The sequence below is a fragment of the Streptomyces sp. Tek67B01 genome (assembly GCF_055231995.1).
Window position 1 is genome coordinate 6,026,356 of the sequence record NZ_JBUYUY010000001.1, and the last position, 55,133, is coordinate 6,081,488.

Sequence of the window (55,133 nt, forward strand, 5' to 3'; positions counted from 1 at the left end):
TCGGAGCAGCGGTCGTGCATGGCACGGGCGGCGGCCAGGTCGGAGCCGTCGGCGCGGCGCACGGTGATCTCGTTGCCCTCGGGCAGGGTCAGTACGTCCTGGCTGCGCGGCACGCGCGGGCCGAGGCGGGCGTCGAGCTCGACCAGGGCCCGGGCGCGGGCGAACTCGGTGGGCGTGAAGGGCAGGTAGGGGCGCTCGACGGTGATGGCACCGCCCGACGGGTCGCGCAGCCGCATCACCGTCGCCTCCAGTACTCCCTCGACCGGGGCGTCGGCGCCCGCGTTGGGGCGGCCGGAGAGGGTGGTCGCGGGGATCGAGTGGATCGTGCAACGGCCGAGCAGTTGGCGCAGGGCCAGGGGGAGTTCGGCGGCGTCCAGGGCGGTGCGGGTGGCCAGGCCGAGGACCCGGGTCGGGGTGTCGACCAGGTCGTGGGCGTCGGCGCGCTCAATCCAGGTGCTGTGGCCGCCCGCCCCGGAGATGGCCCGGGTCAGGTCGGCGGAGGGCAGGCGCTGGGGGGCGCGGAGCAGGAACTCGTCGACGGTGCCGCCCTCGGGCAGCGGGTGGGTCTGGAGGGTCAGGATGTCCACGCCGTTGCGGGCGAGGGCCGAGCAGAGCGCGGCCAGGCTGCCCGGTTCGTCGCGCACCGTCGTCCGCATCCGCCACAGCGCGGCGGTGGTCGAGGCGGGGGAGGGGTCGGCGGGAGAGGAGGAGGCGGCCCGGCCGCCGACGGCCGGGAGCGCCGGACCGGGCGGCGGCGCATGGCTGTGGCGGCGCGCCCACCACGTGTGGAAGGCCGCCGTGATCAGCAGGGCGACGGCCGAGGCCACCAGTAGTACGGGCCCCCGGGGGCCGTGCGCGACGAGATTGGCGATGCCGTCGGCGACCGCGACGGCGCAGAACAGGGCAGCCAGTTCGACGAGGTCACGGCGCCAGTGGTGGCGGTGGGCACGCTGGGCGGAGGCGGGGTTACGGTCAGTCATGCACACCACTGTGACGCAGGGGTGTTGCGTGACCGCGAACGATCTGTGACCGACTGGTTAAGCCGCTAGGCCTGTCCCACGCGCCCGGGCTGAAGCGTCGTGGTGAAGAGTACGCCGCCGCCGTGGCGGCGCAGGCGGACGGTGAGTTCACCGCTGCCGCCGTCGATCGACACCTCCCCGTAGTACGGGGGGTTCTCCGCCGGGGACATGTTGGCGACCGGCGCCGACTGGACGTACGCCGTGCGCGGGCCGAAGGTCGCGTCGAGCCGGCCCGCCGGGAAGCCGCCCGCGCCGATGGGGCCGGAGACGAACTCCCAGAACGGTGCGAAGTCGGTGAAGGCGGCCCGCTCCGGCGCGTAGTGGTTCGCGGCCGTGTAGTGGACGTCGGCGGTGAGCCACAGGGTGCCGGTGATGCGCCGGTGCTTGATGTGACGCAGGACTTCCGCGATCTGGAGCTCGCGGCCGAGCGGGGCGCCGGGGTCGCCCTGCGCGACCGCCTCGAAGTTCGCGGCGCCGTCGGGGACGACGATGCCCAGCGGCATGTCGGCGGCGATGACCTTCCAGGTGGCGCGGGAGCGGGACAGCTCGCGCCTCAGCCACGCCGACTGCTCGGCGCCCAGGATGCCGATCGGGTCCTCGGTCTGCGTCCCGGGGGAGTTGGCGTCCCGGTACGTCCGCATGTCCAGGACGAACACGTCGAGCAGCGGGCCGTACCGCATCACCCGGTACATCCGGCCCTCGGCGCGGCCACCGCGCAGGTCGGTGACGGGGAAGTACTCGCCGAAGGCCTGCCGGGCCCGCGCGGCGAGGGTGTCGACGTCCTTGACGGTGTAGCGGGGGTCGTCAAGGATCTGGCCCGGGTACCAGTTGTTGCGCACCTCGTGGTCGTCCCACTGGGCGAGCACCGGTACCTGGGCGTTGAAGTCCCTGAGGTTGCGATCGAGCAGGTTGTACCGGAAGTTCCCGCGGAACTCGGCCAGTGTCTCGGCGACCTTGCTCTTCTCCTCGGTGGTGACGTTGCGCCACACGCTGCCGTCGGGGCGGGCGACGGAGGCCTGGATCGGGCCGTCCGCGTAGATCGTGTCACCGCTGAACAGGAAGAAGTCGGGGTCGCGCAGCCGCATCTCCTCGAACACCCGGTATCCGCCGAGGTCGGGATTGATGCCCCAGCCCTGGCCCGCGAGGTCCCCGGACCACAGGAAGCGCACGTCCGCGCGGCGTGAGACGGGCGTGGTGCGGAAGGTGCCGTGGACCGGCTCGCCGGTGCGGCGCGGGTCGGCGGGGTCGGCGAGCAGCACCCGGTAGTGGACCTGCCGTCCCGGGGGCAGGTCGCGCACGGTGGTGGTGCCGGTGAAGTCGGTGGCGGACCCGAGGAAGGGGCCGTCGTGGCGGCGCACGCCGTAGCGGAACGATTCGCTCGGGGAGGTCTCGACGTACATCCGCGCCGGGCGGTCGGAACGCGTCCAGACGGTCGCGGAGTGGGCGGTGATCTCGCCGGACTGGGCGCCCCACGGGGCGCTCGGCCGGCCGGACAGGGCGAGGGCCGGCGCCTTGCGGGTGACGGCGAACGCCGGTGCGGCGAGCGCGCCCGACAGGCGAGGCCGACCGGAACGGCGAGCGAACTGCCGAGCACGGACCGTCGGGTGTGCGGCGTGGGTGCCATGGGATGTCTCCAGGGGCCGGCGGGGGCGGGCCGGACCAGTGTGCCGCCGCACACCGGCCCGGCCGCGTCGCCCACACGAACCGCGGGTGAACACCCGTCAGCTGATCACGGTGCTCGCCGGCGCGGACGCGGACGCGGGCGAAGCCGCGCGCGCCGTGTCGAGGATGACCCGGGCGACCAGGGCCGGGTCGTCGTTCATCGGTACGTGGCCGCACCCCGGAAGCCGGACCAGGCGGGCCCCGGGGACGGTCTGCTTCGCGCGTATCCCCTGACGGCGCGGGAGCAGCCGGTCGCGGTCGCCCCAGGCGATGGTGACGGGCAGTCCGGGCAGGTCGGCGGTGAACCGTACGGAGCCGCCCGCGGAAAGCGTCTCGTCGAAGCCGGTGGCTCCGCGCAGGGCCAGCGTCTCGGCGACCACGGCCGCGGGCGAACGTCGGCCCGGGCGGGCGTAGATGGTTGCGGTGAGCGCCGCGCGGCCCGGGGCGGTGAGGGAGAGCCGCTCCAGCGCGGGGAGGGGCAGCGCCCGGGCTCCGGCGCGCATGGCGCGCAGGGCGGTGAAGGCGTAGCGGCGCTCGCTCTGCGACCAGAAGCCGGCCGGGGAGAGGGCGGTGACCGAGCGGACGAGGCCGCCGCGGGCCATTTCGAGCGCGAGCAGCCCCCCGAGCGAGTTCCCCGCCACGTGCGGACGCTCCACGCCGAGCGCGGAGCACAGGGCGCCGAGCGCCGGGGCGACCGTGGCCAGGTCGTAGGGGACGCCGTGTGGCAGCGGGCCCGAGAGGCCGAAGCCCGGCAGATCGACGGCTATGACGTCGTGTTCGGCGGCCAGGATGTCGGTCACGGGATGCCAGGCCTGGAGGTGGTGGCCGATGCCGTGCAGGAGGAGGAGCGGCTCGCCCGCGCCCTTGCGCTCGTAGGCGACGGTGGCTGTGCGCGGGCCGTGCGGTGAAGCGATGGGGAAGGAGACCGTGGCGGTCATGCTGCTCCTCGTCGGTGGACGCGTGTGAGACAGGCTGTCAGTAATGACTACCGCTCAGTAGGTGCCGACGGCAAGGGCCCGGCGGCGCACGGGCCGCGGAAGGTTCGGGCGCGGCGGTCGGCGGCGGTGCGAGGCTCGTGGGCAGGGACCCGGCGCGGCCGGGAGGCTTTCCACGCGCGCGAACATCCTGTGAACGGCTTGCTACATATGCCCGATCTGCCCGACAAAGCGGCGAGCATTGGTCTTGACCAAGGTGGTGCGCCGTCCTATCGTCGCAGGGATAGTGCAGGAACCTTTAATAAACAAGGGCGCGGAACTGCGGTGCGGAACTGCCGCTGGAATACGGCGTTGCAGTGATTGCAGGAGGAGTCAGGGTGGGGACCACGCAGCTCGAATCGGTGCCGGAGCCGAAGTACTGGCACCTGAAGACCGTGCTCAGCGAGGCGCTGGACCAGGACTTCGCCGTGGGTGAGGTGCTGCCCAACGAGCGCGAGCTCGCCGCGCGCTTCGGAGTCGCCCGTGCCACCCTGCGCCAGGCGCTGGAGCAGCTGGAGCTGGAGGGCCGATTGCAGCGGCGTCGGGGTGTCGGCACCACCGTCGCCCCGCCTCGGGTGGGCGTCGCCGTCGGCAGCACGGGGCACAACTGGCCCGCGGAGAGCGTGGACGGCTGGCAGAGCGTGGACTCGGTCGAGGCCGTGGTGCCCGCCGCCGTCCGGACGCTACTGGCCACCGGGTCGGGCTTCACCGCCGACCAGCCGGTGCACACGGTGCGCCGGACCCGCGTCACACAGGGCCAGGCCGTCGCCGCCGAGCTGCTGTACGTGCCCGCCCGGTCCGTGCCGGGGCTCTCCGCCATCGACGCGCCGACCGGTCCCGCCCGGGCCCGGGCGGTCCTGCGGGAACTCCAACGGCTCACGCTCGACGGGCAGGACCGCTCCGTCGAACTCGGCTCCGCCCGCGCCGACGACGCCAAGGAACTCGACCGGCTGCCCGGCGCGCCGGTGCTGCTGGTCACCACCCGTTACTTCACCGCCGAGGGGACGGCCGCCGTCTCGGTGGCGACGTACCGCGCGGACACCTGCCGGCTGACCTTCGGCGACTCCGGCGTCGAAATCACCGACACCACCCGCGCCGCTTCCTGAGGCGGGGCGGGCGCTCCTTGCGACTCCCGGACGCGGGCACGGCTCTCGACCGCCTGCGGAACGTCCCCGGGCTGCCCACAGGGCGGCGGTGGGCGGCAGGTCCGGCGGCCGGCTGCCGAGGACGAACAGCGGCTTCGCCGTGGCGCCGTAGGGCCCCGGCCGGCAACGGCGGGGCGCCGGTCACCCCGAGCCGGGCACACGGCAGGGCTCTCGGTGGCCGCGCGGCGGGAGGGACGAACGGCGGGCCGCTACCAGCGCCGGCGGGCCGTCACCGTCTTCTCCACCGCGAACAGCTCTTCCTCCACGTGGTCCAGCGCGAGCCGCAGCGCCCCCGTGGCCACCGCCGCCTCACCGAGCAGCGACAGCTCCACCTTCGGCGGGCGCAGGCAGTACCGCTCCAGTTCGCGGCGCAGCGGTCCGAGCACCCCGTCCAGGCCGGCCGCCCAGCCGCCGACCACCACCAGCTCGGGGTCCATCGCCAGGACCAACGCCGCCACGTCGTGGACCAGCCGTTGCAAGAAGCGCTCCACGGCCGCCACCGCACGCGCGTCCCCGCGCCGGGCCATCGCGAAGACCTCCGCGACCGCCGGCTCGTCCAGCGGGTGCAGCGGCTCACTGGTGGTGGACAGCAACCTCTCCGGTGTGACCTCGCGCCCCAGCAGGTGAAGGGCGCCGATCTCGCCCGCCGCTCCGCCGAACCCTCGGTGCAACCGGCCGCCGATGAGCGAGCCCGCCCCGGGGCTGAGGCCCGCCATCACGAATACCATGTCGTCGGTGTCGCGTGCCGCGCCCTTCCAGTGCTCGGCGACCGCCGCCGCGTTGGCGTCGTTCTCCACCAGCACCGGACAGCGGAACGAGCGCCGCAGGCGGTCGCCGAGCGGCAGCCCCGTCCAGCCCGGCAGCGCCGTCCCGAGGCGGACCGTGCCGTCCGCCTCCACGATGCCCGGGCTGCCCACGCCCACGGCCCGCAGCGAGTCACGGGGTATGCCGGCGCGCCTCAGCAAGTCGGCCACCGCCGCGCGGACCCGCTCCAACCGCTCGTCGGACGAAGCCGTCTCGGCGACGTCCTTGGTGCCCGCGCCGATCACCCGCCCGTCCAACCCGGACAGCAGGACGGCGACCCTGTGGGAGCCGATCTCGATGCCCAGCAGATGACCCGCCTCGGCCCTGAAACGGAACCTCCTGGCCGGTCGGCCCTGGCGCCGCGCACCTTCCTCGGCGTCGGCCGCGACGACGAGCCCGGCCCCCATCAGCCCTTCGACGACTCCCTCCACGGTCGGCCGCGACAGGCCGGTGACCCGGGTGAGGTCGGTGAGGGTCGCGGATCCGGCCGCCCGCAGGGCGCGCAGCACCACGGCCGAATTGATGCGCCGGAGCAGAGAGGGATCTCCGCCGGTCAGCTGCCCCAACGTGTGTCCTCCCAGCTAGCGGCCCTGTCAGCCGGATCGTACTGCGCACCCGGACCTGCGGCGAGAAGCGGCCCCCCATCGGCCGGACGGGCGCCGTCCTCACGGGGCGGCGGGGCGACCGCGGACCGGAACGCCGCGTGGGCGCGGGGACGGTCCGCGGTGCCGCGCCGGGCGACGTGACGCCGGGCCAATTGTCAGTGCCCGCCGGGATACTGGCGACATGACCACGGCAGAGCATCTCGACACGATCGACCGGCTCCGGGCGCAGGTGTTCCCCTCGGAGCCCGTCCGGTCCGGCCGGCAGGGCAGTGGGCCCGGATACCACCTGGTCCAACTCGTGGAGACCCGGGACTTCTGGGAGGACGACGGCTCGGGGCGGATCGAGGCGGTCGACCAGATCAGTGCCGAGTACGGGGCGCTGGAGCAGGCGCTCACCGACAGGTGGGGAGAGCCGCAGGTCTTCAGCCTCGAAGGGACGCTGCACCGGGGGCTCGACGGGGAGGAGATACCCGAGCCGTGGGGGGAGCTCGGCAACAGCACCGACCACGTGCACCTGTGGCGGGCCGAGGACCGGTGGCTCGTGGCCTGTGTGGCCCACCGGGAGTCGCAGGACCCGTACCGGCTGATGGCCGCGGTCACCGTGATCGACCCGCCGTAGCCCCGCCGCGGCCGTGGTCGCCCCCGTCCCGCCCCCGTCCCAGCCCCGTCCGCGTTCCGTCCCCGTCCGTGCTCGACGGGTGCCGAGGCCTACGGGGCCCGGTCGGTCTCCTCGGCGGCGACGCGGAGGCGGGCGTATTCCTCGGCCATGGACGCTGCTGTCCAGTGGGCGTTGAGACCACTGGGGTTGGGAAGGGCCCAGACGCGGGTGGAACCGATGGTGCGCTCCTGGGGACCGATCTTGGCCTTGGGCTCCTGGAAGGCTATGCGGTACGCGGTGACGCCGACCACGGCCAGCCACCGTGGGCGCAGGAGTTCCACCTTGGCCGTCAGGAGACGGCCGCCCTCCCGGTACTCCTCGGCGCTCAGTTCGTCGGCGCGCGCCGAGGCGCGGGCCACGACGTTGGTGATCCCGAGGCCGTAGGACAGCAACTCCTCCTGCTCCGCCGGGGCCAACCGGCGCGGTGTGAAACCGGACAGGTGCAGGACCGGCCAGAAACGGTTGCCGGGGCGGGCGAAATGGTGGCCCGTCGCGGCGGAGAGCAGACCGGGATTGATTCCGCAGAAGAGTACGCGCAAGCCGCCCGCGACCACGTCGGGGACGACGCGGTCGCGGGCGGCGTTCAGCTCGTCGGGGGTCAGAGGATCGACCCCGGCGCGTACCCGGCGGCCTCCGGGTGCTGCTTGGCGATCTCCTCGATGCGGGAGACCACCGTGGCGACCTGGTCGCCGGCGGCGCCCGTGAAGGACAGCTTGTCGGCCATCAGGGCGTCGAGCTGGGCCCGGTCCAGCGGCATCCGCTCGTCGGCGGCCAGCTTGTCGAGGAGTTCGTTGCGCTCGGCGCCCTGCTCGCGCATGGCGAGAGCGCAGGCCACCGCGTGCTCCTTGATGACCTCGTGGGCGGCCTCCCGGCCTACCCCGGCCCGTACCGCGCCCATCAGCACCTTGGTGGTGGCGAGGAAGGGCAGGTAGCGGTCCAGCTCGCGCGCCACGACCGCCGGGAAGGCGCCGAACTCGTCGAGGACGGTCAGGAAGGTCTCCAGCAGACCGTCGAAGGCGAAGAACGCGTCGGGCAGGGCCACGCGGCGGACCACGGAGCAGGAGACGTCACCCTCGTTCCACTGGTCGCCGGCCAGCTCGCCGGTCATCGAGGCGTAGCCGCGCAGGATGACCATGAGGCCGTTCACACGCTCGCAGGAGCGGGTGTTCATCTTGTGCGGCATCGCGGACGAACCGACCTGGCCGGGCTTGAAGCCCTCGGTGACCAGCTCGTGGCCGGCCATCAGGCGGATCGTCTTGGCGATCGAGGACGGGGCGGCGGCCAGCTGCACCAGCGCGGTGACCACGTCGTAGTCGAGCGAGCGCGGGTAGACCTGGCCGACGGAGGTGAAGGCCTGGGCGAAGCCGAGGTGGGCCGCGATCCGCTGCTCCAGGTCGGCGAGCTTCGCGGCGTCGCCGCCCAGCAGGTCGAGCATGTCCTGGGCGGTGCCGACCGGGCCCTTGATCCCGCGCAGCGGGTAACGCGCCAGCAGGTTCTCCAGGCGGTCGTAGGCGACCAGGAGTTCGTCGGCGGCGGTGGCGAAGCGCTTGCCCAAGGTGGTGGCCTGCGCGGCGACGTTGTGGGAGCGGCCGGCCATGACCAGCTCGGCGTGCTCGCCGGCCAGCTTGCCGAGACGGGCGAGGACGGCGACCGTGCGGTCCCGGGCCAGTTCCAGGGAGAGCCGGATCTGGAGCTGCTCGACGTTCTCGGTGAGGTCGCGCGAGGTCATGCCCTTGTGGACGTGCTCGTGGCCGGCGAGGGCGTTGAACTCCTCGATACGGGCCTTCACGTCGTGCCGGGTGACCTTCTCGCGCTCGGCGATGGAGGCGAGGTCGACGGTGTCCAGGACGCGCTCGTAGTCGGCGAGGGCGGCGTCCGGAACCTCGATGCCGAGGTCCTTCTGGGCGCGCAGCACGGCGAGCCACAGCCGCCGCTCCAGCGTCACCTTGTACTCGGGGGACCACAGGACGGCGAGCTCCGCGGAGGCGTAGCGGCCGGCCAGGACATTGGGGATGCGGGGCTTGGCTGTCACGTGTAGGGATTCTACTTGGGCCGCCGCTGTGCGTTTACGCAGGTGGGGGACCCGCCCTGGATTGTGCCTTGCTACGAGAGCCGGTCGGGCTCGCGGGCCTCGTACGGGAGCAGCTCCGAGCGCTTCGCCGCGCGGCCGTCGCCGGAGGAGCGCCCCGTGATCCGGCGGCCGATCCAGGGCAGCAGATGCCGCCGGGCGAAGCGGAGGTCCTCGGTCCGGCGGACGGACCAGCCCGGGGCTGCCCCGGGGGGCAGCGGGGCCCGCCAGTCCTCCTCCGCGGGCAGGCCCAGAGCCTGCCAGACCGCCTCCGCCACGCGCCGGTGCCCTTCGGCGGTCAGGTGCAGCCGGTCCACGTCCCACAGTCGCGGGTCCCCGAGCGCCGGGGCCCCGTACAGGTCCACGAGGAGCGCGCCGTGCCGGTCGGCCAGCTCCTCCAGGATCGCGAAGAGCTCCTCCATCCGCGGGCGGAAACGTTCCATCACCGGCCCGTCACGGCCGGGGGAGCGCATCAGGACCAGCGTCCCGCAGGTCGGGGCCAAGAGCCCCACGGCCTCCTCCAGGTGCCCGCGCACCCGGCCCATGTCGACCTTCGGCCGCAGCGCGTCGTTCAAGCCGCCGACCAGGGTCACCACATCGGCGCCCATCTCGGCGGCCACGGGCGCCTGGTCCCGCGCTATCTGCCCGATCAGCTTCCCGCGCACCGCGAGGTTCGCGTAGCGGAAGCCCGGCTCCCGCGCCGCGAGCCGCGCGGCCAGCAGATCGGCCCAGCCCCGGTAGGAGCCGTCCGGGAGTAGATCGGACATTCCCTCGGTGAAGGAGTCGCCGACCGCGACGAAACTGGTGTATGACGCATTCATCTCCATGGCGCAGCGATGCTACCGCGCGGTAGGCCGCACGCGCACGGCCGCGCACCAGGGCCGATCCTGTAGGGCACGCCCCGAAGGGACCGACTAGGTGGCGGCCGGTCTGCCGAAGAGTTCGCGCAGGACGTCCTCCATCGTCACCAACCCCGTCATCGCGCCGTCCGCCCCCTGTACGGCGGCCAGGTGCGTACGGCTGCGCCGCATGGCGGTCAGTACGTCGTCCAGCGGGGTCTGTGCCCGGACCTGCGCGATCGGGCGCAGCGCGGAGGCCGGGAAGGGCCGGTCCCGCTGGGTCACGTCCGCGTCGAGCGCGTCCTTGACGTGCAGGTAGCCGCGGATCCGGTGCTGCGCGTCGATCACCGGGAACCGGGAGTACCCGGACGTGGCGGCGAGTCGCTCCAGCCCCGCCGGGGTGATGTCCTCGCGCGCCGGGACCACCCGGTCCGCGGACAGCACCACATCGGTGACCGGCCGTCGGCCGAGTTCCAGGGCGTCGTGCAGCCGCGCGCTCGCCCGGTTGTCGATGAGCCCCGCGGCACTGGAGTCCTTGACCATCCGGGCCAGTTCGTCGTCCGAGAACGTCGCCGCGACCTCGTCCTTGGCGTCCACGCCCAGCAGGCGCAGGAGGAGGCCCGCGAACGCGTTGATCGCGAAGATCGCCGGCTTCAGCGCCCGGGTCAGGGTCACGAGCGGCGGCCCCAGCAACAGCGCCGTCCGGACCGGCTCCGACAGCGCCACGTTCTTCGGCAGCATCTCTCCGAAGAGCATGTGCATGTAGGTCGCCAGGGCCAGCGCGATCACGAAGGAGATGACGTGCGTCAGCCCGCTCGGCACGCCGAGGAAGTCGAACACGGGGGCCAGCAGGTGGGCGATGGCGGGCTCCGCGACCACGCCCAGCACCAGGGTGCACAGGGTGATGCCCAACTGCGCCGCCGCCATCAGTGCCGACACGTGCTCGAGGCCCCACAGCACCGCGCGGCCCCGCCGGTCGCCCTGTTCGGCGTACGGCTCGATCTGGCTGCGTCGGACGGAGATCAACGCGAACTCCGCACCGACGAAGAAGGCGTTGACGACCAGGGTCGCCAGGCCGATCAGCAATTGGACCACGGTCATCGCGCGTCCCCCGCACCCTCGTCGTCGGCGGGCCGGCGCAGCAGTACGCGGGCCGCCCTGCGTCCACTCGCGTCCACCACGTCCAGCCGCCAGCCGTCCAGCTCCAGGCGGTCCCCGACCTCGGGGATGCGGCCCAGCTCGGTCGCCAGCAAGCCCGCCAGCGTCTCGTACGGGCCGTCCGGCACCCGCAGGCCGATCCTGCGCAGCTGATCGGTGCGCGCGGCGCCGTCGGCCGAGTAGAGCGGGCGGCCTTGATCGTCCGAACCGGCCGGGGCCAGGTCCGGAGTCTCGTGCGGGTCGTGTTCGTCCCGGACCTCGCCCACCACCTCCTCGACGATGTCCTCCAGCGTGGCCACACCGGCCGTGCCGCCGTATTCGTCGATCACCACGGCCATCGTCTGCTTGCCGGAGAGCCGGTCCAGCAGTCGGTCCACCGTGAGCGACTCGGGCACCAGCAGGGGTTCGCGCAGCAACTGCGACACCGGATAGCCGTGCCGCTCCTCGGCGGCCAGCGCCAGGACGTCCTTGATGTGCACCGTGCCCACGACGCTGTCGAGGCTGCCCCGGTAGACCGGGAAACGGGACAGGCCCGTCGCCAGCGTCGCGTTCGCCACGTCCTCCGCGGTGGTCTGCACGTCGAGGGCGGTGACCTGGACCCGCGGCGTCATGACGTTCTCGGCGGTCAGATCGGCCAGGTTCAGGGTCCGCACGAACAGCTCGGCGGTGTCCTTCTCCAGGGCCCCCGCCTTCGCGGAGTGCCGGGCGAGGGCGACCAGCTCCTGCGGGCTGCGCGCCGAGGCCAGTTCCTCCGCCGGCTCCATGCCGAACCGGCGGACCATGTGGTTCGCCGTCCTGTTGAGCTGGCTGATCAAGGGCCTGAACGCCCGGCTGAACACCCGCTGCGGGGTGGCCACGCGCTTGGCGATGGTGAGGGGGGAGGAGATCGCCCAGTTCTTGGGGACCAGCTCGCCGACCACCATCAGCACCACCGTGGAAAGGACGGTGGCGACCACCAGGGCGGTGGACGAGGCGGCGCCGGCCGACAGACCCGCGGCCTGGAACGGGCCCTTGAGCAGCGCGGCGATCGAGGGCTTGGAGATCATGCCGATGACCAGGCCCGTCACGGTGATGCCGAGCTGTGCGCCGGAGAGCTGGAACGTCAGGCTGCGGACGGCGGCCAGGGCGCTCTCGGCCCCCCGCTCGCCGCGCTCGACGGCGTCTTCGAGCTCGCCGCGCTCGATGGTCGTCAGGGAGAACTCGGCCGCGACGAACACCCCGCAGGCGAGGCAGAGCAGCAGCGCCAGGACGAGCAGGAGCACTTCGGTCATCGGTCGGTCACCTCCGTCCCATGATCGGTCAGGAGGAGGGGTATCGCGCGACGTCGCGCCGGCGCGGATCGGCTGCGGGTACTGGGAGGCTCGCCCATGGGCGGACGCTCACACCTTTCGGTCGGGAGGACGTTCCTGACATGGTAAAGGACGGGCAAAGGGGAGGGGATGTGGTTTCGCCCGCCCGATCACCGGATGGCGGGATCACCGTATGAGTGATCTTCGCATCGCCGCCGCGTCGGCCGCCGATCTCAGCGCCGTGTTGGCCTTCCGGAAGACCGTCGCCGAGGGCGCGAGCGTCAGCGACGACCTGCCGGGCGTCGAGCGACTACACGCCCGCGACCCGTACGCCCTGCTGCTCGCCCGTCGGGACGGGGAACTCGTCGCCACGGTGATCGCCGGGTTCGACGGCCGGCGCTGCCACCTCTACCGGCTCGGGGGCCGGCGCGCCGTCGCGATGGTGCTCGACCGGAACACGCCGGCGCACGCGGCCCGGCGGGCGGGCGGCTACCACCCGCAGGACCACTGGACGCGCTGGGTCAAGCCGCTCAAGGGGTGACGTCGACTGACCGACCGGCGGTCCGTCGGTCGGGGCGGCTCAGTCGACGCCCCGGCGGGCCGTGCCCAGGACGCAGTACGAGGTCGGCAGCGCCGGCCCCCGCTCGGGCAGGCGGAACGTTTTTTGCGAGACGATCCGGAAACCGGCGGCCTCGATCGAGGCGAGAGGGTCGCGCGCGGTGTGGCAGTTGCCGAACAGGCGGGGCCAGACGGTCCGGTCCAGCGTGCGCTGGACGGCGGCCATGCCCGGCCCCGGCGCCAGACCGTGCTCGAAGAAGCGCAGCTCGCCGTCCGGGCGCAGTACGCGGTAGAGCTCGGAGAGGGCCCGCGGAAGGCTCCGTACGGTGCACAGCACGAGGGAGGCGACGGCGGCGTCGAAGGCCTCGCTCTTGACCGGGAGGGCCTCCGCGATCCCGGGCACCAGATCCACCGGGACCTCGGCGCGCAGCGCCGCCGCGGCCGCGCGCCGGCGCAGGACGCGCTCCGGTTCGACGGCGACGACCTCGGAGACGGCGCGAGGGTAATGGGCGAAGTTCAGTCCGTTGCCCGCCCCGATCTCGATGACGCGACCGGACACCCCGTGCAGGAGCTCGTGCCGGACGGCGGCGATACCGCCCCGCGTGTCGGCTGTGGGGCTGACGCGGGCGTAGAACCGGGCGAAGAGGGGGTGGTGGACGGGATTCGAACCGAGAGGTGAAGCGGGCATGACGGGCCTCCGGGCGGGTTCGACGGGTGCGGTTGCCCTGCCGGGCTGTTCCCCGTCCGGGCGGCCCCCGAAACCGGTGGGGCCACCGGTGGTACGAGCTACCGGCCGCCGCAGCGGGGGAGTTGAGGCCGTGTGAGGTGAGTACGCGTACTCAGGACCCCCGGGCGAACCGTGCGGATAATCGGACGATCCGGCCCTTGTGTGAAGGGCCGCCCCAGGACCTGGAGACGCCGTGACGTTCCGCACCGACCCGGCCCGTACCGTGCTGCTCGCGGCGGGACTGCTCGCGCTGACCGCCTGTGGAACCACAGTAGCCCCGGGCGCAGGGCCGGCGGCAGCGTCGGCCGCCCCTTCCGCCGCCCTTTCCGCCGATCCTTCCGCGGCGCCGAGCGTCGACTACGCGGCGCGGGCCGCGGCCGCCGTGGAACGCCACGACAAGCTCTTCCCCGAGGTCGCCGCGCGGTGCGCGGGCAAGGCCGAGACGGTCCCGACCGAGGCGAGCACCCCGGCCGAACTGCCGACGGACCCGGCGGCGCGCAGGTACGTCGAGAACCACGGGTACAAGACGCAGGCCCGGCTCACCCCGGCCGCCCGGTGCCGGGGCGACGCGCACGCCGCGCGGATCAAGGCGGCGCTGGGCGGTTCCGACGGCAAGGGGACGCCCCGCACCACGCAGGAGCTCCGCGTCCTGCTGACGGGGCTGGGCTACCGGGTCGAGAGCGGTGACGTGTACGGGTCGGGGCCGCAGGACCTGACGTTCGTGCTGTCGGTCCCGGAGAGCGGGCCGTGTGTGACGGGGTACCTGGGAACCCCGGTGAAGGTCGAGGCCCACGGCGTGTACCCGGAGGGTGGCTGTCACGAGCCCCGCGGCGGTCACTGAGCCGGGAGACGGTCACTGAGCCGGGAGACGGCGCGGGCCGTCGTGGCGAGAGCGGCCGGTCCCGCGCCCGTGCCGGTCCCGCGCCCGGCCGGTCCGCGCCACGGATCAGGGGCGGGACCGGCCCGGGCGTGAGGCTCAGGCCGGCCAGGCGGCCGTGAAGGAGCGCGCCGACCAGTCGCCGTGCAGGGCCGGGGCGAGCCACGTCGGGGCCGCGGCCCGGAACGCGGCGGGCGTCAGCGCGCCACAGCCCTGCGGGACCGAGCCGAGCAGCGGCAGGCCCGACACCTTCGGGAGGTCCGCCAGGTTGCAGCGCGACGCCAGGTCGGGGGAGGCCGGCCAGCTGCCGATCACCACGCCCGGCGAGGTCAGCTCCCGCGCCGCCAGTGCCTCCGCCGTCAGGGCCACGGAGTTGAGCGTGCCCAGGGCCGCGGGGGCGACGATCAGGACCGGCGCGTCGAGCAGCCGCGCCGCGTCGGCCAGCGTGTGCCCCGCCTCGTCGAAGCGGACCAGCAGACCGCCGGCGCCCTCCACGAGGACCAGGTCGTGCGAGGCCGCCAGCTTCCGCGCCGCCTCGGCGACATCGGCCGGCGAGAGGGTCGGCAGGCCCGAACGGCGGGCCGCCGTGTCCGGGGCCAACGGCTCCGGGTAGCGCGCCAGTTCCCGCGCCGTGACGGACGGGCCCGCGAGCCGGCCGACCTCCGCCGCGTCACCCGGCTCGTGCGGCCCGACACCCGTCTGGGCGGGCTTGAGCACCGCCACCGACCGGCCGGCGGCCACCGCCGCGGCGGCGACCGCGGAGGTCACCACCGTCTTGCCGATCTCCGTGCCCGTACCGGATACGAAGAGGATCGTCATGTCACCCCTCCTGGGCGGCCGCGCGGACGGCACGACAGATGCGGGCCACATCCTCGTCACCCGTCACGAACGGCGGCATCGTGTAGATCAGGTCGCGGAACGGGCGCAGCCAGACGCCCTCGCGCACCGCCGCCCGCGTCGCGGCGGCCACGTCGACCTCGTGGTCGAGCTGGACGACGCCGATCGCGCCCAGCACCCGTACGTCCTTCACCCCGGGCAGGGCCGCGGCGGGGGCCAGCCCCTCCCGCAGACCGGCCTCGATCCGCTTGACCGCCACCGCCCAGTCCTGGCTCAGCAGCAGTTCGACGGAGGCCAGCGCGACCGCCGTGGCCAGCGGGTTGCCCATGAAGGTCGGCCCGTGGGCCAGGACCGGCACCTCCCCGCGCGAGATCCCGTCGGCCACCCCCGCCGTGCACAGCGTGGCCGCCAGGGTGAGGTAGCCGCCGGTCAGCGCCTTCCCCAGGCACATCACGTCGGGGGTGATCCCCGCGTGGTCGGCGGCGAACAGGGCGCCGGTGCGGCCGAAGCCCGTCGCGATCTCGTCCAGGACGAGGAGGACGTCGTACTCGTCGCACAGCTCCCGCAGCACACGCAGGTAGCCGGGGTTGTGGAAGCGCATGCCGCCCGCGCCCTGCACCACCGGTTCCACGATCACGGCGGCCAGCTCGTGCGCGTGCGCGGCGACCAGGGAGCGCAGGTGCGCGGTGTACGCGGGGTCCGGCGGCGTGTCGAAGCCGCCGGGCGGCGCGTCGGCGAACACCTGCCGGGGCAGCTGCCCCGACCACAGCTCGTGCATCCCGCCCTCGGGGTCGCAGACCGACATCGGCTGCCAGGTGTCCCCGTGGTAGCCGCCGCGCCAGGTCAACAGCCGGGTCTTGCCGGGACGGCCGAGGGAGCGCCAGTACTGGAGGCACATCTTCACCGCGACCTCGACCGAGACCGAACCCGAGTCGGCGAGGAACACGTGCTCCAGACCGGCGGGGGTGATCTCGACCAGCTTCGCGGCCAGCCGGACGGCGGGCTCGTGGGTGAGCCCGCCGAACATCACGTGCGACATCCGGCCCAGTTGGGCGGTGACGGCCTCGTTCAGCACCGGGTGGTTGTAGCCGTGGATGGCCGCCCACCAGGAGGACATGCCGTCGACCAGCTCCTCCCGACCGCCGGCCGGGGTGGCCAGCCGCAGCCGGACACCCGCGGCGCAGGAGACGACCAACGGCTCCTGTCGCCCGGGCATCGGGCCGTACGGGTGCCAGACGTGCTGCCGGTCCAACGCCAGCAGGGCGGCGGCCGACGATCCGTGCTGATCAGGCATTGGGGGCGAGATCCGTCCCCGCGCCGCGGCGGCGTACCGCGACCAGGTCCGAGCGCACCTCTCCGGCTTCCGCCTGGACGCGCACGGGAGCCTCCTCGGGGACTGAGTGCGCGGAGGGGTCCGAGTGACCCGAGCAGCCGCCGCAGGCGGAACCACAGCCGGAGGCGTCGGCGGAGTCGCCGGAGGCCGCCGATCCGCAGACCGGGCCGGCCGCGCCGTGCGAGCCGCAGCCGCCGGCAGCCGCCCGCTCCGAGCGGTGCGCCGGAAGGGTCGTCGAACCGGCGCCCTCCACCTCGAAACCGGCGTCCGCGATCATGTCGAGGTCGGCCTGGCCGGCCTGGCCCTCACTCGTCAGGTAGTCGCCGAGGAAGATCGAGTTCACCAGGTGCAGGGCGAGCGGCTGCATGCTGCGCAGGTGCACCTCGCGGCCGCCCGCGAGGCGGACCTCGACGTCGGGGCAGACGAAGCGCGTCATCGCCAGGATGCGCAGGCAGCGCTGCGGGGTGAGGTTCCACTCCTTGGCGAGCGGGGTGCCCTCGAAGGGGATCAGGAAGTTGACGGGCACCGAGTCGGGGTCCAGTTCGCGCAGCGAGTAGACGACGTCGACGAGGTCCTCGTCGCTCTCGCCCATGCCCGCGATCAGGCCGGAGCACGCGGACAGCCCAGCCGCGTGCGCCTTTTGTACGGTGTCGACCCGGTCCGCGTAGGTGTGCGTCTTGGTGATCTGACCGTACGTCGCCTCGGACGTGTTGAGGTTGTGGTTGTAGGCGTCGGCGCCCGCGTCCTTGAGGCGCTCCGCCTGGCCCTCGGAGAGCAGGCCGAGGCAGGCGCAGACCTCGACGCCCTCGTTCTGCTCCTTGATCGCCTCGATCGTCTTGCCGACCCGCTCCACGTCACGGTCCGTCGGACCGCGTCCGCTCGCCACGAGGCAGACGCGCTTGGCGCCGCCGGCGACACCGGCGGCGGCGGCCTGCGAGGCCTCCTCGGGCTTCAACCAGGTGTACTTGAGGATCTCGGCCTTCGACCCCAGGCGCTGGGAACAGTACGAGCAGTCCTCCGGGCACAGTCCCGACTTCAGGTTGACCAGGTAGTTCAGCTTGACTCGCCGCCCGAACCACTGGCGGCGCACCTTGCCGGCCGCGGCCACCACGTCGAGCAGTTCGTCGTCGGAAGTCGCCAGTACGGCGAGTGCCTCTTCGCGGGTCGGCAGCTCGCGCCGCAGCCCCTTTTCCACCAGGGTGTTCAGCAGGTCCATGCGCCCGATCCTGTCCCACACGACCGCTCACGGCCAAGGAGGGAACGCACAACATCGCCCGAACACAGTGTGTGTATCGCCACACCCGGCGCTCGCGTCCCGGCGGGCTAAGGTCTAGCAGGCCTGTGGACAGCCGACAAAACGCGAGGACCCCACCGATGCTCCAGCACCCCCCCGAGCCCCCGGACGTCTTCGCCTGGATCGACGAAGCGCACCGGGCGCGCGAGCGGGCCGGGCTCGTCCGGACGCTGCGTCCGCGCCCGGCCTCCTCACCGCTGCTGGACCTCGCGAGCAACGACTACCTCGGACTGTCCCGGCACCCCGAGGTCGTCGCCGGAGCGCAGCGGGCGGCCGAGCGCTGGGGCGGTGGAGCCACCGGCTCCCGCCTGGTCACCGGCACCACCGAACTGCATGCCACGCTGGAGCGCGAACTCGCGGCGTTCTGCGGCTTCGAGGCGGCTTTGGTTCTTTCGTCCGGGTACGCGGCCAATCTCGCCGCCGTCACCGCGCTGAGCGACCGCGGCACGCTCGTCGTGTCGGACGCGGGGAACCATGCCTCGATCGTCGACGGCTGCCGGCTCGCGCGCGCCGATGTCGCCGTGATCCCGCACGGCGACGCGGACACGGCGCGCAAGACGCTCGCCGGGCACGAGGGCCGGTCCCTGTTGGTCAGCGACTCGGTCTTCTCCGTCGACGGGGACGCCGCCCCGCTCGCCGCCTACGCCGCCGCCTGCCGCGAGGAGGGGGCAGCCCTGGTGGTGGACGACGCCCACGGGCTCGGCGTCCTGGGCGAGGGCGGCCGGGGCGCGCTGCACGCGGCCGGGCTCGCGGGCGGGCCCGGAGTGGTCGCGACGATGACCCTGTCGAAGTCCCTGGGCAGTCAGGGGGGCGCCGTACTCGGGCCGGCCAAGGTGATACGGCACCTGGTCAACACGGCCCGCACTTTCATCTTCGACACGGGGCTCGCCCCCGCCGCAACGGGGGCGGCGCTCGCCGGCCTGCGCCTGCTCGGGCGGGAACCGGAACGCGCCGCGCGGGCGCGGGAGGTGGCCGCCCTGCTGTACGGGCGGCTCACCGCGTCCGGCCTGACCTCGGCCCGGCCGGACGCGGCCGTGGTGTCGGTACGGGCCCCGTCGGCTTCGGCGGCACTGCGCTGGGCCGCCGACTGCCGCGAGGCAGGTCTGTCCGTGGGGTGCTTCCGGCCGCCGTCGGTCCCGGACGGCATCTCCCGGTTGCGGCTGACCGCCCGGGCCGATCTCACGGGGGACGAGATCAGTCGGGCCGTCGCGGTGATCTTGCGTACCGCTCCCGCCGGAGCCACGGACGGCTGAACGTCACGCCGGGGCGTCCGCCCGGACCGAGGTGAGGAAGCCGTCCCAGGCGGGACCGGTGAAGAGCACGGCCGGGCCCTCCGTCCGCTTGGAGTCGCGAACGGCCAGGAGGCCACCACTGAGGACGGCCGCTTCCACGCAGTTGTTCATTCCGGTGCTGCGGCTGCTCCGCCGCCACCGCGCGCCGATCAGAAGTCCGCGGGTGGATAAGGGGGTTGCGGACACGGGGGTGCCTCCTTACGCGTCGTCAGCGATAGAGCTGATCAGGTCCGACGAGTCATGGGGCGGGAGGGCGTGCGCCTGGATGGTGCGGAACGCGGCGCTGTACGCCTCAAGGTCTTCCTTCCGCTCCAGGTAGAGGCTACTCGTCAAATGGTCGAGTACCACCACATCCAGATCGGCGATGTTCGGAAATGAGAAAATTACGAACGGTCCGGTCAGGCCGAGATGCCCCCCCACGCTGAACGGCAGTACCTGTAGCCGCACTTGGGGCAGCCGTGCCACCTCCACCAGGTGCAGCAACTGTTCCCGCATCACCCCGGGCCCGCCGATCTGCCGGCGCAGGACCGCCTCGTCCAGCACCGCGCTCAGTTCGAGCGGGGGGTCGGCCCGCAGCACCGACTGGCGTGCCAGGCGCACCTCGACCAGCGCGTCCACCTTCGGCTCCGGCAGCCCGCCCAACGCGGCCCGGGTCACGGCCCGCGCGTACCCGGGCGTCTGCAACAGGCCGGGGACCACCGAGAGTTCGACGGTCCGGGCGGAGCGGGCCCCCGCCTCCAGGCTGATGAAGTCCCGGTACTCCTGGGGCAGCAGCCCCCGGTAGTCGTGCCACCACTGGCGGCCCGGCGCGCGGTCGCCCCCGGGCCCGGGCCCCGGGCCCGCGGCCGAGGCGCCCAGGGCCTCCAGCAGGGCTCGCTGCTGGGGGCTCACCAGGTCCCCGTAGGCATCGAGCAGGAGCCGGATGTCCTCCGTTTTCACGCCACTTCGACCCGTTTCGATGCGGCTGATTTTCGACTGGTGCCATCCCACCAACCGGGCGGCCTCACCACTGGTGAGGCCGGTACGGTCACGGAGCGCACGCAATTCCTCGCCCAGCTTGCGGCGGCGTACCGCGGGACCGTGCTGCATACCCGCTCTCCTTCCACCGGCACACCTCGCACCAGTCTGCCGTCCAAATACGCTCTTCCGTAGCAGAGTTCACCGCATTGAGCGACAGATATATGCATATCTTGGGGGAACGCAGGAAACGACGGCACGATGGGTGCACTCTGACGCTCAGCGTAGATCCGGGGCGGCTGCGCCCCGGTGGGAAAGGGACGTCGCCATGGCAGATCACCAGGAAGCATCCGTCACTCTGCCGAGCGACCCGGCCGCGGTCGCCGCTGCCCGCCGGTACGTCGCGGAGGTGCTCGGTGAATGGGGACTGCCAGAGGAGTCGGAGACGGCCGACACCGTCCGGCTGATCGTCTCGGAGCTGGCGACCAACGCGGTGCAGCACACCTTCGGACAGTCGCCCACCTTCACCGTGGACGTCCGGTTGGAGCGCGGCGAGTGGCTGCGGGTCGGGGTGACCGACAGTCACCCGCGCCGCCCCCGGCGACTGCCGGCCGCCGTCCAGCAGGACAACGGCCGGGGGATGGTCATCATCCGCTGGCTCGCCGCGGAGGCGGGCGGCCGGCTCTCGGTCACGCCGACCGAGGACGGCGGCAAGACGGTGTGGATCGCCCTGCCCTGGACGGCCGGCGCCCCGGCGAGGACCGCCACCGGCTGCTGAGGCCGCGGGGCCGACGAGCCGCTCGATCGTCCCGTCGAGCCGGCGGCCGGGGGGCGGCCCGCGTCGCGGTCGACCCGATTCCCCACTTCCGGGGGTGAACCGGGTGCCTCCCGGAAACGTGGGTTAACTCGGCGGAAAAGTGCGGGTCCTACTCTGGCGTCCGCGACCTTCGGCCAATGATCGCCCATGGGCTGGTAAAGCACTGGTGTTCGGGATGGAAAGCCTGTCCCTGCGTTGGGCAAGACATGCTTGGCACGGATATGTGCAGGTCAACAAAGTGTTGAAGGCGATTAGGGTCTTCTTGGCGCGAAGTTGATCTTGTCCCGGAAGCTTGGTGATACGTGTGCAACTGACACCACACGAGCAGGAAAGACTGCTCATCCACGTCGCGGCCGACGTGGCCGAGAAGCGTAGGGCCCGGGGGGTGCGCCTCAACCACCCCGAGGCGGTGGCCCTGATCACCTCGCACATCCTCGAAGGCGCCCGCGACGGGCGGACCGTGGCCGAGCTCATGGCCTCCGGTCGCACCGTGCTGCGCCGCGAAGAGGTCATGGAGGGGATTCCCGAGATGATCCACGACGTCCAGGTCGAGGCGACCTTCCCGGACGGCACCAAGCTCGTCACTGTCCACGACCCCATCGTCTGAACGGGAGCACCAGCATGATCCCCGGCGAAATCGCCTTCGGGGACGGTCCGGTGCGCCTGAACGAAGGTCGCGCCATCACCCGTCTCACCGTGCTCAACGCCGCCGACCGCCCCGTGCAGGTCGGCTCGCACTACCACTTCGCCGAAGTCAACCCGGGCCTCGACTTCGACCGCGCCGCCGCCCACGGGCTCCGGCTCAACATCGCCGCCGGTACCGCCGTCCGCTTCGAGCCGGGCATCCCCGTCTCCGTCGAACTCGTCCCGCTGGGCGGCCTGCGCACCGTGCCGGGCCTGCGCGGGGAAACCGGAGGGCCGCTCGATGGCTGAGATCTCGCGCCAGACGTACGCGGACCTCTTCGGACCGACCACGGGCGACCGCATCCGGCTCGCCGACACCGACCTCTTCGTGGAGATCGAACAGGACCTCAGCGGCGGCCCCGGACGCTCCGGCGACGAAGCCGTCTTCGGCGGCGGCAAGGTCATCCGCGAGTCCATGGGCCAAGCCCGCACCACGCGCGCCGAAGGCGCCCCCGACACGGTGATCACCGGGGTCGTGATCCTCGACCACTGGGGCATCGTCAAGGCGGACCTCGGTATCCGCGACGGTCGGATCTGCGGCATCGGCAAGGCCGGCAACCCCGACACCATGGACGGGGTCGACCCCTCCCTGATCATCGGACCCGAGACCGAGATCATCGCCGGCAACGGCAAGATCGTCACCGCCGGCGCCATCGACGCCCACGTGCACTTCATCGCCCCCACCGTGATCGACGAGGCCCTCGCCTCCGGCATCACCACCCTCGTCGGCGGCGGCACCGGACCCGCCGAGGGCTCCAAGGCCACCACCGTCACGCCCGGACCCTGGCACCTGGCCAGGATGTTCGCGGCGCTGGAGGCCTACCCCGTCAACATCGGCCTGCTCGGCAAGGGCAACACGATGTCCCGCGAGGGCATGTACTCCCAGCTGCGCGGCGGCGCCCTCGGGTTCAAGATCCACGAGGACTGGGGGGCCACCCCCGCCGCCATCGACGCCTGTCTGACCGTCGCCGAGGAGACCGGCGCCCAAGTCGCCATCCACACCGACACCCTCAACGAGGCCGGGTTCGTCGCCGACACCCTCGCGGCCATCGCCGGGCGGACCATCCACTCGTACCACACCGAGGGCGCGGGCGGCGGCCACGCTCCCGACATCATCACCGTGGTCTCCGAGCCGAACATCCTGCCCAGCTCGACCAACCCCACCCGGCCGCACACCGTCAACACCATCGAGGAACACCTCGACATGCTGATGGTCTGCCACCACCTCAACCCGGCCGTCCCCGAGGACCTCGCTTTCGCCGAGTCCCGCATCCGGCCCTCCACCATCGCCGCCGAGGACGTCCTGCACGACCTCGGGGCGATCTCCATCATCTCCTCCGACTCCCAGGCCATGGGCCGCGTCGGAGAGGTCGTGCTGCGCACCTGGCAGACCGCCCACGTGATGAAGAAGCGGCGCGGCTTCCTGCCCGGCGACGGCCCGGCCGACAACCACCGCGCGCGCCGCTACGTCGCCAAGTACACGATCAACCCGGCCGTCGCGCAGGGCCTCGCCCGCGAGATCGGCTCGGTCGAGGTCGGCAAGCTCGCCGACCTGGTGCTGTGGACCCCCGCCTTCTTCGGGGTCAAGCCGGAGGTCGTCGTCAAGGGCGGCCAGATCGCCTACGCCCAGATGGGCGACGCCAACGCCTCCATCCCCACCCCGCAGCCCATCCTGCCCCGCCCGATGTACGGAGCCATGGGACGCGCGCCGGCCCTCAACTCGCTCAACTTCACGGCGCAGGCGGCCCTCGACGACGATCTGCCCGAACGCCTCGGCCTCGACAAGCGGTTCGTGGCCATCGAGAGCACCCGCAAGGTGAGCAAGACGGACATGCGCAACAACGACGCCATGCCCAGGGTCGAGGTCGACGCCGACACCTTCACCGTCACCATCGACGGCGAGGTCGTGGAGCCGGCGCCGGCGGCGGAACTGCCCATGGCCCAGAGATACTTCCTGTTCTGATGAGAGCCTGTTGCGCCCAGGGGCCCGTTCCCCCGAGAGGCGACTTCCGATGAGCCTCGCCGCGCTGCTCGTCCTCGCGGACGGCCGCTTCCCCGCCGGAGGGCACGCCCACTCCGGCGGGGCGGAGGCCGCCTGCAAGGCGGGCCGGATCCACGACGCCGCCACCCTCGCGGACTTCTGCCGGGGCCGGCTGCACACCTCCGGCCTCGTCGCCGCCGGCCTCGCCGCGGCCGCCGCCCACGGTCTCGACCCGGCGGACCTCGACGACGCCGCCGACGCCCGCACGCCCTCACCCGCGCTGCGGCTGGCCGCGCGCCGGCTCGGCCGACAGTTGCTGCGGGCGGCCCGGGCCACCTGGCCGGCCGCCGAACTCGACGCCCTGGCCGCAGCCTTCCCGCGCGGCGCCCACCAGCCCGTGGTGCTCGGCGTCACGGCGCGGGCCGCGGGGCTCGGGCCGCTGGACGCCGCGCACGTGGCGGCGTACGAGAGCGTCAGCGGTCCCGCGACCGCGACCGTCCGACTGCTGGGCCTCGATCCCTTCGAGGCGAGCGCGGTCCTGGCCGGCCTCGCCGCCGAACTCGACGCCGTGTCCGGTCGGGCGGCGAGCGCCGCCCTGCTGGCAAGGCACGAGGGCTTGGAAGCACTGCCGGCCTCCTCCTCCCCGCTGCTCGACATCGCGGCCCAGGTCCATGCCGACTGGCCGGTCCGGCTCTTCGCCTCCTGACCGCCGCCGCCCCCACCCAAGGAGAACCATGCACCTCGACCACGGCGGGAGCTACCCCCACCGCCACACCCACAGCGCCGAGCCCGTACGCGCCGACGGCACGCGCCGCGCCCTGCGCGTCGGCCTCGGCGGACCCGTCGGCTCCGGCAAGACCGCAACCGTTGCGGCGCTCTGCCGGGCCCTGCGCGCCGAACTGTCCATGGCCGTCGTCACCAACGACATCTACACCCGCGAGGACGCCGAGTTCCTGCTCCGCGAGGCGGTCCTGCCGCCCGAGCGGATCAGCGCCGTCGAGACGGGGGCCTGCCCGCACACCGCCATCCGCGACGACATCTCCGCCAACCTGGAGGCGGTCGAGGAACTGGAGGAGGCACATCGCGACAGCGCGCCCCTGGACCTGATCCTGGTCGAGTCAGGCGGGGACAACCTGACGGCCACCTTCTCCCGGGGCCTGGTCGACGCCCAGATATTCGTCATCGACGTGGCCGGCGGCGACGACATCCCGCGCAAGGGAGGCCCCGGCGTCACCACCGCCGACCTGCTCATCGTCAACAAGACCGACCTCGCCCCCTACGTCGGCTCCGACCTGGACCGGATGGCCCGCGACGCGGCCGAGCAGCGCGGCGATCTGCCCGTGGCGTTCCAGTCCCTGCGCGGCCCCGAGGGCGTCACCCCGGTGGCCGACTGGGTGCGCGGGCGGATCGCCGCCTGGTCCGTACGGTGACCAGCGCGCCCCTCCTCGCCCCGCCGGCCACCGCCCCCGCGGCGGGGTTGACGGCCACCGCCCGGATCGCAGCCGTCGCCGACGGCCGGGGCGGCACCGCCCTGCCGCTGCTGGTCGGGGACGGACCGCTCGCCCTGCGCCGCACCCGGGGCGAGGGCGGCGAGGCCGGCGTCATGCTGGTCGGCGCGATGAGCGCGCCGCTCGGCGGGGACCACCTGAGCGTGGAGGCCGACGCCGGACCGGGGGCCCGACTGGGGCTCCGGTCGGCGGCGGCCACCCTGGCGCTGCCCGGCCGGGGCGGCGCGCCCGCACGGTACGACGTACGGCTGACGCTGGCGGAGGAGGCGGCGGTGCGCTGGCTGCCGGAACCGCTGGTCTCCGTACGCGGCAGCGACCTGCGGGTGCGCACCCGGGTGGAACTTGCCCCCACCGCCCGGCTCCTGCTGCGCGAGGAGCAGGTGCTCGGCCGCACCGGGGAGGCCCCCGGCCTGCTCCGCAGCCGGATCACCGTCTCCCGGGACGGCCGCCCGCTGCTGGACCAGGAACTGGCCTGCGGACCCGGAGCCCCCGGCGGTTGGGACGGCCCGGCGGGACTCGCGGGCCACCGGGCGCTCGGGCAACTCCTGGTCGTGGACCCGGAGTTCGCCGACAGCCCACCGGCGCCGGCGGTGCTGGGCGAATTCGCGGCGGTGACCCCGCTCGCCGGACCCGCCGTGCTGGTGACGGCTCTCGCCCCGGACGCGCTGCGGCTGCGGGAACTGCTCGACGCGGCCTGCGCGACGTACGGCTGGTGACGGCGGGGCGGACATGGGGCGAACCGGACACCGCTCAGCGGTACACCCTCGTCCGCATATCGGGTTGGCAAAGAACCGGACCGCGCTCTGTCGCCCGGTCCCGGTCAGGCGCAAAGATCCCCCTGCAACGTCGATGACCGGATACGACCAATACGGCTGCCCGCCACGGCAGATGACGCAGGGGGAACAACCACGTGATACGCACCGCGGCGCTGGGGAGCGCCGCCACTTTGATCACCGGCGCACTGGCGGCGAGCCTGCTGCTCGCCCCGACCGCCGAGGCCGCCCCGGCCTCCGGCGACAACGGCTACAACGAGGCGATCGGCGTCCAGGTCGCCGCCGCCCGCGCGGCCCGCGCCGGGATCGACTGGAAGGACTGCCCCGCCGACTGGGGCTTCGAGAAGCCGATCCAGTGCGGCTGGGTGAAGGTCCCGCTCGACTACGCCAAGCCGAACGGCAAGACCATCGAGCTCGCCGTCGACCGCGCGACGAGCACCGGTACCAAGGAGGAGCGCCAAGGCGCCCTCGTCTACAACCCCGGTGGCCCGGGCGGTTCGGGCATGCGCTTCCCGCGCCGGATCACCACCAAGTCGCCGCTGTGGGTCAACACCGCCAAGGCGTACGACTTCGTGGGCTTCGACCCCCGCGGCGTCGGCCACTCGGCGCCCATCTCCTGCGTCGACCCGCAGGAGTACGTCAAGGTCCCGAAGGCGGACCCGGTCCCGTCCAACGAGGCCGACAAGCGCGCCCAGCGCAAGCTCGCCGCCGAGTACGCGGACGGCTGCAAGGAGCGCAGCGGCGAGATGCTGCCGTTCATGACCACGCCGAACACCGCGCGTGACCTGGACGTCATCCGGGCCGCGCTCGGCGAGAAGAAGCTGAACTACCTCGGCGTCTCCTACGGCACCTACCTCGGCGGGGTCTACGCGACCCTGTTCCCGGGCCACGTGCGCCGCATGATCGTCGACAGCGTGGTCAACCCGGAGCAGGACAACATCTGGTACCAGGCCAACCTGGAACAGGACGTCGCCTTCCAGATGCGCTGGAACGACTGGGAGGACTGGGTCGCCAAGAACGACGGCGTCTTCCACATCGGCGACACCCGCGCCAAGGTCGAGGCCAAGTGGCTGGAACTGCGCGCCAAGGCCAAGGCCAACCCGCTCGGCGGCGTCGCCGGTCCGGCGGAGCTCATCGGCTTCTTCCAGAGCGCCCCGTACTACGACTCCTCCTGGGTCCCCACCGCCCAGGCCCTGAGCGCGTACGTCGCCGGTGACGAGAAGCCGCTGATCGACGCCGTCACCCCGGACCTCTCCGACATCAAGGGCAACATCGCCACGGAGAACGGCAACGCCGTCTACACCGCTGTCGAGTGCGCCGACGCCAAGTGGCCCACCAGCTGGACCAAGTGGGACCGGGACAACACCGCGCTCAACAAGAAGTACCCGTTCCTGACCTGGTCCAACGCGTGGATGAACCTGCCCTGCGCGACCTGGAAGTCCAAGCAGGGCACCCCGATCGAGGTGGGCGCGAGCGCCAAGCGCGGTCTGCCGCCGGTCCTCGTCGTCCAGAGCGAGCGCGACGCGGCCACCCCCTACGCGGGCGGCGTCGAGATGCACCGCCGCCTCGGCGGTTCCCGCCTGATCACCGAGCAGGGCGCGGGCTCGCACGGTGTCACCAGCCTGGTGAACCCCTGCATCAACACCCGCGTGGAGGGCTACCTGCTGACCGGCAAGGTCGACGCCCAGGACGTGACGTGCGGACCGCACGCCACCCCGGTCGCCCCGGCCCCCGCCGCCGCCAAGTCGGCGGCCCGGTCCCAGGGCGCCGAGCTCGCCCCGCGCGAGGAGCTCCCGGCCGTCCGCTAGGACCGCCGGCAGCGCCGCGGCACGGAGCGGCGAAACACCGGAACACCGCAGCACGGAGAAGGCTCAGCGCGTCCTGCGCCGGGCCTTCTTCCGTGCCTGCTCCTCCTCCGCCTTCACCTCGGCCGCGTACCGGTCGACGTACTCCTGGCCGGACAGTTCCAGGATCGCGTACATGATCTCGTCGGTGACGGCCCGCAGGATCGCCCGCTCGCCCTCCAGTCCCGCGTACCTGGAGAACTCCAGCGGCCGGCCGAAACGGATCGTGACCCGCCGGATGTTCGGGATCTTCTGCCCGGGCGGCTGGATCTCGAAGGTGCCGACCATCGCGCAGGGCACGACCGGCACCCCCGCGCCGAGCGCCATCGCGGCCACCCCGACCTTGCCCTTGTACAGCCGGCCGTCGTGCGAGCGCGTGCCCTCCGGGTAGATGCCGAGCAGCTCGCCCTTGGCCAGCACCCCGAGCCCCTCGCGCAGCGCCGCCCGTCCGGCGTCCTTGCCGGAACGGTCCACCGGAATCTGCCCGGCGCTGCGGAAGAACGCGGCCGTCAGCCTCCCTTTGACGCCGGGGCCGGTGAAGTACTCGGCCTTCGCCAGGAAGGTGATCCTGCGTTTGAGGATCGCGGGCATCAGGAAATGGTCGGAGAAGGACAGGTGGTTGCCGGCGATGATCGCCGCGCCCTCCGGTGGGATGTTCTCCAGGCCCTCGATCCGCGGCCGGAACAGCAACCGCAGCAGCGGGCCGAGCAGCACGTGCTTGAGCAGGTGGTAGAACACCGGCCGTTTCCCTTCACCCGGCGGACAGGTCAGTGCGGCGCGCCGGGTGCCCCGGGGGCACGGCGGACGCCGACACCGGGAGCCTGCCCGCGAGGGGGGAGTGTCACGTACGCTGCGTGGCTGCCAGCCCGGCGGTCAGCATGCCGAGCAGCACCCACACGAACCAGAGCCAGCCGTTGCTGCCGAGTGCCACGGAGTACGCGGCGACGGCCACCAAGGAGCCGAAGGTCAGCACGGCCATCGCCTTAACGGATCCGCTCATGCCCCATGGTGGCGCGGGGAAGGGCCGCCGCGCTACCGGCCACGCCCCTGGAGGGAGGCGAGATACGAGTTGTACGCCTCCAGCTCCTGGTCCCCGTCGCGCTCCGCCGCCCGGTCCGAGCGCTTCGCGGCCCGCTGCTCGGAGCGGTACCACTGGTAGACCAGCGCGATCAGCACCAGCACCGAGGGGATCTCGCTGAAGGCCCAGGCGATGCCGCCGCCCCACTGCTGGTCGAGCAGCGCGTCGACGCCCAGCGAGGCCGGCGGGTCCTTGTACGTCTTGATCATCGGCTCGGTGGCCATCATCAGCGCGATGCCGAAGAACGCGTGGAACGGCATGCCCGCGAACAGCTCCAGCATCCGCATCACGTAACTGGGACGGTGCGGACCCGGGTCCACACCCATGATCGGCCAGAAGAAGATCAGGCCGACGGCCAGGAAGTGCACCATCATCCCGATGTGCCCGGCCCGGCTCTGCATCAGGGAGTCGAACAGCGGGGTGAAGTAGAGGCCGTACAGGCTGGCGATGAACAGCGGGATCGTGAAAGCCGGGTGCGTGATCACCTTCAGGTAGCGGCTGTGCAGCAGCATCAGCAGCAGCTCGCGTGGTCCCTTGACGCCCCGGGCGGCCGGCGCGAGCGCGCGCAGCGTCAGCGTCACCGGGGCGCCGAGCAGCAGCAGGATCGGGGAGAGCATGCTGATCACCATGTGCTGCACCATGTGCACGCTGAACATGACCATGCCGTAGTCGTTCAGCTTGGTGCACGTCATCAGCGCCACGGTCAGCACACCGACGGTGAAGGAGACGGTCCGGCCCACCGGCCACGCGTCCCCGCGCCGGCGCAGCCGCGTCACGCCCCACAGGTACAGGGCGAGGCCCAGCACCGAGCCGATCAGGAAGAAGGCGTCGAAGGAGAAGTCCAGCCCGCGCCCCAGGGTGAACGGCGGCAGGTCCATGTCCATGTCCATATTCATGTCCATGCCGTGACCGCTGTGATCCATCTGTTCACTCCCTTGACTGTGGCGCTCCACCACAGTAGTGCCGCCCCCGGACGCCGAAGCGTCGGGGGGCGGCACTCAGAAGGGGGGAAACATCACAGAACGGTCTCCGCCTCGTCGTACCGCTCGACCGGGACCGTCTTGAGGGTCCGCACCGCGTCGGCGAGCGGCACCATCACGATGTCGGTGCCGCGCAGCGCGGTCAGCATGCCGAACTCGCCCCGGTGCGCGGCCTCCACCGCGTGCCAGCCGAAGCGGGTGGCCAGGACACGGTCGTACGCGGTCGGCGTGCCGCCGCGCTGCACGTGGCCGAGGATCACCGGGCGCGCCTCCTTGCCGAGGCGGGCTTCCAGCTCGACGGCGAGCCGGTTGCCGATGCCGGCGAACCGCTCGTGGCCGTACATGTCGGTGCCGCCGGCCTCCAGGGCCATCGAGCTGCCCGCGGCGGGCTTGGCGCCCTCGGCGACCACGACGATCGCGAACCGCTTGCCGGCCGAGAACCGCTCGCCGACGATCGCGGTCAGTTCCTCGATGTCGAAGGGTCGCTCCGGGACGACGATGGCGTGCGCGCCGGCCGCCATGCCCGAGTGGAGCGCGATCCAGCCGGTGTGCCGGCCCATGACCTCTACGACCATCACCCGCTGGTGCGACTCGGCGGTGGTCTTCAGTCGGTCGAGGGCCTCGGTGGCGACCCCGACCGCGGTGTCGAAGCCGAAGGTGACATCGGTCGAGGCGATGTCGTTGTCGATGGTCTTGGGGACGCCGACGATGGGCAGGCCGCCCTCGGACAGCAGGTTCGCCGCCTTGAGCGTGCCCTCCCCGCCGATCGGGATGATCGCGTCCAGGCCGAGGTCCGCGAGGTGCCCGCGGGCCCGCTCCACGCCGTCGCGCAGGTGCGCGGGCTGGACGCGGGAGGAGCCGAGGATGGTGCCACCACGGGCCAGGATGCCGCTGACGGCGTCCAGGTCGAGCTTGCGGTAGTCGCACTCCAGCAGGCCCCGCCAGCCGTCGTGGAAGCCGATCACCTCGTCCCCGTGGTCGACGACGGCGCGGTGCACGACGGAGCGGATGACGGCGTTGAGGCCGGGGCAGTCGCCTCCGGAAGTGAGCACACCAATGCGCATGGCAGGAAGAACCTTTGCAACGTGGGCCGACGACCGGACCACGTCGTCCGGTTGGTACTGACCGCCAGCCTACAAGCGGATTCCCACTGGACTGAACCATCCTCCACATGCTGGTCACATCCGTCGTGCGAACGAACGTCGGCCCGGATCCCCCAAGGGGAATCCGGGCCGAACGGGGCGTGACGGACGCCTTACGCGGGCTGCGTGGCTGCCGCGATGCGTTCGTCGCGCAGCGCCTCGTACCAGCGGTCGTCGAGACCCGGCAGCGCGTTCACGTCGAGGGCCAGCTTCAGCAGGAGGTCCGCGATCTGCGGGTTGCGGGCCATCACGGGACCGTGCATGTAGGTGCCGAACACGGTGTCGTTGTACGCGCCTTCGGTGCCGTCACCGGTGCCGTTGCCCCGGCCCAGCCGGGTGCGGGCGAACGGCTTGGCCGTCGGGCCGAGGTGGGTCACGCCCTGGTGGTTCTCGAAGCCCGTCAGCGGGGGCAGGTTCAGGCGCGGGTCGATGTCGGCGAGGACGTCGCCCACGCACCGCTCGCCCTCGCCGCGGACGGTGACCACGTCCAGCAGGCCCAGGCCCTGCTGGCGCTCGCCCACGTCGTTGACGAACTCGTTGCCGAGGATCTGGTACCCGGCGCACACCGAGAAGACGATCGCCCCGTTCGAGACGGCCCGCTCCAGGCCGCCGTCGCGCAGCAGGCGCTCGGCCGCCAGGCGCTGCGGCCGGTCCTCGCCACCGCCGATCAGGTAGATGTCGCCCGAGGTGGGGATGGGCTGGTCGCTGCGCACGTCCACGCGCTGCACGTCCAGGCCGCGCTGGCGCGCCCGGCGCTCCACCACGAGGGCGTTGCCCTGGTCTCCGTACGTGCTGAGCAGGTCCGGGTAGACCCACACCAGACGCAGGCTGTTGTCGCTCATGCTCTTGTGTCCTCTGGAGGTATGAGTACTAGTTGCCGACGCGGCGGCGCACGTCCTGGAAGGCGGTGTAGTTCGCGATCAGCTCGATCTGTCCGGGCGGGGCGAGCTGCACGGCCTCGTCAAGGGTCTCGCAGACCCGGAAGTCCAGGCCCGCGACCTCCAGGCGGACGGCGAGGTCCAGCTTGCGGTCGCCGATCACGAAGATGGGGTGCCCGGCCAGGCGCGGGTAGTCCACGTCCCAGAGCCAGGAGGTGTCCGTGCCGTCGGCGCCGCGCGCGTTAACGGACAGGATCACCGGCGTCGGCGGCGGGTCGATCAGCGAGAAGGTCTCCAGCCAGCCCGCCGGGTTCTTGGCGAGCAGCAGCCGCAGCTCGCGGCCCTGGAAGGAGACCACGTCGTAGCGGCCGGCGACGGCCTGCACCTGGTACATCCGCTCCAGCGCGACCTGCGGCGGGACACCGAACACGGCGGCCACGGCGGCCGAGGTGGTGGCGTTGGCCTTGTTGGCGCGGCCGGGCAGCTGGAGGTGGATCGGCCAGGCGCTGCCGTGCGGGTCCAGTACGTGGTCGCCGGAGAGCACCCAGCTGGGGGTGGGGCGGCGGAAACCGCACTCGCCGCAGAACCAGTCGTCGCCCGGGCGCTGCATGACACCGCCGCAGGAGGGGCACGACCAGGCGTCGTCCTTCCACTCCTGGCCGGCCGCGACCCACACCACGTTCTGCGAGGAGGACGCGGACCACACGATCAGCGGGTCGTCGCAGTTGGCCACGATGACGGCCTTGGAGCCCTGGAGCCCCTCGCGCCACTTCTCGGCGAGCATGCGGGTCTCGGCGGCGCGGTCCAACTGGTCGCGGGAGAGGTTGAGCAGGGCGATCACCTTGGGGGTGACGTCCCGGGCCACTCCGGCCAGGTACTTCTCGTCGACCTCGATGACGCCGTACTTGGCGTCCGAGCCACCCGCCAGGGCGGAGGTGATGCCGGCCGGCATGTTCGCGCCGAGGGCGTTGGAGACCACCGGACCGCTGGCCCGCAGGGCCTCCGCGATCAACCGGGTGGTCGTGGTCTTGCCGTTCGTCGCGGAGACGAGGACGACATCGAGATGCTGCGCCAGCGCGCCGAGGAGATCGGGGTCCAGCCTGAGTGCGACCTTGCCACCGATCACCGATCCGCTTCCGCGTCCCGCGGCCCGCGACACCGCCGCCGCGGCCTTGCCCGCCGTCACGGCCAGCTTGGCCCGCGGCGAAAGCGGCTCCGTGTTGCCTGCCATCGTCCCTTGTCCTCCTTGCGTCGGTCGGCCCCAGCCTATCCAGTACCGGCCGGGGCCCTGACCGCGGCGCCCCAGGGGCGGCGCGGATCTGCTCATATCTTCGCCCGTCGTACGCTTACGGCCATGCGACAGCGCCTCATCCCCGGCACCACCGGACTCGTCCGCACCATGAGCCTGCTGGGCGATCCGGTGCTCCACTCGCCGTGCGCCGAGGTCACCGAGTTCGGACCCGCTCTCGGCCGGCTCGTCGAGGACATGTTCGCGACGATGTACGCGGCCGACGGCGTCGGCCTCGCCGCCAACCAGATCGGGGTCGGCCGGCGGGTGTTCGTCTACGACTGCCCCGACGACGAGGACGTCCGCCACGTCGGACACGTGGTCAACCCCCGTCTGGTGAGCGCCGACGGGGACGAGTTCCTCGGTCCCGAGGGCTGCCTGTCGCTGCCCGGCCTGGAGGCCGGCACGGTCCGCTTCGACCACGCGGTGGTGGAGGGGGTCACCTCCGAGGGAGCGCCGGTGCGGATTTCGGGCACCGGGTTCTTCGCGCGCTGCCTCCAGCACGAGTGCGACCACTTGGACGGCACGGTCTACGCGGACCGGGTCACCGGGCTGCGGGCGCGCCGGCTGCGGCGGGCGATCGGCAAGACGGCGTGGGGCGCGCGGGGACTCGCCGAAGCGGGTCGCAAGGCCTGACGGGAGCCGGGGCGGGCCCGTACGCCGGCCGCGCTCGGAACCCGGGCCGCGCGCATCCGTCGCGCGTCCGGCCGCGCGCATCTCGGGTCGCGCCCCGTACCCGGGCCGTGCTCAGAAGCCGGGCCCGCCCAGGCGGTTGCCGGCGGTGGCCAGGCGCCCCCACAGCAGGTCGGTGAGGCCCGCCACCAACTCTGCGCGCTCGCAGGGGCGTTCCCCGAGCCACCAGTCGCCCGCCGCGTGCATCATCCCGACGATGCCGTGGCCCCACACCCGGGCCAGGCGTTCGCCGCCCGGGCCGAGGTCGACGCGTTCGCCGATGACCTGGGCCAGCTCCTCGCCGAGGCGGCGCAGCAGCGGGGCCGAGTGCAGGCCGACGTCGAAACCGCGCTCGGCCGACTGCGAGTCCTCCGCCGGGTGCATCAGGAACCGGTACACCTGCGGTCGCGCCTCGATGGCCGCGAGGTAGGTGTCGAGGGTGGACTCGACCCGGCTGCGTCGTTCGGCGGGTGCGTCCAGGGCGGCCCGCAGCGAGTCGAGCAGGGCGTCGGTGTGGCGGACGGCGAGGGCCTGGTAGAGGCCGGCCTTGTCGCCGAAGTGCCGGTAGAGGATGGGCTTGGTGATGCCCGCCTCCGCCGCGATGGCGTTCATCGAGGCCTTGGGGCCGTCCCTGAGCACGACGCGGTCGGCCGCTTCGAGCAGCTCCCGCCGTCGGCGCTCGGCCGCTCCCGGCTCGCCGGCCTGCTGCGTGGTGTCCATGACGTGTTTCTCTCCCCGCCCTTGCGATGTGCGTGACGCCCACGCAACGTAACACCCCGCACACCCTGACGATCGACCCGGCGGTGCTCCGTGGCCCGGTCGGTGCCCGGCTTGACAGTGCTTACTCGTCGGTAACAGACTGGGCCGCCGTGGCTGGTTACCGCAGGTAACAGCCTGCCGGCAGCGGCACGGGTACGCGAGACAGCTGGAGGGGACATGGCGGAGTTCACCATGGAGCTCAACGACGACCAGAAGCAGGTGCGCGACTGGATCCACGGCTTCGCCGCCGATGTGATCCGGCCGGCGGCCGCCGAGTGGGACGAACGCGAAGAGACTCCGTGGCCCGTCATCCAGGAGGCGGCCAAGGTCGGCATCTACTCCCTCGACTTCTACGCCCAGCAATTCTTCGACCCGACCGGTCTCGGCATCCCGATGGCGATGGAGGAACTCTTCTGGGGGGACGCCGGCATCGCCCTGTCGATCGTCGGCACCGGACTCGCGGCCATCGGCGTCCTCGCCAACGGCACCGAGGAGCAGATCGGCACCTGGATCCCGCAGATGTACGGCGACGCCACCGACGTCAAGGTGGCCGCCTTCTGCTCGTCCGAGCCGGACGCCGGCTCCGACGTGGGCGCCATGCGCACCCGCGCCGTCTACGACGAGGCCAAGGACGAATGGGTCCTGAACGGCACCAAGACCTGGGCGACCAACGGCGGCATCGCCAACGTCCACATCGTCGTCGCCGTGGTCGACCCCGAACTCGGGACGAAGGGGCACGCCTCCTTCATCGTGCCGCCGAACACACCGGGCCTGTCACAGGGGCAGAAGTTCAAGAAGCACGGCATCCGCGCCTCGCACACCGCCGAGGTGGTCCTGGAGGACTGCCGCGTCCCCGGCTCCTGCCTGCTCGGCGGCAAGGACAAGCTGGACGAGCGCCTCGCGCGCGCCCGCGAGCGGGCCAAGGCGGGCGGCGGCGAGCGGCTGAAGAACGCGGCCATGGCCACCTTCGAGGCCTCCCGCCCCGCGGTGGGCGCCATGGCCGTCGGCACGGCGCGCGCCGCCTACGAGGTCGCCCTCGACTACGCGAAGACCCGTACCCAGTTCGGCCGCCCGATCATCGACAACCAGGGCGTGGCCTTCCAACTCGCGGACATGCGCACGCAGATCGACGCGGCCCGGCTGCTGGTGTGGCGCGCCTCGTGGATGGCGGTCGCGGGCAAGCCGTTCACCTCGGCGGAGGGTTCGATGTCCAAGCTCTTCGCGAGCGAGGTGGCCAAGAAGGTCACCGCCCAGGCGGTGCAGATCCTCGGCGGGAACGGTTTCACCCGGGAGTACCCGGTGGAGCGCATGCACCGCGACAGCGCGATCTACACCATCTTCGAGGGCACGAGCGAGATCCAGCGCCTGGTGATCGCCCGCACGATCTCGGACATGCCGATCCGCTAGCCCTCGGTGGTCCGCGCGCTGCCCCCGCTCTCCCGCGCCTTCGCGCGGGGGACGGGGGCGGCGGTCGTTCAGCTCGTCGCGGCGCCGATCACGACCAGCGCGACGATGCCCAGGGCGATCAGGGCCATCGGCGTGGCGATGATCAGCGCGGGCGGGCGCTGCCAGAGCGGCTTGCCCGGGTCGAGAGGGGGCCGGAAGCCGCCCACGGGAGGGGCGAGCTTGCGGAACGCCGAGCGGGGCACCAGGTTGACCAGCACCGTCAGCGGCGTGATGAACAGGGACGCCGGGCCCCACCAGCCCTGCCACAGGGTCTTCGCCGACATGTCGCGCACGATGGAGGTGCCGCAGTCCCGGCAGAACGGGCCGTGCGTACTCAGGAACCGCATCATCAGCACCATGCCCTGGTGTCCCCGCACGGTGCCCGGCGCGGCCGGCTGGGCCCCGCAGAAGCGGCAGGCGTACCCGGCCTGTTGGGTCTGGGCCTGATGCGCCTGTTGGGGCTGGGCCTGATGGGGCTGCTGCTGGTAGGCGGCATAAGGGTTGCCGTACGGAACTCCCTGCGGCTGCTGCGGCTGCTGCGGCTGCTGCGGCATGGCGTAGGGATTGTGCTGCGGTGCCGCGCCCTGCTGCGGCGGCATGCCGTACGGGTTCTGCGGGGCGGCGCCCTGCTGCGGTGGTGGCGGAGTGGCCATGGAGGTCCCCCTGGAGACGTGACGGGATCACCGGGCGAGGTGATCACGGAACCCTAGCCCCCCTTGTCAGGAACGCAGCAACCGGGCGAGAGCGCGGCCGAAGAGCAGCCGGCCGGCGCCCAACACGACCGGGTCGCAGAACCGCCCGAGCCCCCGCACCCGCAGGTCCTCCAGCCACCGGACCTCCGCGCCGGCCGGCTCCAGCGGCAGGACCTCGATCCGCGCCCACCCCAGGACCACGCGTCCCCGTTTGACGAGACGCACCACCCCCGCCGAACCGGCGGTCGGCGGCTGCCAGACGGTGACTTCCATCGGGTCGTCGAAGGTGACCCTTCCCACTCCCGTACGCGCCGTGAAGCGCGTTCCCACGCGCGTGGGCGGCGCCGTTTCGACCGTCGTGCGGGTGAAGGGGACCTCGGACCCGTGGCGCGTCCAGTCCGTCAGCCTCAGCCAGGCCTCGGCCGCCGGGAGGGAGGTGCGGTGAACGATCCGGATCAGGGGCATAAGCGCATGGTAATCGGGCATACACACCCTGAACTCGACCGCGAATATGGGTTCCGTCAGGGGGCGGCGATCAGTAATACTCACCGCCACCGTGGATCGCGGATTCGACCGGGTGACCACCGGCCCTCCCGCCCCACACTGCGAGGAGGTGCGCCATGTGCTCCCACCAGCCCCCCTGCCCGTCCGCCGACAGCGCCGACCACGACGCTGCCCGCACCGTGGCCTTCCACCCCGAACAGGGATGGAGCCTGCTCTGCAACGGTCTGGTGGTGTTCGACGACACCGGGGAGCTGCTCCCCGACGGCCGCACGGTGGAACCCCGCCGACCGGCCCTGGTCTGAGCCAGGAGGCAGCATGCGCCAGCAGCTGATCCGCAAGCCCGTCCCCAAGCCCGCCCCCCGAGACCTGGACCTGCGCACCCCGTCGGGCAGACCCCTCCCGTACTGACGGGGCGGCCCGTCCGCCGCCGGTCCGGGACACGGGACGCCCGCGGGCGAGCGCTCAGGCGGTCGCCGCCGCCGCGCCTCCCTGGAAGGCGCTCTCGTACGCGGCGTCGCCGATCGCGGCCCGGGCCTGCCGCTCTCCCTCGTCGCGCAGCGCCGTCAGCGAGGGGGAGCCCATCTGTGGGCGTCCCACGGTGCGCCACCAGGCGTGCCCGGTCCCCAGCAGCCGCGCCGCCAGTTCGCCGTCGCCCAGCCCCGCCACGGCCGCGGCGAGCAGGTCCAGGCCGAGCGCGATGCCGAAGCGGTCTCCCAGCAGCCGTTTTCCGGACAGCATGGCCCGGGCGTGTCGGGCCGCCTCCCCGTGGTCGCCGACGCCCAGCGCCGCCACGGCCAGGAGGTAGTCGGCGTAGGCCCGCAACCACCGCTCGCCCAGCGCCGCACACGCCTCGCGCAGGCCCCGCGCCTCCTCGGCCGCCTCTTCGAACCGCCCCTCGTCGCACAGCGCGTAGCCGGTGGCCAACCGACACAGCAGCAGTCCCGTGCCGTCGGTCCGGCCGCCGTGGGCCGTCCGGGCACGGGGCCCCGCCAGCTGGAGCGCCCCCGCCGGATCGCCCGGCATCATCACCGCCACGGCCCGCAGGTAGGCGGCGCGCAGCTCCGGCTCCGGGTCGCCGAGCCGGGACGCCTCGCGGGCGCACCGTCGGCCGAGCTCCACCGCCGCGCCCATGTCGCCCCGGGCCAGGGCCGTCAGCCCCAGTGCCCACACCGCCTGGGTGTACGCCGGCCCGCTGCGCGGACCGGCCACGAGCGCCCGTTCCAGGAAGCCGCGGCCCTCGTGCACGCGCCCGCAGGCGAACCAGAAGAACCACAGCGCCCCGGCCATCTCCTGCGCCGCCGCCGGATCGGTGCGCAGCAGGTGCTCCAGGGCCGTGCGCACCTGCGCGTGCTCGGCGCTCATCCTGCGGTACCAGTCGACCTGCCCCGGCCCCATCCAGCCCCGCTCCGCGGCCTGGCACAGCGCCGCGTACCAGTGGGCGTGCCGGTCCGCGACCGGGCGCAGCTCCCCGAGTTCGGACAGCCAGTCGCGTCCGTACTCCCGGATCGTGTCCAGCATCCGGTAGCGGGTGCCCGATCCGCGCTCCTCGATCCGCCGGACCACGGACTTCGCCACCAGCCCGGCCAGCGCGCGCTCCACCCGGCCGGCGGGCAGCGGGCCGCCCGCGCAGACCGTTCGGGCCGCGGCCACGTCGAAGTCGGCGGTGAACACGGACAGTCGGGCCCACAACAACCGCTCCACCGGCTGGCACAGCTCGTGGCTCCAGCCGATCGCGGTCCGCAGGGTCTGGTGGCGCGGCAGCAGCGCCCGGGCGTCGGTCAGTACCTCGAACGGGGCGTCCAGCCGCCTCACCATTTGTTCCAGCGTCCACGTCCGCATCCGGGCACCCGCCAGCTCCAGGGCGAGCGGGATGCCGTCCAGCCTGCGGCACACCTCGGCGGCCAGCAGCGCTCGTTCGGGATCGCGGAACGCCTCGGCGGCCGCCGGCAGCGCGGCGACGGCGCGGGCGCGGAACAGGGCGAGGGCGTCGCTGTCCGGTTCCCCGTACGGCAGGGGGCGCACCTCGAAGACCATCTCGCGGGGGCTGCCCAGCGGCTCGCGGGAGGTGACGAGAACCGTCAGCCCGGGTGCGGACTGAAGCAGTTCGCCGACGAGGTGGCGGCACGCGGGAAGCAGGTGCTCGCAGGTGTCGAGGACCAGGAGCAGTTCCTTGTCGGCCATCCAGGCGCACAGTTCCTCGTCGAGGGGGCGCGCGGAGTGGTCCGCGAGCCCGACGGCGTGCGCCACGGTGGTGGTGAGCAGGGCCGGATCGCGCAGCGGTGACAGCTCGACCCACCAGATCCCGTCGCGCCGGGGCCGGCCGGTCGATGCGGCCCGCAGGGCGAGCCGGGACTTGCCGACGCCACCCACGCCCGTCAGGGTGACCAGCCGACGGACGTCCAAGAGCTCGCGCAGATCGGCCAGTTCACGCTGCCGGCCGATGAATCCCGCCGACTCCGGCGGCAGGTTTCCCGGCACGGGGCGAAAGTCTGGCCCAGGCGCGCCACCTGCGGAGGGTGCCTGATTGTTGTTGACCGAGTACTCACCGAACACGGATGTATTGTGCGTGATCTTCTTTCGGGGCCGTGTCGTTCGCGCCAGAATCACCACCGGATCTCAAGCCGATCGCTCAACCGGCGAGGACGGTCCGCCGCTCCGGGGTGAAGGCGCCCCAGTTGCCGTCGGGCAGTCTGGCCCGCAGTTTCAGTGACCAGACCGTACCCGCCGGCTCGGTCACCGTCAGCCGGTGCTCCACCCTTCCGCGCGGAACGGCCCCGGCCCCGAACCGGATGACGGTGACGGGCTGTCCGTTGACGTAGAGCTGGTACTCGTCGGTTTCGTGCCCGTTGTCGGGCGCGGTCCAGGACAGGGTGACGGCTCCCGGGGACGGCACCGCCGTGAAGTCGCAGGGCGCGGTGTCCGGCCCCCGCTCCGGGTCGGGGGCCGTGGTCACCTCGGCGACCGGGCCGTCCGGGGAGGTGTTCTCGGAGCCGTCCCGGGCCCGGACGGTGAACTCGTAGCGGGTGCCGGGCTGGAGGCCCGTCAGGGTGGTGGAGGTCTCGCCGGGGCCGGCCGTGTGGACGCGGACGCCGCCCTGGTAGACGTCGTACGCCGTCACGCCCGTGTCGTCGGTCGCCGGCGCCCAGGTCAGCCGGGCCGAGCGGGGGCCGTCGGCGCGACCGGTGGTGGTGGCCGGGGCGGTGGGGGCCCGGTGGTCCTCGCTCCGCGCCGCGGGGGTGGTGACCCGGGCGGCCGCGCTGCGGGCGGAGCGGTGTCCGGCCGCGTCCTTCGCCCGGACGGTGAAGGCGTAGGCGGTCAGCGGGCTGAGCCCGGTGACGTCCACCATCGTCTTGTCCGCGGGCAGGTCGCGGACCAGCCGGTCGGCCTGGAACAGCTGGTACCCCGTCACCGGCGTCCCCCCGGAGGGGGCCTCCCACATCACGTGGACCGAAGTCGCGCTGCCGGCCTGGGCGGTGACCCCGATCGGGGCGCCCGGGGGTTCGCCTCCGGCCCCCGAGCACGCGGCCAGGGTGAGGCAGAGGGCGAGTGCGGCGGAGGTCCGCCCCAGGGGGTGTCGCGCGGTGTCTCGCACGGGGAGCGCCTTCCGCCGCAAGCCTCGTAAAGGTCTAGACATATATGGCACGTCCGCCGGCGGCCCGGCAAGCCCCCGGGCGTCGCGGGCCCCCATGGGGTCCGTCGTACGTCTCCCAGGGGATCCCGTCGTGGGTCCCACATGGGTCACGCAGGGTCAACACCCGTACGGCGGACACGTGTTTCGCCCGAAGGGCCCCTCGACTGCGCCACCATGGCGGCGCCCGAAGGAGGCTTCGATGGTGATTTCCCTCTCCGTGATCGTCCTGCTCCTCGTCCTCGCGTGGATCTTCCTGCGGGGTGGGGGCCTCAAGTTCTCCCACGCCCTCGTCTGTGTCCTGCTCGGCTTCTACCTCGCGAGCAGCAGCATCGCCGCGACCATCCACAGCGGACTCGCCGCGACGGCGAGCGTGGTCTCCGGCCTGAACCCCTGACCCCGGCGCGGGCATCGAGACCGCTGAACCCCGGCTTCGCGAACGGTGATCCACTGTTGCGCGTTCGTGAATCATCCGGCTCCTCCATGGACTCCTCCGACGCTTCGACCTAGCGTCTGGCGGCGGCGCGATGTCAGACGTTGTGTCAACACAACGGTCGGGAATGGAGGAAGCCAGGATGTTCCCAAGAGCGCTGAACTGCGCCGTGGTCCCCGCCATCGCCGTGTTCGTGGCGATGTACGGGATCTCCCCGGCGCAGGCCGAGGAGATACCCAAGGCCCCTGGCCACCGCCTGGTCAGCCAGTACGACGGCGGCCCGGCCGCCGCCGTCCCGCTGCCCGGGGAAGCCCCGCCGCAGCACCCCTACCTCGCGCCCAACGGCCGCAGCGGCATGCACTCCGACGCCGGGGGCAGCGCCACCTCGTCCTGGTCCGGCCCGCTCGGCAAGAACCCCGAGGTCACCAGCGAGAAGATCGCCGCGCTCGGCGGCGAATGCGCCACCGCCACCTTCGACAAGGCCGGCCGCCTCGTGACCGTCTGTGGCACCTTCTCCGGCTTCAAGGTCAAACTGCTCGATCCGCGAACCCTCACCACCCTGGCCGAACACCAGCTCCCGCAACGCTCCTCCACCGTCGAGGCGATCACCTCCCTCGACTTCTCCAAGATCTTCAAGGACACCTCGGGCGGCGCCTACTTCTACCTGGACGACCAGGACCGCGCCGTGCTGGCCGACTCCCGCGGGCACGTCCTGCGTCTGGCCCATTCCCAGAACCCCGACGGCAGCTGGAAGTTCACCGTCGACGCGGACTGGGACCTCACCGGCCACGTACCGCACGACTGCGTCGGCTGGACCAACCTGTGGCCGAGCGGCACCTGCGACCCCGTCACCTCGGTGATGCCCGACTGGGACGGCCGCATCTGGTGGGTCACCCGCCAGGGACGCGTGGGCACCGTGGACCCGGCGACCTCCCTGACCCGTTCCGTCCGCCTCGACGGAGAGGAGATCCAGAACTCCTTCTCGGTCGCCCGGGACGGCGTCTCCATCGTCACCGACCACGCGCTGTACAGCTTCCGCGCCGCGGCGGACGGCACGCCCGAGGTCCAGTGGCGCCAGACCTACGACCGGGGCACCGGAACCAAGCCCGGCTCCGTCAACCAGGGCTCCGGCACGACCCCGGACCTCTTCGGTGACGGCTACGTCGCCATCACCGACAACGCCGACGACCGGATGAACGTCCTGGTCTACAAGCGCGGTGCGGACGTCCCGGCGGACCGGCGGCTGGTCTGCAAGGTCCCGGTCTTCGGCTCCGGCGCCTCCACCACCGACAACTCCCTGATCACCTGGGGCAACAGCATCGTCGTCGAGAACAACTACGGCTACGAGAACCCCACCAGCCTGCTGCTCGGCAAGTCCGTCGTCGGGGGAGTCAGCCGCATCGACGTCCGCGCCGACGGCAGCGGCTGCGACACGGTCTGGCAGAGCGCCGTCCGCTCGCCCTCGGTCGTACCCAAACTGTCCACCGGCAACGGGCTGCTCTACTTCTACGAGAAGGAACCCAATGCCTGGGGCATCGACGCCTGGTACCTCACCGCGGTGGACTTCCGCACCGGTGAGCGCCGCTGGCGGCAACTGACCGGAACCGGCCCCCTCTACGACAACAACTGGGCGCCGATCACACTCGGTCCCGACGGGACGGCCTACATCGGCGTGTTCAACGGCATCGTCGCGGTTCGCGACGGGAGCTGACGGGAGCCGGTGGGCCCGGGGGCCCGGGCGTCACCCGCCGTGCCGCCACAGCGGATGCTCGCGCTCCGCCCACCTGCGGTCGACGGAGCCCGTGCGCAGGCCGCGCCGGGCCTCCGGATCACGCACGGCCATGCCGATGTGTCCGGCGATGACGACGCCCAGGGTCAGGGCCAGCCAGTCGTGCAGGAAGGTGGCGCCGGTCCGCAGGACCAGCGGGGCGAGGCCGGTCGGCCACATCAGCAGGCCGGTGCCCAGCATCACCAGGACGGCGCCGGCCAGCCAGCCCGCGTACAGCTTCTGCCCGGCGTTGAACTTCCCGGCCGGCCGCTCCCGGTCCCGTCGCAGCGCGCCGCGCAGCCAGACCCGGTCGTGCGGGCCGAACCGCCCCAGGCGGCCGAGGTCGGCGCGCACGGCGCGGGACGCCAGGCCGAACAGGAGCGGGACCGCCAGCAGGAGCCCCGACCACTCGTGGACGGTGACCACGAGGTGGCGGCGCCCCACCAGCTCCGCGAGCGGCGGCAGGTAGAGGCACCCGGCGGAGGCCACGCACACGCCCATCAGGGCGGCCGTGGTCCGGTGGACCCACCGCTGGGACCGGCCGAACCGGTGGACGCTCCGGGGGCGTTCAGACAGCGGCCTTTCAGACAACGGTCGTTCAGACAGCGGCCGTTCAGGCTGTGGCCGTTCAGACTGTGGGGGCATCGTCGCGTCCGTTCGATCTGCCGACCCACGCGTCGACGTCGTATCCGAGCCGTTCCCAGTAGCCCGGTTCCACCTCGTCGGTGACGGTGATCCCGGAGAGCCACTTCGCGGACTTGTAGAAGTACATGGGGGCCACGTACAGCCGCGCCGGCCCGCCGTGGGAGTGGCCCAGCGGCTCGTCCTGCATCCGCAGGGCCACCATCACGTCGTCCCGGCGGGCCTGCGGCAGGGTGAGGCTCTCCGTGTAGGCGCCGTCGAAGCAGCTGAACCGGATGGCCCGCGCCTGCGGGTGCACCCCTGCCGCGTCGAGCAGCCGGGCCACCGGAACGCCCTCGAAGGCCGTACCGGGCACGCGCCAGCCGGTGACGCACTGGACGTCCCGGACCACGCGGGTCTGCGGGAGCCGGCGCAGGGCGTCCAGATCGTACGTCGCCGGCCGCTCGACCAGCCCGTCGACGGTCAACCGGTAGTTCTCCGGGCCGCGTTCGGGGACGGAGGAGGCGACCGAGTAGTACCGGAACCCGCCGCCGTTCGGCAGCAGCCCCGTGAGCCCCGTCGGGTCCTTGTCGGCGGCGGCGCCGAGCGCGGTCTCGACACCGGGCTGTAGGACGGGCGCCGCCAACAGGCCGGCCGCGCCGAGTCCGACCATGCCGAGGACCAACCGCCGGCCGATCGGACTACCGGTCCCGTCGGGGTCGGGGCCCACGTCGGGGTCCGGGTCGGTTCCGGGCGGGGGCGGGCCGGTCTGCTCTGTGCTCACGCGCCGATTGGACCACCGAAGGGCGCCCGCCACCAGGGGCGACGCGGCGCCGTCAGACTTCCGTCACATCCTCCGCCGGCGCTGGTGTGCGGTGCGCATGTGCTACCCGAGAGTATCGGTTCATGCCATAGATGCGATGTAAGAAGCCTGTTAGAGTCCGCAGGCGCAATGCAGGTGAGGGCGGCGAACCGGCCGTTCCGTATCCGGCTCCACCACTCCGGGACCCTTCCCCGCGGACCGACACTCCGGCTCGCCCACCCCCACCGACGGCGCTCGGTACCTCCGCGGGCACGGCGCTTGCTCACATCACGCCCGTACCGCGTTTCCCGCCGCACATCCCCCAAGGGAGACTCCATGAACAAGGGGCTTCTGCTCCGCCGCGCAACCGGGAAGGCGCTCGTCATCGGCGCCGCACTGGCCCTGGCCATACCGGCGACCGCGTACGCCAACACCGTGAGCGTGACGGTCAAGACGCCCGGAGCCACTTCCGGCCCGGCCGCCGCCTTCGCCGAGATCTCGACCCACGCGGACTGTTCCGCCGGGCTCGTCGCCGGCGGCGGCGTCAACCAGGCCATCGGCACCGGAACATCGTCCAACGGCAACAAGATCAACGGCACTTCGCCGAGCCCCGACGGCTCCACCGAGTACACCGGCTCGACCGGCGTCGTCGGCACGGACGTCACGCACTGGCTCGGCATCGGCGGCAGCGGCGGCGCCGTCAACGCCTCGTTCTCCTCCACCCCGTACGCCATGTGCTTCACCAGCAACCTGATCAACCACACCCAGGTGGTGATGAACAAGGTGGCCGGCCCCACCTCCGCCTCGACCGTGGGCCTGGTCACGGCCACCTGTCCGGCGAACACCCGGCTGCTGGGCGGCGGCGCCCGGATCACGCCCGCCGACGTCGGCAGCCTCAAGCCGATCGCGAGCTTCCCCACCTTCGACGACGCCGCCCACGACCACGGGCAGAAGGCCGCGGCGAACGGCGAGACCAACCCGGACTCCTGGACGGCGGTGGGCTGGAACGGCGGTGGCGGCGGCACGAACAACGAGACCTACGCCTACGCCATCTGTAGCGGGAACGGCATCAACGTCAGCGGTGCGACCGTGACGGTCCGGTTCACCGAGGTGAGCGGCCCCACCTCGGCCACCTCCGGCCAGACCGCGACGGCCGGTTGCTCTGCCAACGACGGCAAGCTGATCAGCGGCGGCGCCGCCGTCAGCGGGGGCAGCGTCACCACCACCGACTTCACCGGCCCGGGCTCAGGCGGTGACCACCTCAACGGCGACTACCCCAGCGACTCCGGCGGCAGCCCGGTCGCGAACGGCACCACGACTGCGGCCTACTGGAGCGCCTGGGCCCACACCGGCGCCGGCAGTTCACCGAGCACCTACACCGATGCGTGGGCCCTCTGCGTCAATGACGGGGTCTGAGCCGTGCACCACGAAACGATGAGCAGGACCCTGGCGGTCCTCGGGGCCGCAGGCCTCCTGGCGGCGCTGGTCACCCCCCTCACCGCGACCGCCGACACCCTCGCCGCGGCCGGCCCCTGCGGCAGCGCCGGAACCTTCACCGCCGACGCCCCCTCCTGTGTCTACACGGCGCCGGGCACGGACACCTTCACCGTTCCCCGAGGCGTCACCGCGGTCGACATCGACCTGTTCGGAGCCGAAGGCGGCAGCGCGGCGGGGTACGTCGACCCCAACCCGCCGAACACCGGAGCCCGCGGCGGCCTCGGCGGCGAGACCCGGGCGACCCTGCCCGTGACCCCGGGGCAGAGCCTGCGCATCACCCTGGGCGCCGCCGGAACCCCCGGCTCGTCCCGGCACGGCGAATTCGCCCGGCAGGGCGGCTACGGCCACGGCTCCGGCGGCGGCGGAGCACACGGCGGCGGAGGCTCCGGCGGTGGAGGTTCGGACGTACGGGCCGACGACTCCGGGCCGACCGACCGGGTCCTCGTCGCCGGCGGCGGCGGAGGCGCCGGCAACGGCGGACCGCTGCTGCGCGGCGGCGACGGTGGCGGTCCCACCGCCGAGTCCGGCGGTAGTGGAGGCGGGCCGGAGGGTTCCGGAATCGGAGGCACCGGCGGGACCCAGAGCGCACCCGGCACCGGTGTGCGCACCTCCCCGCTCGGCGCGCCCGGCGGTAACGCGAGCGACATCGACCAGAACACCGGCCTGCCCAACGCCGGCAGCGGCGGTACCGGAGGCAACGGCGCCCGGGGAGGCAACGGCGGCGGCGGCGGGGGCGGCGGCTACTTCGGTGGTGGCGGCGGCTCCGGCGGCGGAAACCCGGGCAACCTCTACGCCGCGGGCGGTGGCGGAGGCAGCAGCTTCGCGGCCCCCTCGGCCACCGCGGTCGCCCTCCTGTCCGGAGTGCGCCACGGTGACGGCAAGGCGGTCGTCTCGTTCCGCTACGGGACGGCGACCGCCCTCACCTCGGACACCGCCACGCCGCTGTTCGGACACTCCGTCACCCTCACCGCCACTGTGACCCCGGCGAACCCGGCGGCCGCCCCGACCGGCTCCGTCACCTTCTCCGAAGGGACGAAGCCGCTGGCGACCGTCCCGCTGACGGAAGGTCGGGCGTCGTTCAGCACGAGCGGCCTCCAACCCGGACCGCACGCCCTCACCGCCTCCTACGGCGGAGACGCGGCCGACCTGGCGAGCACGACGGCGGGCCAGGCCGACGTCACCGTGGGCTTCAGCGGCCCGTGCCTCACGTCGAACCGCTCCGGCCCGCTGACGGTGGGCGCGGACCAGGCCGTCTGCCTGTCCTTTGGCGGCAGGCAGTCGGGACCCGTCACCGTACGGCCCGGCGGCGCGCTGGCCGTCCTGGACGGCGAGATCACCGGCCCGGTCTCGGTCGACGGCGCGCGCGCCCTCACCATCTGCCGGTCCACGCTGACCGGCCACCTCGCCGTACGGGGCAGCACCGGCCGGGTGCTGCTCGGTTCCGACGAGGACGGCGACGAGCACGGTGGCGGGGACACAGGGGCCTGCGGCGGCAATCGGATCGCGGGTCCCGTCAACCTGGACGCCAATTCCGGGGGAGTGGTGCTCGTGGGCAACCAGGTCACCGGTCCGCTGCGCTGCGAGGGCAACGCCCCCGCGCCGCACCAGGTGGACAACACCGTCGCCGGCCCCCGCTCCGGCCAGTGCCGCTGAGCCGGACCGGCACCGGATGACGCCCTGCCGGGCAGGGGCCGACGCCCCGCCCGGCAGGACGGGGGCGGCGCGTCGGGGCGCGGCGTCCGGGCGTTGCGGCGGCCCGCGCAAGGAGTCCGTCAGCGCGGGGCCGTCGGCCGTCAACACGGCGTCCCGCGCTGATGGGAGCCAAGGCGACACGCACGGCGTCGGGCCGTGCCCCGGACCGCCTCCCCGCTGCCCTCGGCCCCCATCAGCGCGGGACGCGGCTCGCCGAACCCGCCTTGCGGGCGCTGGTCCGGCCGCTGGGCGTCACCACCGTCACGGTCGATCCGCTGCTCTGCATCCCGCGCTCCGCCGCCCGTCTCGGCCACCCGGCTCCCCCGCGCCGGCCGGCGGAGGCGAAGTGAGCGGGCCGGGGGGCTCAGCGGTCCGGGTCGTGCAACGTCGACGCAACCTCGCCGCTCCTAGTCTTCCCCCGAGCGTCGGCCGACGGCGGCCGGCGCCCGGCAAGGGGAGGAACCATGGCCCGTTACGCCGCGCCCGGTACCGAGGGCGCCCTCATGTCGTACGCGTCCCGCTACGACCACTTCATCGGGGGCGCGTACGTACCGCCCGCCCGCGGCGAATACTTCGCCAACCCCTCGCCGGTCAACGGTGAGACCTTCACCGAGGTCGCGCGCGGCACCGCCGAGGACGTCGAGCGCGCCCTGGACGCCGCGCACGCGGCGGCGCCCGCCTGGGGCCGCACGTCGGTCACGGAACGGTCCGCGATCCTGTTGCGCGTCGCGGACCGGATGGAGCGGAACCTGGAGGCCCTCGCGGTCGCGGAGACCTGGGAGAACGGCAAGCCGGTCCGCGAGACCCTGGCCGCGGACCTGCCGCTGGCCATAGACCAGTTCCGCTACTTCGCCGGTGCCCTGCGCGCCCAGGAGGGGGCGCTCAGTCAGCTCGACGACGACACGGTCGCCTACCACTTCCACGAACCGCTCGGCGTCGTCGCCCAGATCATCCCGTGGAACTTCCCCATCCTGATGGCGGTGTGGAAACTGGCGCCGGCGCTGGCGGCCGGGAACACGGTGGTGCTCAAGCCGGCGGAACAGACTCCCGCCTCGGTGCACTACTGGCTGAGCCTCGTGTCCGACCTTTTGCCGCCCGGCGTGGTCAACGTCGTCAACGGCTTCGGGGAGGAGGCCGGCAAGCCGCTGGCCTCCAGCCCGCGCGTGGCGAAGGTGGCCTTCACGGGGGAGACCTCCACCGGGCGGTTGATCATGCGGTACGCGGCGGAGCACCTCAAGCCGGTCACCCTGGAACTCGGGGGCAAGAGCCCCAACCTGTTCTTCGACGACATCTGGTCGACGGACGACGACCTGCGCGACAAGGCGTTGGAGGGCTTCACCATGTTCGCCCTCAACCAGGGCGAGGTGTGTACCAGCCCCTCGCGCGCGCTGATCGAGCACGGGCGCTACGGGGACTTCCTCGACGCCGCCGTCGCCCGCACGGAACTGATCGAGGCGGGCGATCCGTTGGACACGCGCACGATGATCGGCGCCCAGGCCTCGGAAGAGCAGCTCAAGAAGGTCCTCTCGTACGTGGAGATCGGCCGGCAGGAGGGTGCCAAGATCCTCACCGGCGGGGAGCGGGTGGAGCACGGCGGGGAGCTGGCGGGCGGCTTCTACGTACAGCCGACGATCTTCGAGGGCGACAACCGGATGCGGATCTTCCAGGAGGAGATCTTCGGTCCGGTGGTGTCCGTGACCTCCTTCCGCGACTTCGACGACGCCGTACGGATCGCCAACGACACGGCGTACGGCCTGGGCGCCGGAGTCTGGACCCGTGACATCAACACGGCCTACCGCGCGGGTCGCGCCATCCAGGCCGGCCGGGTCTGGACGAACTGCTACCACGCCTACCCCGCCCACGCCGCTTTCGGGGGCTACAAGCAGTCCGGCATCGGCCGCGAGACCCACAAGATGATGCTGGAGCACTACCAGCAGACGAAGAACATGCTGGTCAGCTACTCCCCGAAGAAGCTCGGGTTCTTCTAGGGCCCGAAGTCGGTCGCCTATTGAGGTCACCGACTGGTCGCCGATTGGTCACCGTCGTCGTCTTGGAGCATGTGGCGACGTTGCTGTTCGCGCTTGGAGTAGGCCGCCGCGCGGATCGCCTCGTCGCTCTCCAAGCCCGATCCCAGCGCGCCGCCCACCGTGGCGACCGAAGCGACGAACCAGGACAATGTCCAGTAGTCCGTGCCGTGCAGCGGGGTCCGCGCTGGCCTTGGTCGATGCCCGGGACGAGGCCGACGAGCACACCGTGCTCGCGCTTGAATACGCCGCCACGTCGCTCGCCCTGGAGCTGGCGCACCTGCGCAATCTGGCCGAAGTGGAGCTGAGGCTGCACCGCGAGCTGGTCGACGACCTCCTGGCGGGGACCGACGAGGCGAGCGCCTACGCCCGGTCCGAGGCAGTCGGACACGACCTGCACCGCAGTAATTACGTGTTCGTGGTGCAGTGGTCGAACCGGACCGCGGACGATTCCTTCGCGCAGACCGTGGGCCGGGCGGCCTCCGCCGTGGGCATGCGCTCGCTGCTGACCCGACGTTCCGACCACGTGGTCCTGGTCGCCGACGACAGGCCGCACGCCCGCGCGCTGTACGAGGCGCTCGCCCGCGAGACCGGGACACGGTCCGGGACGATCGGGGTGAGCGCCCCTTCCGACTCCCTGGACGACATCCCCCACCGCTACCAGGAGGCGCGGCGCGCCTTGGACGTGCGCCGCCACTCCCGCGAGCGCTACGGCACGACGTTCTTCGACGAGCTCGGCCTCTACCGCATCCTGGGGCCCGGCAGCGATTACCGGGAACTGGAGACGTTCGTCGACGAGTGGCTCGGGCAGCTCATCGACTACGACTCCCGGCACCACGCGACCATGGTGGAGACCCTGTCCCGGTACTTCGACTGCGGCGGCAACTACGACGAGACCGCCGAATCCCTGGCGATCCACCGCAGCACGCTGCGCTATCGCCTCAAGCGCATCCACGACATCAGCGGCAACGACCTCGCCAACGTCGAGGACCGGCTCAACCTCCAGGTGGCGACCCGAGTGTGGAAGATCGTGCTGGGTGGGCCCGGCTGACATCCCGCCGCGACGACGCGAGACTTCGGGGACGGCGTCCCGGTGCCGTGGTTCGACGCCGTCCTCACCACCGACCGGTACGACGCCTTCGGTGCCTGGGGCATGGAGTACCGGCCGGAGTGCTTCGCCGACCCGCGCGGCCACACCGAGCCGCCCTCGTACCCCGGTGACGTGGGCCGCGAGCGGTACGTCCGACGGCTACCGTGATCATCTGATGTGGGACGTGACCTCGATCCGCTTCGCGGTCACCGCACGCGACAAGGCCGGGTTGCGCCAGGTCGAGCTGTCGCTCAACCACCCCGTGCCCTACCGCCACGAGGAGCGCATCGGCCACTCGACCCTCGTCGTCGGCCCGGGCGCGCGCGCCGTGTGGACGTTCGACGGCGCCCGGTAGGGCCGATTCGGCGCGCGGATGCGAGGCGATCCGACGATCCGTCAGGTCAAGCGTCCCGGACTCTTGACTCTTGTGGCGGCAGTCGGGATTCTCGGGGAACATTGCGCGGGACATGACAATCCACCCGCCGTTCGCCGACCGAGACATGGTGATGGTCGTGACCCGACAGCCGCACATCGGAGGCAGGCCGATCGCGGTCCTGTCCTTACTCCTCGCCATGCTCGCCATGGTCCTCGGCCCCACCCAGGGGGCGGTGGCGGCCGACCCCAACTGGTGGGACCCGGTGGCCCGCCCGGCGCCGGACTCCGCGATCAACGTCACCGGCGAGCCCTTCAAGGGCACCGACGCGCAGGGCAACGTACGGGGTTTCATCGACGCCCACGACCACATCATGTCCAACGAGGGCTTCGGCGGACGGCTCATCTGCGGCAAGCCCTTCTCCGACCTCGGTGTCGCCGACGCCCTCAAGGACTGTCCCGAGCACTACCCGGACGGCTCCCTCGCCGTCTTCGACTTCATCACCAAGGGCGGCGACGGCAGGCACGACCCCACCGGCTGGCCCACCTTCAAGGACTGGCCCGCGCACGACTCCCTGACCCACCAGCAGAACTACTACGCCTGGATCGAACGCGCCTGGCGCGGCGGCCAGCGGGTGCTCGTCAACGACCTCGTCACCAACGGGGTCATCTGCTCGGTCTACTTCTTCAAGGACCGCGGCTGCGACGAGATGGCGGCCATCCGGCTCGAAGCGCAGAAGTCGTACGACATGCAGGCCTTCGTGGACAAGATGTACGGCGGCCCCGGGAAGGGCTGGTTCCGGATCGTCACCGACTCCGCCCAGGCCCGTGAGGTCGTCAAGCAGGGCAAGCTCGCCGTCGTCCTCGGCGTCGAGACCTCCGAGCCGTTCGGTTGCAAGCAGATCCTCGACGTGGCCCAGTGCAGCAAGCAGGACATCGACCGCGGCCTGGACGAGCTGTACGGGCTCGGCGTGCGCAGCATGTTCCTGTGCCACAAGTTCGACAACGCCCTGTGCGGTGTCCGCTTCGACGAGGGCGCCCTCGGCACGGCCATCAACGTCGGGCAGTTCCTGTCGACTGGCACCTTCTGGCAGACCGAGAAGTGCGCCGGCCCGCAGCACGACAACCCCATCGGCCTCGCGCCGGCGCCTCAGGCGCAGAGCGAACTACCGCCGGGCGTCGGCGTCCCGACCTACGCGGCCGACGCCCAGTGCAACACCCGTGGACTCACGGCTCTGGGCGACTACGCGGTCCGCGGCATGATGAAACGCAAGATGATGCTCGAAGTCGACCACATGAGCGTCAAGGCGGCCGGGCAGGCCTTCGACATCCTTGAAAGCGAGTCCTACCCGGGCGTCATCTCCTCGCACAGTTGGATGGACCTCGGTTGGACCGAGCGGCTCTACAAGCTCGGAGGGTTCGCCGCCCAGTACATGAACGGCTCCGAGGCCTTCAGCGCGGAGGCGAAGCGCACACAGGCCCTGCGCGAGAAGTACGACGTCGGCTACGGCTACGGCACCGACATGAATGGTGTCGGCGGCTGGCCCGGCCCGCGCGGCGCGGACACCCCGAACCCGGTGAAGTACCCCTTCCGCAGCACCGACGGCGGCTCGGTCATCGACCGGCAGACCGCCGGGCAGCGCACCTGGGACCTCAACACCGATGGGGCCGCGCACTACGGCCTGGTCCCGGACTGGATCGAGGACATCCGCGTCGTCGGCGGCCAGGGCATCGTGGACGACCTCTTCCGCGGCGCCGAGTCGTACCTCCGCACCTGGGGCGCGTCCGAGCACCACCAGGCCGGCGTCAACCTCGCGGCGGGCGCGGCGGCCAGCGCCGGCACCTCCGAGTGGAACCCGTTCACCAGCTACGCGCCCGGCCGGGCGGTCGACGGCGACCGGGGAACCCGCTGGGCCAGCGCCTGGAGCGACGACCAGTGGCTGAGCGTCGACCTCGGCTCCCCGAGGCTCGTCAAGCGCGTCACGCTCGACTGGGAACGCGCCTACGGCAAGGCCTACCGCATCGAGACCTCGGCCGACGGCAGCAACTGGCAGACGGTCTGGTCCACCACCACCGGTGACGGCGGCCTCGACACCGCCCAGTTCGCGGCTGTCCCGGCCCGTTTCGTCCGCATCCACGGGCAGGGCCGCGGCACGCAGTGGGGCTACTCCCTCTACGAGGTCGGCGTCTACAGCAGCTGACCCCGCGGGGCGCGCGTCCGGGGGCGCAGGCGTAGTGAGCGCGTATGAAAGGAACACGCATGGGACGCATGCCCTTGGCCGACCGGCGACGCCAGTTGACCGAGGCGGCGATCCGGGCGATGACGCGCGACGGCGTCGCCCGGACGACCACCCGGTCCATCGCCGCCGAGGCCGGGCTGTCCCTGAGCGTCTTCCACTACTGCTTCGACTCGAAGCAGGCCCTGCTGGAAGCCGTCATCGAGGCGATCACCGACCATTGCATCAGGGTGGTCCGGGAGGCGCTCCGCCCCCGGACCACCCTGCACGAGACCATCCGGGCCGGCTTCCAGGCCTACTGGGACCACGTGGTGGCCCATCCCGGAGAGCACATGCTCACCTACGAGCTCACCCAGTACGCCGTGCGCCAACCCGGCTTCGGCCACCTGGCCCGACGGCAGTACCAGCTGTACTCCGACACCTACGGCCTGCTCATCGAGGATCTCCGCGCCGTCATGGGCTTCGAACTCGGCGTCCCGGCCGAGGTGCTCGCCCGGTACCTGGCCGCCATGACGGACGGCCTGACGCTGAACTTCCTCGTCCTCGGGGACGAGAAGGCCGCCGCGGAGATCCTGGACGTGATCACGGACCATGTCACCGGCCTGGTGCGCGACGCGTGAGCGGGGCGCAGGACCTCAAAACCTCAGAGCCCTAGGGCCCGGAGCCCCAGGGCCTCAGCGGCCCGCACGGGGAGTCGGCGTCGTCGGCGCGGCGGACAGCTCGCGGTCCAGAGACCGTACGAGGGCCAGCGCTGCCGGCCGGCCCTCGGCCGGGAGCGCCCCCGCCAAGGCCCGCCACGCCTCCGGGTCGTCCGCCCCCCACGGACTGCACACCCAGTCCGCGAGCAGCACCCTGTCCGCCCGGGCGATCACGGCCGCCCGCGCCAGATCCTCGATCCGGCGCCGCAGCCGCGTGATCCCGGGGGCCGTGGAGGACGGCAGCAGGGGACCCGGATAGCGGGAGAGGGCGCCCGCGACGGCGCCCGCCGCCAGGTGCCGGGTCACGGCGGTGAAATCGGCCTCCAGCGCGGCCGCCGTCCGGTACGGGCGGGCCAGCAGGTTCCGCGCACCCCACAGGTGCCGCAGCCTGGAGATCTCCGCGCGCAGCGTGACGGGCGCCACCGACTCGTCCTCGTACAGGGCGAGCGCCAGCTCCTCGCCCGAAAGCCCCTCGGGGTGGTGCGCGAGCAGTGCCATGATCTCGCTGTGCCGCCGCCCCAGCGGGATCTCGCGGCCGCCGCTCACCAGGAGCGCCTCGTCACGGCCCAGCGCGGTCAAGGTGTCCGGGGCCGGGACGGCCGGCTCCCGGAGGGCCGGCTGCGCCTCCGCCGCCCTGGCCACCGCCCGGACGAACGCCAGCGAGTGCGGATGGGCCAGTCCGTCCCCGCCCGTGATGTCCACGGCGCCGAGCAGGACGCCGGTACGGGGGTCGCGCACGGGGGCCGCCGCGCAGGTCCAAGGGTGCACGCGACGGTTGAAGTGTTCCGCCCCGAAGACCTGGACGGATTCCCCGACCGCGACCGCCGTACCGGGCGCGTTGGTTCCCATCGCCGTCTCCGACCAGTGCGCGCCGGGGACGAAGCCGAGCCGGTCGGCCCGGCGAAGCGTCCCCGGCTCGCCCTCCACCCACAGCAGCGTGCCCCGCGCGTCGCAGACCGCCAGCAGGTGCGCGCCGTGTGTGGCGAAGGCGCCGACGAGGTCCCGGAACAGCGGCATCACCCGGGCCAGTGGGTGCTGGTCCCGGTACGAGCGCAGCTCCGCCTCCGCCAGGTCCACCCGCGGCGCGCTCTCCGGGCTCACCCGGGCCGAGGCGCACCGCCGCCAGGAC

At 72.5% G+C, this 55,133-nt stretch carries 53 protein-coding genes and 3 pseudogenes (2 of these 56 only partly in view); 26 read left to right on the forward strand and 30 right to left on the reverse strand.

Going from position 1 to position 55,133, the window contains the following annotated elements; all coding sequences use genetic code 11:
* The 3 genes from ACV7NM_RS27175 to ACV7NM_RS27185 all read right to left on the reverse strand — a co-directional run.
* Positions 1 to 980, reverse strand: partial view of a GNAT family N-acetyltransferase gene (locus ACV7NM_RS27175; protein WP_463412728.1) — the 5' portion only. It extends 457 nt beyond the left edge of the window; only the first 980 of its 1,437 coding nucleotides appear in the window; the start codon lies at positions 978 to 980; its stop codon lies beyond the left edge, outside the window.
* 65 nt (positions 981 to 1,045) lie between these two features.
* The gene (locus tag ACV7NM_RS27180; RefSeq protein WP_463414088.1) at positions 1,046 to 2,575 is read right to left on the reverse strand and encodes an alkaline phosphatase D family protein; all 1,530 of its coding nucleotides are present in this window, start codon (positions 2,573 to 2,575) and stop codon (positions 1,046 to 1,048) included.
* A gap of 165 nt (positions 2,576 to 2,740) precedes the next feature.
* Positions 2,741 to 3,619 (reverse strand): alpha/beta fold hydrolase, encoded by an 879-nt coding sequence (locus ACV7NM_RS27185; RefSeq protein ID WP_463412729.1) that lies wholly within the window; start codon positions 3,617 to 3,619, stop codon positions 2,741 to 2,743.
* Positions 3,620 to 3,993: 374 nt separating this feature from the next.
* Between ACV7NM_RS27185 and ACV7NM_RS27190 the strand changes: the two genes are divergently transcribed.
* Positions 3,994 to 4,761 carry a GntR family transcriptional regulator gene (locus tag ACV7NM_RS27190; RefSeq protein ID WP_463412730.1) on the forward strand — a complete coding sequence of 256 codons (768 nt, stop codon included), beginning with the start codon at positions 3,994 to 3,996 and terminating at the stop codon, positions 4,759 to 4,761.
* Positions 4,762 to 5,009: 248 nt separating this feature from the next.
* Here the strand turns inward: ACV7NM_RS27190 and ACV7NM_RS27195 are convergent, their stop codons facing one another.
* Entirely contained in the window at positions 5,010 to 6,170 is a 1,161-nt protein-coding gene (locus ACV7NM_RS27195) for an ROK family transcriptional regulator (protein ID WP_463412731.1), read from the reverse strand.
* 220 nt (positions 6,171 to 6,390) lie between these two features.
* On the opposite strand from ACV7NM_RS27195, the gene ACV7NM_RS27200 reads away from it, so the two are divergent.
* Positions 6,391 to 6,828, forward strand: coding sequence for a hypothetical protein (locus ACV7NM_RS27200; protein WP_463412732.1), 438 nt, complete (start codon positions 6,391 to 6,393; stop codon positions 6,826 to 6,828).
* 89 nt (positions 6,829 to 6,917) lie between these two features.
* Here the strand turns inward: ACV7NM_RS27200 and mug are convergent, their stop codons facing one another.
* The 5 genes from mug to ACV7NM_RS27225 form a co-directional block, all read right to left on the reverse strand.
* Entirely contained in the window at positions 6,918 to 7,469 is a 552-nt protein-coding gene (mug, locus tag ACV7NM_RS27205; protein ID WP_463414089.1) for a G/U mismatch-specific DNA glycosylase, read from the reverse strand.
* Complete coding sequence (gene purB, locus ACV7NM_RS27210; protein ID WP_463412733.1) at positions 7,466 to 8,899, reverse strand: adenylosuccinate lyase; 1,434 nt, start codon at positions 8,897 to 8,899, stop codon at positions 7,466 to 7,468. Before purB ends, mug begins: the two co-directional genes overlap by 4 nt.
* Positions 8,900 to 8,970: 71 nt before the next feature.
* A complete protein-coding gene (locus ACV7NM_RS27215) occupies positions 8,971 to 9,762 on the reverse strand; it encodes an SGNH/GDSL hydrolase family protein (RefSeq protein WP_463412734.1) in 792 nt (263 codons plus the stop codon).
* Positions 9,763 to 9,849: 87 nt separating this feature from the next.
* The gene (locus tag ACV7NM_RS27220; protein ID WP_463412735.1) at positions 9,850 to 10,875 is read right to left on the reverse strand and encodes a hemolysin family protein; all 1,026 of its coding nucleotides are present in this window, start codon (positions 10,873 to 10,875) and stop codon (positions 9,850 to 9,852) included.
* Entirely contained in the window at positions 10,872 to 12,203 is a 1,332-nt protein-coding gene (locus ACV7NM_RS27225; RefSeq protein WP_463412736.1) for a hemolysin family protein, read from the reverse strand. Before ACV7NM_RS27225 ends, ACV7NM_RS27220 begins: the two co-directional genes overlap by 4 nt.
* Positions 12,204 to 12,414: 211 nt before the next feature.
* Here ACV7NM_RS27225 and ACV7NM_RS27230 point away from each other — a divergent pair, with 211 nt between their 5' ends.
* Positions 12,415 to 12,762 carry a GNAT family N-acetyltransferase gene (locus ACV7NM_RS27230; RefSeq protein WP_463412737.1) on the forward strand — a complete coding sequence of 116 codons (348 nt, stop codon included), beginning with the start codon at positions 12,415 to 12,417 and terminating at the stop codon, positions 12,760 to 12,762.
* A 39-nt stretch (positions 12,763 to 12,801) separates the two neighbouring features.
* Here ACV7NM_RS27230 and ACV7NM_RS27235 read toward each other — a convergent pair whose 3' ends face one another.
* Entirely contained in the window at positions 12,802 to 13,467 is a 666-nt protein-coding gene (locus ACV7NM_RS27235; RefSeq protein WP_463412738.1) for a class I SAM-dependent methyltransferase, read from the reverse strand.
* A 232-nt stretch (positions 13,468 to 13,699) separates the two neighbouring features.
* Between ACV7NM_RS27235 and ACV7NM_RS27240 the strand changes: the two genes are divergently transcribed.
* Entirely contained in the window at positions 13,700 to 14,347 is a 648-nt protein-coding gene (locus tag ACV7NM_RS27240) for a hypothetical protein (RefSeq protein ID WP_463412739.1), read from the forward strand.
* Positions 14,348 to 14,482: 135 nt separating this feature from the next.
* On the opposite strand, the gene bioD is transcribed toward ACV7NM_RS27240, so the two are convergent.
* The 3 genes from bioD to bioB are packed head-to-tail and all read right to left on the reverse strand — an operon-like array spanning position 14,483 to position 17,769.
* On the reverse strand, positions 14,483 to 15,202 hold the full coding sequence (gene bioD / locus ACV7NM_RS27245; protein ID WP_463412740.1) for a dethiobiotin synthase: 720 nt from the start codon (positions 15,200 to 15,202) through the stop codon (positions 14,483 to 14,485).
* 1 nt (position 15,203) lies between these two features.
* A complete protein-coding gene (locus ACV7NM_RS27250) occupies positions 15,204 to 16,514 on the reverse strand; it encodes an adenosylmethionine--8-amino-7-oxononanoate transaminase (RefSeq protein ID WP_463412741.1) in 1,311 nt (436 codons plus the stop codon).
* The gene (bioB, locus tag ACV7NM_RS27255; protein ID WP_463412742.1) at positions 16,507 to 17,769 is read right to left on the reverse strand and encodes a biotin synthase BioB; all 1,263 of its coding nucleotides are present in this window, start codon (positions 17,767 to 17,769) and stop codon (positions 16,507 to 16,509) included. The genes ACV7NM_RS27250 and bioB overlap by 8 nt, the downstream gene beginning before the upstream one ends.
* 158 nt (positions 17,770 to 17,927) lie before the next feature.
* Here bioB and ACV7NM_RS27260 point away from each other — a divergent pair, with 158 nt between their 5' ends.
* Positions 17,928 to 19,100: an 8-amino-7-oxononanoate synthase gene (locus tag ACV7NM_RS27260; RefSeq protein ID WP_463412743.1), complete on the forward strand. Its 1,173-nt coding sequence runs from the start codon at positions 17,928 to 17,930 to the stop codon at positions 19,098 to 19,100.
* A gap of 3 nt (positions 19,101 to 19,103) precedes the next feature.
* Here the strand turns inward: ACV7NM_RS27260 and ACV7NM_RS27265 are convergent, their stop codons facing one another.
* Both ACV7NM_RS27265 and ACV7NM_RS27270 read right to left on the reverse strand, forming a co-directional pair.
* Positions 19,104 to 19,325, reverse strand: a complete 222-nt coding sequence (locus ACV7NM_RS27265) for a DUF397 domain-containing protein (RefSeq protein WP_463412744.1) — start codon at positions 19,323 to 19,325, stop codon at positions 19,104 to 19,106.
* 12 nt (positions 19,326 to 19,337) lie between these two features.
* Positions 19,338 to 20,228 (reverse strand): helix-turn-helix domain-containing protein, encoded by an 891-nt coding sequence (locus ACV7NM_RS27270; RefSeq protein WP_463412745.1) that lies wholly within the window; start codon positions 20,226 to 20,228, stop codon positions 19,338 to 19,340.
* Positions 20,229 to 20,424: 196 nt separating this feature from the next.
* On the opposite strand from ACV7NM_RS27270, the gene ACV7NM_RS27275 reads away from it, so the two are divergent.
* The 8 genes from ACV7NM_RS27275 (at position 20,425) to ACV7NM_RS27310 (ending at position 27,667) form a co-directional block, all read left to right on the forward strand.
* The gene (locus ACV7NM_RS27275) at positions 20,425 to 20,874 is read left to right on the forward strand and encodes an ATP-binding protein (RefSeq protein WP_463412746.1); all 450 of its coding nucleotides are present in this window, start codon (positions 20,425 to 20,427) and stop codon (positions 20,872 to 20,874) included.
* A 343-nt stretch (positions 20,875 to 21,217) separates the two neighbouring features.
* On the forward strand, positions 21,218 to 21,520 hold the full coding sequence (locus ACV7NM_RS27280) for an urease subunit gamma (protein WP_136211538.1): 303 nt from the start codon (positions 21,218 to 21,220) through the stop codon (positions 21,518 to 21,520).
* 14 nt (positions 21,521 to 21,534) lie between these two features.
* A complete protein-coding gene (locus tag ACV7NM_RS27285) occupies positions 21,535 to 21,846 on the forward strand; it encodes an urease subunit beta (RefSeq protein ID WP_136211536.1) in 312 nt (103 codons plus the stop codon).
* Positions 21,839 to 23,560 carry an urease subunit alpha gene (locus ACV7NM_RS27290; protein WP_463412747.1) on the forward strand — a complete coding sequence of 574 codons (1,722 nt, stop codon included), beginning with the start codon at positions 21,839 to 21,841 and terminating at the stop codon, positions 23,558 to 23,560. Before ACV7NM_RS27285 ends, ACV7NM_RS27290 begins: the two co-directional genes overlap by 8 nt.
* A gap of 49 nt (positions 23,561 to 23,609) precedes the next feature.
* Positions 23,610 to 24,284 carry an urease accessory protein UreF gene (locus ACV7NM_RS27295; protein WP_463412748.1) on the forward strand — a complete coding sequence of 225 codons (675 nt, stop codon included), beginning with the start codon at positions 23,610 to 23,612 and terminating at the stop codon, positions 24,282 to 24,284.
* Positions 24,285 to 24,312: 28 nt separating this feature from the next.
* A complete protein-coding gene (gene ureG, locus ACV7NM_RS27300) occupies positions 24,313 to 25,008 on the forward strand; it encodes an urease accessory protein UreG (protein WP_463412749.1) in 696 nt (231 codons plus the stop codon).
* Positions 25,005 to 25,802, forward strand: a complete 798-nt coding sequence (locus tag ACV7NM_RS27305; protein WP_463412750.1) for an urease accessory protein UreD — start codon at positions 25,005 to 25,007, stop codon at positions 25,800 to 25,802. Before ureG ends, ACV7NM_RS27305 begins: the two co-directional genes overlap by 4 nt.
* 194 nt (positions 25,803 to 25,996) lie before the next feature.
* Positions 25,997 to 27,667: an alpha/beta hydrolase gene (locus ACV7NM_RS27310; RefSeq protein ID WP_463412751.1), complete on the forward strand. Its 1,671-nt coding sequence runs from the start codon at positions 25,997 to 25,999 to the stop codon at positions 27,665 to 27,667.
* Between the two features lie 63 nt (positions 27,668 to 27,730).
* On the opposite strand, the gene ACV7NM_RS27315 is transcribed toward ACV7NM_RS27310, so the two are convergent.
* The 6 genes from ACV7NM_RS27315 to ACV7NM_RS27340 all read right to left on the reverse strand — a co-directional run bounded on the left by ACV7NM_RS27315 (position 27,731) and on the right by ACV7NM_RS27340 (position 33,012).
* Complete coding sequence (locus tag ACV7NM_RS27315) at positions 27,731 to 28,441, reverse strand: lysophospholipid acyltransferase family protein (RefSeq protein ID WP_463412752.1); 711 nt, start codon at positions 28,439 to 28,441, stop codon at positions 27,731 to 27,733.
* Positions 28,442 to 28,544: 103 nt separating this feature from the next.
* Positions 28,545 to 28,703 carry a hypothetical protein gene (locus ACV7NM_RS27320; protein ID WP_463412753.1) on the reverse strand — a complete coding sequence of 53 codons (159 nt, stop codon included), beginning with the start codon at positions 28,701 to 28,703 and terminating at the stop codon, positions 28,545 to 28,547.
* A gap of 32 nt (positions 28,704 to 28,735) precedes the next feature.
* Positions 28,736 to 29,704 (reverse strand): cytochrome c oxidase assembly protein, encoded by a 969-nt coding sequence (locus tag ACV7NM_RS27325; protein WP_463412754.1) that lies wholly within the window; start codon positions 29,702 to 29,704, stop codon positions 28,736 to 28,738.
* A 92-nt stretch (positions 29,705 to 29,796) separates the two neighbouring features.
* Positions 29,797 to 30,825, reverse strand: a complete 1,029-nt coding sequence (locus ACV7NM_RS27330) for a 6-phosphofructokinase (protein ID WP_463412755.1) — start codon at positions 30,823 to 30,825, stop codon at positions 29,797 to 29,799.
* A 191-nt stretch (positions 30,826 to 31,016) separates the two neighbouring features.
* On the reverse strand, positions 31,017 to 31,745 hold the full coding sequence (locus tag ACV7NM_RS27335) for a type 1 glutamine amidotransferase (protein WP_136211518.1): 729 nt from the start codon (positions 31,743 to 31,745) through the stop codon (positions 31,017 to 31,019).
* Between the two features lie 28 nt (positions 31,746 to 31,773).
* Positions 31,774 to 33,012 (reverse strand): MurT ligase domain-containing protein, encoded by a 1,239-nt coding sequence (locus ACV7NM_RS27340; protein ID WP_463412756.1) that lies wholly within the window; start codon positions 33,010 to 33,012, stop codon positions 31,774 to 31,776.
* A gap of 123 nt (positions 33,013 to 33,135) precedes the next feature.
* On the opposite strand from ACV7NM_RS27340, the gene def reads away from it, so the two are divergent.
* The gene (gene def, locus ACV7NM_RS27345; protein ID WP_463412757.1) at positions 33,136 to 33,705 is read left to right on the forward strand and encodes a peptide deformylase; all 570 of its coding nucleotides are present in this window, start codon (positions 33,136 to 33,138) and stop codon (positions 33,703 to 33,705) included.
* Positions 33,706 to 33,816: 111 nt separating this feature from the next.
* Here the strand turns inward: def and ACV7NM_RS27350 are convergent, their stop codons facing one another.
* A complete protein-coding gene (locus ACV7NM_RS27350; protein WP_463412758.1) occupies positions 33,817 to 34,461 on the reverse strand; it encodes a TetR family transcriptional regulator in 645 nt (214 codons plus the stop codon).
* A 216-nt stretch (positions 34,462 to 34,677) separates the two neighbouring features.
* Between ACV7NM_RS27350 and ACV7NM_RS27355 the strand changes: the two genes are divergently transcribed.
* Positions 34,678 to 35,907, forward strand: coding sequence for an acyl-CoA dehydrogenase family protein (locus ACV7NM_RS27355; protein WP_463412759.1), 1,230 nt, complete (start codon positions 34,678 to 34,680; stop codon positions 35,905 to 35,907).
* A gap of 68 nt (positions 35,908 to 35,975) precedes the next feature.
* On the opposite strand, the gene ACV7NM_RS27360 is transcribed toward ACV7NM_RS27355, so the two are convergent.
* Together ACV7NM_RS27360 and ACV7NM_RS27365 are read right to left on the reverse strand one after the other, a co-directional pair.
* Positions 35,976 to 36,599, reverse strand: coding sequence for an LppU/SCO3897 family protein (locus tag ACV7NM_RS27360; RefSeq protein WP_463412760.1), 624 nt, complete (start codon positions 36,597 to 36,599; stop codon positions 35,976 to 35,978).
* Positions 36,600 to 36,665: 66 nt separating this feature from the next.
* The gene (locus ACV7NM_RS27365) at positions 36,666 to 37,103 is read right to left on the reverse strand and encodes an SRPBCC family protein (protein WP_463412761.1); all 438 of its coding nucleotides are present in this window, start codon (positions 37,101 to 37,103) and stop codon (positions 36,666 to 36,668) included.
* 155 nt (positions 37,104 to 37,258) lie between these two features.
* Here ACV7NM_RS27365 and ACV7NM_RS27370 point away from each other — a divergent pair, with 155 nt between their 5' ends.
* On the forward strand, positions 37,259 to 37,444 hold the full coding sequence (locus tag ACV7NM_RS27370; RefSeq protein WP_136211506.1) for a DUF5999 family protein: 186 nt from the start codon (positions 37,259 to 37,261) through the stop codon (positions 37,442 to 37,444).
* A gap of 160 nt (positions 37,445 to 37,604) precedes the next feature.
* Here ACV7NM_RS27370 and ACV7NM_RS27375 read toward each other — a convergent pair whose 3' ends face one another.
* Together ACV7NM_RS27375 and ACV7NM_RS27380 are read right to left on the reverse strand one after the other, a co-directional pair.
* Positions 37,605 to 39,620 carry an ATP-binding protein gene (locus ACV7NM_RS27375; RefSeq protein WP_463412762.1) on the reverse strand — a complete coding sequence of 672 codons (2,016 nt, stop codon included), beginning with the start codon at positions 39,618 to 39,620 and terminating at the stop codon, positions 37,605 to 37,607.
* Between the two features lie 151 nt (positions 39,621 to 39,771).
* Positions 39,772 to 40,734, reverse strand: a complete 963-nt coding sequence (locus tag ACV7NM_RS27380) for a fibronectin type III domain-containing protein (protein WP_463412763.1) — start codon at positions 40,732 to 40,734, stop codon at positions 39,772 to 39,774.
* A gap of 238 nt (positions 40,735 to 40,972) precedes the next feature.
* On the opposite strand from ACV7NM_RS27380, the gene ACV7NM_RS27385 reads away from it, so the two are divergent.
* The gene (locus ACV7NM_RS27385) at positions 40,973 to 41,167 is read left to right on the forward strand and encodes a hypothetical protein (RefSeq protein WP_136211500.1); all 195 of its coding nucleotides are present in this window, start codon (positions 40,973 to 40,975) and stop codon (positions 41,165 to 41,167) included.
* 235 nt (positions 41,168 to 41,402) lie between these two features.
* On the forward strand, positions 41,403 to 42,914 hold the full coding sequence (locus ACV7NM_RS27390; protein WP_463414090.1) for a hypothetical protein: 1,512 nt from the start codon (positions 41,403 to 41,405) through the stop codon (positions 42,912 to 42,914).
* Positions 42,915 to 42,944: 30 nt separating this feature from the next.
* On the opposite strand, the gene ACV7NM_RS27395 is transcribed toward ACV7NM_RS27390, so the two are convergent.
* Both ACV7NM_RS27395 and ACV7NM_RS27400 read right to left on the reverse strand, forming a co-directional pair.
* Positions 42,945 to 43,616, reverse strand: coding sequence for a cytochrome b/b6 domain-containing protein (locus tag ACV7NM_RS27395; protein WP_463412764.1), 672 nt, complete (start codon positions 43,614 to 43,616; stop codon positions 42,945 to 42,947).
* A complete protein-coding gene (locus tag ACV7NM_RS27400; RefSeq protein WP_463412765.1) occupies positions 43,600 to 44,376 on the reverse strand; it encodes a molybdopterin-dependent oxidoreductase in 777 nt (258 codons plus the stop codon). Before ACV7NM_RS27400 ends, ACV7NM_RS27395 begins: the two co-directional genes overlap by 17 nt.
* Positions 44,377 to 44,730: 354 nt before the next feature.
* Between ACV7NM_RS27400 and ACV7NM_RS27405 the strand changes: the two genes are divergently transcribed.
* From ACV7NM_RS27405 to exaC, 4 genes are all read left to right on the forward strand, one after another.
* A complete protein-coding gene (locus ACV7NM_RS27405; RefSeq protein WP_463412766.1) occupies positions 44,731 to 45,810 on the forward strand; it encodes a hypothetical protein in 1,080 nt (359 codons plus the stop codon).
* Between the two features lie 18 nt (positions 45,811 to 45,828).
* A complete protein-coding gene (locus tag ACV7NM_RS27410) occupies positions 45,829 to 47,544 on the forward strand; it encodes an Ig-like domain-containing protein (RefSeq protein ID WP_463412767.1) in 1,716 nt (571 codons plus the stop codon).
* Between the two features lie 161 nt (positions 47,545 to 47,705).
* Positions 47,706 to 47,933 (forward strand): SAV_915 family protein, encoded by a 228-nt coding sequence (locus ACV7NM_RS27415; protein WP_463412768.1) that lies wholly within the window; start codon positions 47,706 to 47,708, stop codon positions 47,931 to 47,933.
* 114 nt (positions 47,934 to 48,047) lie between these two features.
* On the forward strand, positions 48,048 to 49,571 hold the full coding sequence (gene exaC, locus ACV7NM_RS27420) for an acetaldehyde dehydrogenase ExaC (protein WP_463412769.1): 1,524 nt from the start codon (positions 48,048 to 48,050) through the stop codon (positions 49,569 to 49,571).
* Between the two features lie 26 nt (positions 49,572 to 49,597).
* Here the strand turns inward: exaC and ACV7NM_RS27425 are convergent.
* Positions 49,598 to 49,792 (reverse strand): annotated as a pseudogene (locus ACV7NM_RS27425) (hypothetical protein); the annotation flags it as partial.
* Here ACV7NM_RS27425 and ACV7NM_RS27430 point away from each other — a divergent pair.
* From ACV7NM_RS27430 to ACV7NM_RS27445, 4 genes and pseudogenes are all read left to right on the forward strand, one after another.
* A pseudogene (locus ACV7NM_RS27430) lies at positions 49,792 to 50,658 on the forward strand (PucR family transcriptional regulator); the annotation flags it as partial. The pseudogenes ACV7NM_RS27425 and ACV7NM_RS27430 overlap by 1 nt on opposite strands.
* A gap of 15 nt (positions 50,659 to 50,673) precedes the next feature.
* Positions 50,674 to 51,052: pseudogene (locus tag ACV7NM_RS27435) on the forward strand (DUF5829 family protein); the annotation flags it as partial.
* Between the two features lie 145 nt (positions 51,053 to 51,197).
* Entirely contained in the window at positions 51,198 to 53,270 is a 2,073-nt protein-coding gene (locus tag ACV7NM_RS27440) for a galactose-binding domain-containing protein (protein ID WP_463414091.1), read from the forward strand.
* Between the two features lie 59 nt (positions 53,271 to 53,329).
* Entirely contained in the window at positions 53,330 to 53,926 is a 597-nt protein-coding gene (locus tag ACV7NM_RS27445) for a TetR/AcrR family transcriptional regulator (RefSeq protein ID WP_463412770.1), read from the forward strand.
* Between the two features lie 54 nt (positions 53,927 to 53,980).
* Here ACV7NM_RS27445 and ACV7NM_RS27450 read toward each other — a convergent pair whose 3' ends face one another.
* On the reverse strand, positions 53,981 to 55,133 hold the 3' portion of the coding sequence (locus tag ACV7NM_RS27450; RefSeq protein WP_463412771.1) for a helix-turn-helix domain-containing protein. Its footprint extends 131 nt past the window's final position; only the last 1,153 of its 1,284 coding nucleotides appear in the window; the start codon falls outside the window, past its right edge — the gene reads right to left on this strand; its stop codon occupies positions 53,981 to 53,983.

What these genes read in the sequence shown, in the direction of transcription:
- ACV7NM_RS27185 (WP_463412729.1), bottom strand. Translation starts at nt 3,619, where the DNA reads ATGACCGCCACGGTCTCCTTCCCCATCGCTTCACCGCACGGCCCGCGC.
- ACV7NM_RS27200 (WP_463412732.1), top strand. Translation starts at nt 6,391, where the DNA reads ATGACCACGGCAGAGCATCTCGACACGATCGACCGGCTCCGGGCGCAG.
- ACV7NM_RS27215 (WP_463412734.1), bottom strand. Translation starts at nt 9,762, where the DNA reads ATGGAGATGAATGCGTCATACACCAGTTTCGTCGCGGTCGGCGACTCC.
- ACV7NM_RS27220 (WP_463412735.1), bottom strand. Translation starts at nt 10,875, where the DNA reads ATGACCGTGGTCCAATTGCTGATCGGCCTGGCGACCCTGGTCGTCAAC.
- ACV7NM_RS27225 (WP_463412736.1), bottom strand. Translation starts at nt 12,203, where the DNA reads ATGACCGAAGTGCTCCTGCTCGTCCTGGCGCTGCTGCTCTGCCTCGCC.
- ACV7NM_RS27230 (WP_463412737.1), top strand. Translation starts at nt 12,415, where the DNA reads ATGAGTGATCTTCGCATCGCCGCCGCGTCGGCCGCCGATCTCAGCGCC.
- ACV7NM_RS27235 (WP_463412738.1), bottom strand. Translation starts at nt 13,467, where the DNA reads ATGCCCGCTTCACCTCTCGGTTCGAATCCCGTCCACCACCCCCTCTTC.
- bioD (WP_463412740.1), bottom strand. Translation starts at nt 15,202, where the DNA reads ATGACGATCCTCTTCGTATCCGGTACGGGCACGGAGATCGGCAAGACG.
- ACV7NM_RS27250 (WP_463412741.1), bottom strand. Translation starts at nt 16,514, where the DNA reads ATGCCTGATCAGCACGGATCGTCGGCCGCCGCCCTGCTGGCGTTGGAC.
- bioB (WP_463412742.1), bottom strand. Translation starts at nt 17,769, where the DNA reads ATGGACCTGCTGAACACCCTGGTGGAAAAGGGGCTGCGGCGCGAGCTG.
- ACV7NM_RS27260 (WP_463412743.1), top strand. Translation starts at nt 17,928, where the DNA reads ATGCTCCAGCACCCCCCCGAGCCCCCGGACGTCTTCGCCTGGATCGAC.
- ACV7NM_RS27270 (WP_463412745.1), bottom strand. Translation starts at nt 20,228, where the DNA reads ATGCAGCACGGTCCCGCGGTACGCCGCCGCAAGCTGGGCGAGGAATTG.
- ACV7NM_RS27275 (WP_463412746.1), top strand. Translation starts at nt 20,425, where the DNA reads ATGGCAGATCACCAGGAAGCATCCGTCACTCTGCCGAGCGACCCGGCC.
- ACV7NM_RS27285 (WP_136211536.1), top strand. Translation starts at nt 21,535, where the DNA reads ATGATCCCCGGCGAAATCGCCTTCGGGGACGGTCCGGTGCGCCTGAAC.
- ACV7NM_RS27290 (WP_463412747.1), top strand. Translation starts at nt 21,839, where the DNA reads ATGGCTGAGATCTCGCGCCAGACGTACGCGGACCTCTTCGGACCGACC.
- ACV7NM_RS27295 (WP_463412748.1), top strand. Translation starts at nt 23,610, where the DNA reads ATGAGCCTCGCCGCGCTGCTCGTCCTCGCGGACGGCCGCTTCCCCGCC.
- ureG (WP_463412749.1), top strand. Translation starts at nt 24,313, where the DNA reads ATGCACCTCGACCACGGCGGGAGCTACCCCCACCGCCACACCCACAGC.
- ACV7NM_RS27320 (WP_463412753.1), bottom strand. Translation starts at nt 28,703, where the DNA reads ATGAGCGGATCCGTTAAGGCGATGGCCGTGCTGACCTTCGGCTCCTTG.
- ACV7NM_RS27325 (WP_463412754.1), bottom strand. Translation starts at nt 29,704, where the DNA reads ATGGATCACAGCGGTCACGGCATGGACATGAATATGGACATGGACATG.
- ACV7NM_RS27330 (WP_463412755.1), bottom strand. Translation starts at nt 30,825, where the DNA reads ATGCGCATTGGTGTGCTCACTTCCGGAGGCGACTGCCCCGGCCTCAAC.
- ACV7NM_RS27335 (WP_136211518.1), bottom strand. Translation starts at nt 31,745, where the DNA reads ATGAGCGACAACAGCCTGCGTCTGGTGTGGGTCTACCCGGACCTGCTC.
- ACV7NM_RS27340 (WP_463412756.1), bottom strand. Translation starts at nt 33,012, where the DNA reads ATGGCAGGCAACACGGAGCCGCTTTCGCCGCGGGCCAAGCTGGCCGTG.
- def (WP_463412757.1), top strand. Translation starts at nt 33,136, where the DNA reads ATGCGACAGCGCCTCATCCCCGGCACCACCGGACTCGTCCGCACCATG.
- ACV7NM_RS27350 (WP_463412758.1), bottom strand. Translation starts at nt 34,461, where the DNA reads ATGGACACCACGCAGCAGGCCGGCGAGCCGGGAGCGGCCGAGCGCCGA.
- ACV7NM_RS27355 (WP_463412759.1), top strand. Translation starts at nt 34,678, where the DNA reads ATGGCGGAGTTCACCATGGAGCTCAACGACGACCAGAAGCAGGTGCGC.
- ACV7NM_RS27360 (WP_463412760.1), bottom strand. Translation starts at nt 36,599, where the DNA reads ATGGCCACTCCGCCACCACCGCAGCAGGGCGCCGCCCCGCAGAACCCG.
- ACV7NM_RS27365 (WP_463412761.1), bottom strand. Translation starts at nt 37,103, where the DNA reads ATGCCCCTGATCCGGATCGTTCACCGCACCTCCCTCCCGGCGGCCGAG.
- ACV7NM_RS27370 (WP_136211506.1), top strand. Translation starts at nt 37,259, where the DNA reads ATGTGCTCCCACCAGCCCCCCTGCCCGTCCGCCGACAGCGCCGACCAC.
- ACV7NM_RS27385 (WP_136211500.1), top strand. Translation starts at nt 40,973, where the DNA reads ATGGTGATTTCCCTCTCCGTGATCGTCCTGCTCCTCGTCCTCGCGTGG.
- ACV7NM_RS27390 (WP_463414090.1), top strand. Translation starts at nt 41,403, where the DNA reads ATGTACGGGATCTCCCCGGCGCAGGCCGAGGAGATACCCAAGGCCCCT.
- ACV7NM_RS27395 (WP_463412764.1), bottom strand. Translation starts at nt 43,616, where the DNA reads ATGCCCCCACAGTCTGAACGGCCACAGCCTGAACGGCCGCTGTCTGAA.
- ACV7NM_RS27405 (WP_463412766.1), top strand. Translation starts at nt 44,731, where the DNA reads ATGAACAAGGGGCTTCTGCTCCGCCGCGCAACCGGGAAGGCGCTCGTC.
- ACV7NM_RS27410 (WP_463412767.1), top strand. Translation starts at nt 45,829, where the DNA reads ATGAGCAGGACCCTGGCGGTCCTCGGGGCCGCAGGCCTCCTGGCGGCG.
- ACV7NM_RS27415 (WP_463412768.1), top strand. Translation starts at nt 47,706, where the DNA reads ATGGGAGCCAAGGCGACACGCACGGCGTCGGGCCGTGCCCCGGACCGC.
- exaC (WP_463412769.1), top strand. Translation starts at nt 48,048, where the DNA reads ATGGCCCGTTACGCCGCGCCCGGTACCGAGGGCGCCCTCATGTCGTAC.
- ACV7NM_RS27440 (WP_463414091.1), top strand. Translation starts at nt 51,198, where the DNA reads ATGGTGATGGTCGTGACCCGACAGCCGCACATCGGAGGCAGGCCGATC.
- ACV7NM_RS27445 (WP_463412770.1), top strand. Translation starts at nt 53,330, where the DNA reads ATGGGACGCATGCCCTTGGCCGACCGGCGACGCCAGTTGACCGAGGCG.